This is a genomic window from Vibrio sp. 10N.222.54.A3 (assembly GCF_041474095.1).
GTDB lineage: Bacteria > Pseudomonadota > Gammaproteobacteria > Enterobacterales > Vibrionaceae > Vibrio > Vibrio crassostreae_C.
The window spans coordinates 1-57,671 of the sequence record NZ_JBFRTN010000041.1 but is presented as its reverse complement, the minus strand read 5'-3'; the positions used below and the strand labels follow the sequence as shown (position 1 = coordinate 57,671).

Here is a 57,671-nt window from a genome sequence, read left to right as displayed (position 1 = left end):
TGACACGGCTAACACTATGAAAAGTAACGTAGCTAAAGCTTACATTTGTAGATTATCGACCAAACGGGTTAAAGCCACCACCCATTCCGCCCATACCTCCACCGCCGCCCATCATGCCTTGCATGTTGCGCATCATGCCTTTCATGCCACCTTTCTGCATCTTCTTCATCATCTTCTGCATTTGGGTGAACTGCTTAAGCATACGGTTTACATCTTGTACCTGTGTACCAGAACCAGCGGCAATACGCTTTTTGCGAGAGCCTTTGATTAGGTCAGGGCGTTGACGCTCTTTCATGGTCATAGAGTTGATGATCGCTTCCATTTGCTTGAACATCTTGTCATCAACTTTATCTTTAACGTTATCTGGTAGCTGAGACATGCCTGGAAGCTTATCCATCATGCCCATCATGCCGCCCATGTTTTGCATCTGACCTAGTTGTTCACGGAAGTCTTCAAGGTCAAAGCCTTTCTTCTCTTTGAACTTCTTAGCCAGTTTCTCTGCTTTCTCGGTATCAACGTTTTTCTGTAGGTCTTCAATAAGAGACAGAACGTCGCCCATACCTAGGATACGAGAAGCAACACGATCTGGGTGGAACGGTTCTAGTGCGTCAGTCTTTTCACCAACACCTAAGAACTTAATCGGTTTGCCTGTGATATGACGAACAGACAGAGCTGCACCACCACGCGCATCACCATCAACTTTCGTCAAGATAACACCGGTTAGTGGTAGCGCATCGCCAAAGGCTTTTGCAGTATTCGCAGCATCTTGACCTGTCATTGCATCAACAACGAACAGTGTCTCTACTGGTTTAATTGCAGTATGAAGCTCTTTGATCTCGCCCATCATCTCTTCATCGATAGCCAAACGACCAGCAGTATCGACAAGTAGCACGTCGTAGAATTTCTTCTTCGCGTGGTCGATTGCAGCGTTTGCAATATCAAGAGGCTTTTGGTCAGCTGAAGATGGGAAAAAGTCTACGCCAACATCGCTTGCTAACGTTTCAAGCTGTTTGATCGCCGCTGGACGGTAAACGTCGGCAGATACAACCAAGACTTTCTTCTTGTCACGCTCAGTTAGAAGCTTAGATAGCTTACCTACCGATGTGGTTTTACCCGCACCTTGTAGACCCGCCATTAAGATAACGGCTGGCGGCTGCGCTGCTAGGTTAAGAGCCTCGTTAGACTCTCCCATCACCGCTTCAAGTTCAGCTTGAACGATCTTAATAAATTCTTGACCAGGCGTTAGAGATTTAGAAACCTCAACACCCACAGCGCCTTCTTTTACGCGCTTAACAAAATCGCGGACAACGGGCAGTGCAACGTCGGCTTCAAGTAGCGCCATACGTACTTCACGCAGCGTCTCTTTAATATTGTCTTCGGTCAGACGACCTTTACCGCTGATGTTCTTCAGCGTTTTGGATAGACGATCCGTTAAATTATCAAACATAGTTTTCTCTTCGCTCAAAACTGCGACTATTACTGTGAGTATACATTAGCGCGGATTAGAGTCATACCCGTTGTAGAGCGTTAATCATCCGTGCTTGTGATGTGAGACATTATTCACTTGGAATTGAATGAGGTTCGCCATAGCCCCAAAGAGCGATGCGAGGTATAATTCGCCAATTAGTAATCATTTAAATGGATACCATGGACAGTCTTATTGCGATCGCAGCAGCCTTTCTTTATACAATGGCGATTTCCACGATCATTCCAGGTCTCGTGCACCAAACAGGAATCCGTGTAAAAACGGTGTTTATCAGCGCATTACTTGCTCTAGCTTTCCATGCTTGGTTGCTTGGCGATTTAATTTTTAATGCCAGTGGTCAAAACCTCAGTATCTTGAACGTTGCTTCATTAATCAGTTTAATCATATCTGTGGTTATGAGCGGCGCTATGCTCAAAACTCGTTTGTGGTTTATCTTGCCCGTCGTTTATAGCTTCGCTGCACTGAACTTGATGGCTGCTACTTTTCTTCCAAGCACCTTCATAAAGCATCTAGAGAATGACCCTAAACTGCTCGTTCATATCTCTTTGGCTCTATTCTCATACGCGACACTGACTATCGGCGCGCTATACGCCCTGCAACTCGCGTGGCTAGATCACAAACTTAAAAAGAAAAAAGCGTTGGTGATCAACCCTAACCTACCTCCTTTAATGATGGTGGAAAGACAGCTTTTCAAGATCATTTTGATTGGTAATGGTTTATTAACGGGTACTTTGCTGACTGGCCTTATCTTCGTACAAGATATGTTTGCTCAAGGAAAGGCGCACAAAGCGGTATTGTCTTTTATCGCTTGGGTTATCTACTCCATCCTTTTATGGGGTCACTACCAAAAAGGTTGGCGTGGACAGAAAGTCACTTGGTTCGCACTTGCCGGCGCCAGCATGCTCACATTGGCCTACTTCGGTAGCCGCTTCGTTCAGGAAATCATCCTGAACTAGTCTGTAAAATAAAGGCAAGGTCTCACACACCTTGCCTTTAAAATATTGAGTCCGTTAGATTCAATTGACATCTCGACCATGTTCGGTCATAAATTAATCAAGATACACAAATAGGAAAAGAATAGTTTTGGACGACATATCAACGGGTATCTTATTTGCGCTACTCGCGTGTCTCATTGTAATTTCTGGTTATTTCTCTGGTTCCGAAACGGGCATGATGTCCTTGAACCGCTACCGTTTAAAGCACTTGGCCAATACGGGTCATAAAGGTGCCAAACGCGTAGAAAAACTTCTGAACCGCCCAGACAGATTGATTGGCCTCATTCTCATCGGCAACAATCTCGTCAACATTCTTGCATCTGCGATCGCTACTATTCTTGGTATGCGCATCTACGGGGATATCGGTGTGGCTATCGCTACTGGTACCCTGACTCTCGTGATCCTCGTATTCGCCGAGGTAACCCCAAAGACTATCGCTTCTCTATTTCCTGAACGTGTCTCTTACGCCAGTAGCATCCTTTTGATGGTGCTGATGAAGGTACTGTCACCGTTGGTGATTTTAGTTAACTTCATTACCAATGGCTTCATTCGTATCTTAGGTGTCAAAGCCAGCCATGATGCAACCGACCACTTGAGCTCCGAAGAGCTTAGAACCGTGGTAAATGAAGCCGGTAGCTTAATCCCTCAACGTCACCAAGATATGTTGGTGTCTATTCTGGATTTAGAGCACGTCACCGTGAACGACATCATGGTGCCGCGTAATGAGATTACTGGTATCGACATCAATGACGATTGGAAATCGATCGTTCGTCAACTTACCCACTCGCCTCATGGTCGCGTAGTGCTGTACCGTGACCAAATAGATGAAGTGGTCGGCATGCTTAGGCTGCGTGAAGCTTACCGTCTGATGCTTGAAAAGAACGAATTCAATAAAGAAACCCTGTTGCGTGCCGCGGATGAGATCTACTTTATTCCTGAAGCGACACCACTCAATATTCAACTGCTTAAGTTTCAACGCAATAAGCAGCGCATCGGTTTGATTGTTGATGAGTATGGCGACATCAATGGTTTGGTTACATTAGAAGATATTCTAGAAGAGATCGTAGGTGAGTTTACCACCTCAATCACCCCAAGCTTATCTGAAGAGATTACTCCGCAAAGCGATGGCAGCTTCTTGATTGAAGGCAGTGCCAATATCCGAGACATCAACAAAGGCTTACAGTGGGCACTGCCTACCGATGGCCCAAGAACTCTGAATGGTTTGATACTGGAACACCTTGAAGATATTCCAGAGAGTCACCTCAGTGTTCAGGTAGCCAGCCACCCAATGGAAATTGTTGAGCTTGAAGAGAACCGCATCAAACTGGTTCGCGTGTTCCCACAGATCGTGAACGGCTAACTGAGTTATCACTGAATCTCTGTCTCGCCCTAAAATACGTTGACGAAAAAGGCCCGGTTCATTGAACCGGGCCTTTTAGTATCTAACTCGCCCTATCTAGGGTAGCTATCAATGACTAGTCGATCTTAAGCTCTTGCAGCATAGACTCTGGCAGTGCCAGTTCATCATTCTTGTTTACAGAGATGCCTGCAGCGATGATCGCATTCGCGATCTCTTTCGCTTCATCCAAAGAGTGCATTGCCGCGGTACCACATTGGTATTCGTTCAGCTCAGGGATCTTATTCTGGTTCTCAACTTTCAGTACGTCTTGCATCGCTGCCAACCAACCGTCAGCCACTTGTTGTTCTGTAGGCGTACCAATCAGGCTCATGTAGAAACCAGTGCGACAGCCCATCGGTGAGATATCGATGATCTCTACATCTGAACCGTTCAATTGATTACGCATGAAACCAGCATATAGGTGCTCTAGAGTATGGATACCTTTCTCAGATAGGATGTCTTTGTTTGGCGCAGTAAAACGCAGGTCAAACACAGTGATGGTATCCCCTTTTGGGGTTTGCATTGTTTTAGCAACACGAACGGCAGGTGCGTTCATGCGTGTGTGATCAACAGTGAAACTATCTAATAAAGGCATTGCTCTTCTCCATGACGGCTGGCTTTAGAAAAACCAGCTTCGATTGTCTTCTAGTTCTTTGCGGCACTGTTTCAGCTGCCATCCATAATCTTTTGCTTGCTGTTCGACTTTGCGCGCCACCTTAATTAGCGATGGCTTGCTGTTGTATGACTTACGCTTATAACCACCACGGCCTTCATGATAAGCCAGGTATTGGTTATATGGGTCCCATAGTGAGATGCCCAATTGACGACGCGTCTCGCTGGTATACCAACCGATGAACATCAATGCATCATCAAAGTTGGTTCTTGAACCACCGTTATTGGTCGCCTTTTGGAAGTCTTCCCAAGCAGGATCTTGAGCTTGTGCATAACCGTAGGCACTGCTTACACGCCCCCACGGTATAAAGCCAAGAATGTAATCTTTAGGTGGGCGCGCATCATGACGATAGCTACTCTCTTGTTTCACAAAAGCCATCGCAACGTTAATCGGCGTTCCCCATTCTTCTTGCATATCCAAGGCATCTTCATACCATGAAGGGTGCTCTCGAAAGATGCTACACAAATTATCTTGCTGCTTTGGCGGTGGCGTTGCACATCCAACCAACAGGCTAGAGACAACACCAACAGTCACTACAGGTAACCATTTACTACTCACTCGAGTAGGCTGACCTAATAAGGCTTGCTTCCTTTCCACCAAAGTCTCGCTATGCTTTTAAATACGAAAAATAATCCGCTAAGAAGCTATCAAAATCTTGAGTGCTTGCTTCTTCACTTTGTTGCTGAGCAATCACAGAACGTTGAACTTCTGCTTCCATCAACTCAGCTGAATATACTTTGTATTGGTGAGCTTTGTGTTGCTGAGCGTACGTTTTACCTAACGCGCAACCCACTTTACCTAAGCCGCCCAATTTTTTGGTCTCTTCTAGCAACTGGCCAGAAATAGTTAGCTCAGGGTTATCAATCCAAGCCTCAAGCGTATCGCATGTTTCTTGGTATGCACGACCGCCTTGTTCTGCGTCCATCATTTCGGCAATAGAGCGTAGATCTTTAAATACACGCTTCGCCCAATCTTGCAGAGACAAGCGCTCGCCATGACAACCAATTTGCAGCTCTAGACCAGCTTGACGACCTTCTAAGATCACCTTGTTCCAGTTGTCGCGCCAGCACTCAAGTTCGCAGTTATCCATCTCAGCAGAGTCTGTTAGTACACTCCACGTTAGGAATAGATCCAAGAAGCGAACTTGCTGTTCGGTGATACCGATTGAGCTGAATGGGTTTACATCGAGAGAACGCACCTCGATGTACTCAACACCGCCGCGAGCCAACGCTTCAGATGGCTTCTCACCACTTTTTGCCACACGCTTAGGACGGATTGGAGCGTAAAGCTCATTCTCAATTTGCAGTACGTTGCTATTTAGCTGACGGTATTCACCATCAACCTTAGTGCCAATTTCGGCGAATTCTTCTGATGGCGTACGAATCGCTTGATTCAAACCTTCAAGGTACTGACCCAGGCTGTTGAAGCCAATCTTCAATACACTTTGCGCACTGTTCGTGTAGCCAAGGTCGCTCAGGCGCAGTGCCGTTGCTTTTGGCAGATACAATGTCTCACCAACCTTTTCAAAAGGTAGGTTTGTTTCTCTTCCTTTGATGAAAGAAGAACATAGCGCAGGTGAAGCACCGAAGAAGTATGGGATTAACCAACCAAAGCGGTAGTAGTTACGAATCAAACCGAAGTAAGCATCTGACTTAGATTCACAACGCGCTTCTTCAGTTTGCTCTCCAAACAGGCTATCCCAAAAGCTTTCTGGGAAAGAGAAGTTGAAGTGAACACCAGAGATAATCTGCATCAGGCTACCGTAACGACGTTTTAGGCCTTCACGATATAAGGTCTTCATCTTACCGTTATTCGAGGTGCCGTATTGCGCTAGCTGAATGTAATCTTCACTGCCAACGTAACAAGGCATAGAAAGCGGCCATAGTTTTTCGCCGTCTAACTTGGTTTGCGTGAAGTGATGGATATCAGACAACTGATTCAAAAGCGTCGGAACGTCGTTAGAAACAGGCGTGATAAATTCCAGTAGCGACTCAGAGAAATCGGTCGTTACCCATTCGTTCATCAACGCAGATCCCAAAGCCTCAGGGTGCGGCCCAGTAGCAAGGTGCCCATCTTCCGTGTAGCGTAATGTTTCCCTTTCAACACCACGACCAAATTGAGAGAAGGTCTTAGGGTTGGTTGCAACTTGCTTTAGTCGCGCAGCAAAATCAGTCAAAATTCAGTTCACTTATCTTATATTGTTCTGATTAGAACTATCATAAATTAGGTTGGAGGAGAAAAGTAGAGTCTCTTCCCTCCCCCTTTAATGTGTACTCTAACGAATGATTTCAAGCTCTTCTATTGGAATATCTAACTTTTCTAATTGCGGGCGAAGCGAAGTCGCGTCACCAACAACGATTATTTGATAATCATTCGGGTCAAACCATTTCTTAGATAGCTCGTTTAAGCTCTCTTTTGAAACCGTTTCAACTATCTGATTACGCTGTTGTAGGTAATCTTCATCAAGGCTCAATGCAACAATATTACTCAACAACCCCGCCTTTTGACTTGGCGTTTCGTATTTAAGTGCATCTTGTTGACCGACGGCAAGGCGCATAAATTTCACCTCTTCGTCAGTTAATCCACTTTGGCTAAACTCATTCAGCTCATTAATAAACTCTTGAATCGATGGAACCGTCGCATTCGCCCTTACCTGCGCGCTAAATACCACTGCGCCAGTTTCACGAGTACTTGCGAAGTAACCGCTTGCACCGTAAGTGTAGGCTTTGTCTTCACGTAGGTTCTGGTTGATACGGCTATTGAAGTTGCCCGCTAAGTTAAAGTTAGCTAACTGGCTCAAATACAATTCGCCCGTCGCATCAAACGGCAGGCCCTTACGAACCAAGCGAACAATGCTTTGCGGCGCACCCGGTTTATCAACTAAGTACAGGTGCTGACCAGAAAGCTCTTTAACGATCTGTGGACGCGTTAATGGTGCCGCATCGCCTTGCCACTCTTCAAAGAATTGTAGCTGTTTCCCTACCTCTTTCTTCGAGATGTCTCCCACCACAATAATATTGGCACCTTCTGGTGTGTAATGTTGCGCATAGAATTTTTTCACATCGTCTAAGGTCAATTTCGATAGAGATTCCTTAGTACCATCACTTGCACGAGCAAAAACAGTGTCACCAAACAGCACTTCACGGGTTGCTTGAGAAGCCATCCAGCTTGGCTGCTGATGCTGATACACAACGCCTTCTAGCATCTGTTTCTTAACGCGCTCAAAATCTTGCTCATCGAACTTAGGATCGAATAGAACCTCTTGCACAATCGCTAAGGTTTGAGGCAAGTTTTTCTCTAGCGTCGAGACTGAAATATCTGTGGTGTAGCTGCCCGCACTAATGCTCACGCTGCTACCAAGTTTATCTAAGGTCGCTTGTAACTCTTCAACGGTTCGTTTAGTTGAGCCTTCTTCCATCATCGAAGCCGTTAGGTTCGCTAGGCCTTCTTGCCCTTTGCGAACATAGCGTTCGCCTGCAGGCAATTGAATTTGCAGCTGTACTGTCGGCGTTTCACTGGTCACGGTACCAATTAAGTCAGTGCCATTTGCAAAGTGCATGCGGTACAACTCAGGCATGGTCGCCTCAACACCAAAGTTCACTTCTGGCATCACACTGCGATCAAAGGTATCCGGTGCCTTTCTGAAATCCAGTTGATCTTCCGTCACCTTGCTGTATTCCGGCAACGTACGTGGTGGCGTGGTAAAGGTCGCTTCACGAACCGCCAAATCGAGCTTTTTCTTAGGAACCACACTCAAGGTAACCTTGTGCTTACCTTCGATGAAATCTTGGTATGCCTTGCTCACGCTCTCAGGCGTCACCGCTCGGATTTGATCGAGTTGTGATTCAATGCGATCAGGCTGACCATAGAAGGTTTGGTTCGACGCGAGTTGCGACACCTTACCTTTAACGCTTTGCAATGCAAAAACAGCATTCGCTTCGGCCATGCCAGTGATCTGGTCTAAACGCTCTTGCTCAACGCCCTCTTTCGAGAATTGCTCCAGGGTATCCATCAGCTCTTTATTGAGAACCGTCAAATCGCCTTTTTCACCTGAGTTGCCCATTGCATACACGTACATGGTACACGCCAACTCAGCACAATCATGGAAAGAGCCAGCGCTGACGGCCTTCTGCGTTTTTACGAGGTTTTGATATAGGTAACTGTTGGTACCTGAACCTAACACGTTAGACAATGCATTCAGTGAAGCTTGCGTCTCTTCACCGCGATACGTTGTTGGCCACCCCACCAGCACCATCGGCTGACGAATATTGTCTTCTAAGGTGATGTATTTATCTTCTGTTAGAACAGCAGGTTGCTTCTCTGCCGCCTTCACTTCAGGGCCTTGAGGAATTGAACCAAAGTACTTGTTAACCCATTCTAGCGTGTCATCAACGTCGATATCACCACCAATCGTTAACACGGCATTGTTTGGGCCGTACCAACGCAGGAAGAACGCTTTAAGATCATTCACGTCAACACGGTCAAGATCTTCAACATAGCCGATTGGTTGCCAAGAGTAAGGGTGACCTTCAGGGTAAAGCGCTTCGCCCATGCGTTCCCACATCAAGCCGTAAGGACGATTTTCGTAGCTCTGCGCTCGCTCGTTCTTGACCGTGCCTCTTTGAACCTCAAATTTCTTCTGAGAAACAGCATCCAACAAGAAGCCCATTCGGTCTGATTCTAACCACAACATTTTCTCAAGTTGGTTAGAAGGAACAGTTTCAAAATAGTTGGTGCGGTCACGGTTGGTCGTGCCGTTTAACGAGCCACCCGCTTCGGTAATGATCTTAAAGTGCTGTTGGTCACCAACGTTCTCTGAACCCTGGAACATCATGTGCTCAAAGAAGTGAGCAAATCCCGACTTGCCTATCTCTTCACGTGCTGAACCGACGTGATAAGTTACATCAACATGCACCAACGGATCGGAATCATCAGGGGAAAGAATAACTGTCAGACCGTTTTCAAGCTGATACTTGGTGTAAGGAATCACTACTTTATCTTTAGAGGGCTTAACCTCTTCTAACAGAGTGACACCTTCAGGTAACGAGGAAAAGAAGGGCGTTGAGCTAGGTACATTGTAAGAACAGCCAGCAATGGCGATAAGAGAAAATGTACCAAGTAAAACCTTTTTCATAGGTTCTCCTTAGAAAAAACCGAAGTAGATAGCAGCAAGTAAGCTATAGCGAGCGGCTTTGCCAATCGCTATCAAAATAACGCTAGGGATGAATTTCATTCTTAGCCAACCCGCAGCGAGACACAAAGGGTCACCAATGATCGGTAACCAACTAAATAACAGTGTCCAGTAGCCATAACGACTCAGCCAAGCCATAGCCTTATGACCATGCTTTTCAGATTGAGTTCGATTAGGCAACCACAAACCAATCCAATAGTTAGTCAGGCCGCCTAAGGTATTGCCTAATGTCGCCACCAGAATGATCGATGAGGTTGAAAACTGATCTAAGCTCAATGCAGCCACAAGGCTAGCTTCTGAACCACCGGGGAGTAACGTGGCACTCAAGAAGCCACTAATGAAGAGTACCCACAGCGCCGAGTCCGAGAACCACAGCGCGATATTTTCAAAAAGGGAGTTAAAAAATTCTAACACTGCCTATCAACTTTCTTGCATTTTAAGTAGCACCTTGCCTCTGGTGTGTCCGGTTTCAACCTGCAGGTGCGCCGACTGCGCCTCGTCTAATTGGTAGATACCTTGAATTTCTGTTTTGAGTAATCCGACACTGACCATGTAAAGCATAGTGTCCATTTGCTCAGGGCTTGGTTCAACCAGCATGCCTGATGCAGTAAAACCTAATAGTGTGGCTTTTTCGCAGATAAGTTCTGCAGATAGAGTCGGCACAGTCACGACTCGCGCGCCATCTTTTAGGCACTTCAATGCATCAAGCGCGGTATCGCCACCGACCAAATCAATCAACACATCGACATCAGATACTCTTTCTGATGCTGGCGCAAACTTATAGTTAATCGCGTGAGCACCTAGCGTCGCAAGGTAATCAAGATTGGCTTCGCTGCAGGTTGTGTAAACCTCAGCTTTTGCTGCCACTGCAATTTGAACCGCAAGGTGACCAACGCCGCCCGCGCCCGCTAAAATAAGCACGCGGTCGCCTTCTTTCACTTCGGCTTTGTTGAGCGCTTGTGCCGCTGTTTGACTCGCAAGTGGTAATGCAGCTGCCGCTTCTAGAGTGACAGAATCAGGAACCATACTTAATGCAGCTTCTGGAACACACACATATTGGCTGTAACCGCCACCTTGCAGTGGAAAACCAATAAAGCCAGCCACGTTATCACCAACAGTAAAGCGTTCAGCCTGTTCGCCTAGCGAGACAATTTGCCCTGAAATATCGTAGCCAGGCACCCAAGGCAGGTTATCTTTGTTTTGTGCTGCCGCCCAACCAAGACCCGCTCGGGTTTTGACATCAATCGGATTAATGCCTGAAAAGGAAACTTTAACCACCACTTCTCCAGCCTTAGGCTCAGGGATCGCACTGGTTTGAATACTTAGGTTTTCGACGCCGCCGAATTGAGTAATCGCAATCTGTTTATTTTCCATTCCACATTTCCTTGATTGATAAAAGCCCTAGTGAGCAAGCACCCTAATTAATAAAAAGAAAGGGATGCGAAAGCATCCCTTTGACTATAAACCATTTAATAAGGCTAAGTTAACCGCTCATTCGTAAATTGACGACCAATTAACGTAACGATACATGACCCAGCAAATCCACTAGCCCACGAGAGCTAATAGAATGCCCGCCGCAACCGCACTACCAAGTACACCGGCTACGTTCGGACCCATTGCATGCATCAATAAGAAGTTCTGAGGGTTTGCCTCAAGACCAACCTTGTTCACAACACGTGCCGCCATTGGAACCGCCGATACGCCAGCTGCGCCAATCAGTGGGTTGATGTCCTCTTTCGAGAATCGGTTCAACACCTTAGCCATCAATACACCACCCGCCGTACCGATACTGAACGCGACCGCACCTAAACCTAGAATACCCAGTGTTTCTAAGTTCAAGAACGTATCCGCTTGAAGCTTAGAACCAACCCCTAGACCTAGGAAAATAGTTACAACGTTAATCAGTTCGTTTTGAGCTGTTTTTGAAAGGCGATCAACCACACCCGCTTCACGCATTAAGTTACCCAAACAGAACATACCAACTAGAGGTGTTGCTGAAGGTAGGAACAAAATCGTCATCAGTAGTACAGCAAGCGGGAAAAGAATCTTCTCGGCTTTGCTAACGTGACGAAGTTGAGCCATCTTAATTTTGCGCTCTTCAGGAGACGTTAACGCTTTCATGATTGGTGGCTGAATGATAGGAACCAAAGCCATGTAGCTATAAGCCGCTACTGCAATGGCACCTAAAAGATCCGGAGATAACTTGCTTGCCAAGAAGATCGCAGTTGGGCCATCGGCACCACCAATGATCGCAATTGACGAAGCATCGGCCATCGAGAACTCCATTCCTGGAACGTAGTTCAGCAAGATCGCGCCAAATAGCGTCGCGAAGATACCAAACTGAGCCGCAGCCCCTAGCCACAACGTTTTAGGGTTCGCAATCAACGCACCGAAGTCCGTCATCGCACCAACACCCATAAAGATCAGCAGTGGGAAAATACCTGTCTCAATACCAATGTAGTAGACGTAGTAGAGCAAACCACCTGGATCAGTAAACCCAGCATTTGGAATGTTTGCTAATACAGCACCAAAACCAATAGGCAGTAGAAGTAACGGTTCAAATCCTTTACGAATTGCCAAAAACAACAGTAAGCAACCAACCAGCATCATACAGATCTGGCCGAACTCAAAGTTCGCAATCCCTGTTTCAGACCATAAGGTCATCAATCCTTCCATGGTACTCCCTTACGCTAAGCTTAGTAGTGGAGCGCCTACAGTAACTGCATCGCCTTCTTTAACATTCAATTCTTGAACGATACCACCACGAGCAGCACGAACTTCCGTTTCCATCTTCATCGCTTCTAGGATTAGTAGAACGTCGCCTTCAGAAACCTCAGTACCCGCCTGAACGTTTACTTTAAAGATGTTACCCGCCAATGGAGCTGGAACCGCTTCAGCGTCAGACGCTGCTACTGGTGCAGCCTGAGCAGGTTTTGCAGATGGCGCCACCGATGTCAGTTCACCTTGTGGGCCAACTTCAACATCGTAAACTTGACCATCAACCTTCACGCTGTAGCTTTCAATACCACCAGAAGCTTGTACAGGAGCTGCAGCAACTGGAGCCGCAACTTCTAGCGTTGGTGCAGGTTCAAATGCTTCAGGATTACGACGGTTCTTAAGGAACTTAAGACCCACTTGTGGGAAGAGCGCGTAAGTCAGTACATCATCAACCGTATCTTCAGCTAGAGAGATACCCTCTGATTTCGCTTTCTCTAACAGATCCGTCGTTAACGTATCCATTTCAGACTTAAGTAAATCAGCAGGACGACAAGTAATCGGCTCTGCACCGTCTAGAACTTTCGCTTGCAGTTCAGCATCCACTTCAGCAGGAGCTTGACCGTATTCACCTTTCAGTAGACCAGCAGTCTCTTTCGTGATGCTCTTATAGCGTTCGCCCGTTAAGACGTTAATAACCGCTTGAGTACCGACAATCTGAGAAGTTGGTGTTACTAAAGGAATGTAACCAAGCTCTTTACGTACGCGTGGGATCTCTTCTAGAACTTCATCCATGCGATCGGCGGCGCCTTGCTCTTTAAGCTGGCCTTCCATGTTAGTTAACATTCCGCCAGGAACTTGAGCGATTAAGATGCGAGAATCGACACCTTTTAGCTGACCTTCCCATTTCGCGTACTTTTTACGTACATCACGGAAGTAAGCCGCGATGGGTTCGATTTGGTCTAGTTTAAGATTCGTGTCGCGCTCTGTACCTTCTAACATCGCAACAACCGTTTCGGTTGGCGTATGACCGTAAGTACAGCTCATTGAAGAAATAGCGGTATCTAGAATGTCGATACCCGCTTCAACGGCTTTAACCGCTGTTGCAGTCGATAGACCAGTTGTCGCGTGGCTATGCAGTGCCAGAGGAACGTCACACGATGCTTTGATACGTGTAATCAGCTCTTCTGCTTCATACGGCTTTAATAAACCTGACATATCTTTGATACATAGTGAGTGACAACCTAGGTCCTCTAGGCGCTTAGCCAAATCAACCCAAGTATCTGAATTGTGGACCGGACTGGTTGTGTAAGACAACGTACCTTGAGCGTGGCCACCAACGTCGATCGTTGCTTTCACTGCTTTTTCAAAGTTACGCACGTCATTCATCGCATCAAAGATACGGAATACGTCCATGCCGTTTTTATGGGCACGTTCAACAAATTTTTCTACTACATCATCCGCGTAGTGACGGTAGCCCAATAGGTTTTGACCACGCAGTAGCATCTGCATTGGTGTGTTTGGCATCGCTTTTTTCAGCTCACGCAAACGCTCCCATGGATCCTCGCCAAGAAAACGGATACACGAATCAAACGTCGCGCCGCCCCAAGTCTCAAGTGACCAGTAACCGACTTTATCCAGTTCTGCCGCAATTGGCAGCATATCTTCGATACGCATACGAGTAGCAAATAGTGACTGGTGCGCGTCACGAAGTACCACATCTGTGATAGCTAGTGGTTTAGACATGCTCATAAACTCCTTTTTAATCCTTTAAATACTACTTAGCAGTAGACGCACGGTATTGATGAACCGCGGCCGAAATTGCAGCCACTACCTGTGGACTAACAGCTGAAGGGTTTGATTGTGATTTTTGAATTTTTTTAGGTGCTGCGATCGGCTCTGGTACTTCTTCTGGTACCAGTTTTGACATCAACCGAACGAGGTAAACTAGAATAGTTAGGAAAATAAAGACAACGGACATCCCCGTTATCATTAGAGTCGCCGCATCTCCTAGCAGGCTTCCAATATTAGTCATGTTGCTTCCTTTCTTCGTCATCCTGACATACGTACAGGATTTCAGCGAATAGTGATCCCGACCCATGGATTATCTCGATTGGTAAAAGTTTGTCAATTTTGTTTAAGGTTCTGTTACGGATAACGCACACATAAGGTTAATTATTCGCCTATCAGATCACATAAATCTGTCAAATACGTCATTTTTAGATATTTAAACTGTGACTTAAACGGGGCTTTTCTGGGAATTGATATGAGAAAGGTGGAATAACAAAGAAGAAATCAAGAACTACTTTAAATACAACAAGTTAAACAACGAACAAATTTAACATTGTCGCAACAAATTTGCAGCAGACATAAAAAAAGCCTCGTATAAACGAGGCTTTTTCTAATAATGTGGCGCGCTCTGGAGGATTCGAACCTCCGACCGCCTGGTTCGTAGCCAGGTACTCTATCCAGCTGAGCTAAGAGCGCACGGTTTTAATATCAATTCATTGTTACTCACAACGTATCAATATAAGGATTTCATTCTCATAAGAAAGAAGCCCTAAATAGTGGCGCGTCCTGGAGGATTCGAACCTCCGACCGCCTGGTTCGTAGCCAGGTACTCTATCCAGCTGAGCTAAGGACGCACGGTTTTCGATATCAGTATTTCCAATATCAGGAGCTCACAAGGAAACCCTAAAGAGTGGCGCGTCCTGGAGGATTCGAACCTCCGACCGCCTGGTTCGTAGCCAGGTACTCTATCCAGCTGAGCTAAGGACGCGCAGTTTTCGATATCGGTATTCCCAATATCAGGGGTTCATAAAAGAAACCCTAAATAGTGGCGCGCTCTGGAGGATTCGAACCTCCGACCGCCTGGTTCGTAGCCAGGTACTCTATCCAGCTGAGCTAAGAGCGCACGGTTTTAGTATCAATTCGTTGTAAACAACAACTCAATACAAGGATTTCTGTTCTTATAAGAAAGAAGCCCTAAATAGTGGCGCGTCCTGGAGGATTCGAACCTCCGACCGCCTGGTTCGTAGCCAGGTACTCTATCCAGCTGAGCTAAGGACGCACGGTTTTTGATATTAATTCTCGACGAACGATTTATCAATATCAGGATTCACATTCTTATAAGAACTAAACCCTAAATAGTGGCGCGCTCTGGAGGATTCGAACCTCCGACCGCCTGGTTCGTAGCCAGGTACTCTATCCAGCTGAGCTAAGAGCGCACGGTTTTAGTATCAACTTAGTCAATACAAGGACTTTCATTCTTAAAAGAAATAAACCCTTAAATAGTGGCGCGTCCTGGAGGATTCGAACCTCCGACCGCCTGGTTCGTAGCCAGGTACTCTATCCAGCTGAGCTAAGGACGCACGGTGTTCATTCATTAAGAATGAAGTTGTGAAATATATCACATTCTTCTTGCTACGAAGAAAAAAAAAGGCCATCGGCCTGTAATGAATGGCGGTGAGGGAGGGATTCGAACCCTCGATGCAGCTACAAACCACATACTCCCTTAGCAGGGGAGCGCCTTCGGCCACTCGGCCACCTCACCTAATTCATTATTCTCAAATCACTTACAAGTAAGAGAAGAGAGAATGGCGCGTCCTGGAGGATTCGAACCTCCGACCGCCTGGTTCGTAGCCAGGTACTCTATCCAGCTGAGCTAAGGACGCACATTTACATTGTCTAAATTGCTAATTTTAGACTCGCAAGAAATGGCGGTGAGGGAGGGATTCGAACCCTCGATGCAGCTACAAACCACATACTCCCTTAGCAGGGGAGCGCCTTCGGCCTCTCGGCCACCTCACCGTCTTGCGGAGGCACATATTACGTTTTACCGAAAATATGTCAAACACTTTATTGAAAAAAATTGGACAAAAACACTCAACCGTTTGCTATTTAATCAAAGCGCTTGCAAATTGAACTTATAAGATTCAAATCGCGCTTTTTCCCTTAAAAATTAAGGTGAAAGATTGGCAATAATAAACAGCCGAAAACAATTATCTAATTTCTCCAGCAGCAAGTGCTACCGCTGATGGCACAATACTACGGGATGCGTATTTTCGCCATAGGGGAAGCGAATAAATCTTGAGTTTTGCCAAACAAAATACAGAGCAACAGTTCTGTTCAACCTTGTCTGTATCTCGCAGCATCACAAAGCATTCACTTCACCACTTTGAGACCGATCCGTTATCCAACCCATCTATGTCCCAATCAGTGTTTCGGTTCCCCAAGATCAAAAAAGGCTAGCAACAATGCTAGCCTCTTCTCTACGCAAAAGTATTAGTAGTTGCCAGATGCAACGTTACCATTACCTTTTTCAGCTTGAATGCGCATGTAGATCTCTTCACGGTGAACAGATACTTCTTTAGGTGCGTTAACACCGATACGTACTTGGTTACCTTTAACGCCTAGTACAGTAACTGTTACTTCATCACCAATCATCAGTGTTTCGCCAACGCGGCGAGTCAAAATTAGCATTCTTTGCTCCTTGAGTAATCTCTAAATTTATCTAGCTACGAGAGCATTATCCAACAAAAGTTATATTTTCGTAAACTATCGATTGAGTTTATTTAACCAAAATGCACTTCTTTTTTAGGATAACCCTGTGTTTCACGCGCTACGATGTATGCATTGTGTAATATGTTAGCAGCCATATCGACTTGCGTTGGTGATATCACCAAAGTTAAAGACTGCTGCTGCAATAAGTGATGCTGTACATCAATTTCGCCTTCAGACAACAATCCATGTGAACTGACCACAATTTCTTGTGTTCGGCTTCCTACCACAGTTAACAAACTAACCTGTTCACTATTACGGATTTTCTCAGCAAAAACTAGTTTTAATTTGGCACTTATGTCTTGTTTAATAATGAGTGCTGCCCGTTCTGTTTCCTCGATCACACTACAGACTTCGATCCCCAACAGTTGGCAATGTGAAATGAAAGACGGTAAATCTTCATTCAAACACTCGATACGCACCATATCTCTTTGGATGGCGATGCCAGCAATATCATTCAAACACTGATTACCCGCGATCAATGTGCCCTCGCCTTGTTCAAAGCTTGAAAGCACTCGCAATGACACGTTGTGCTGCCATGCATACTGAACACAAGGAAGGTGCAATACCTTAGCGCCTCGGCGAGCCATCTCTTCCATAGAAGGAAAGTCTAAAGTATCTAATTTCTGAGATTGTTTTACGACTCTAGGGTCACAAGAGTAAACACCATCTACATCAGTATAGATCTGGCATTCTTTCGCCTGCAAGGCACCTGCAAGCGCGACCGCTGTAGTATCTGAACCACCGCGGCCTAATGTCGTGATATCACCTTTCGCATTGAATCCTTGAAAGCCTGCAACAATAACAATCTGGTTGTCATCTAGCAGAGCTTGAATCGGAGCAGTATCAATACGCTCAATCGCCGCATTATTATGATTAGAATCCGTGTGTATCTTGGCTTGATAGCCAGTCATCGATGTCGCTTCATAACCTAACTTGTGTAACGTCATTGCTAACAAGGCCATGGAAACTTGCTCGCCAGCCGTTAACAACACATCCAGTTCTCTAGCGTTTGGTACGCTATCAACTTGCGTGGCTAAATTAACTAACCGATTTGTTTCACCAGACATAGCAGAAACGACAACCACGATCTGGTTCCCTTCATTTTTCGCTTCAATGATTTTTTCTGCTACATGATGGATTCGTTCAATTGAACCCACCGACGTTCCACCAAATTTCTGCACGATAAGAGGCATTTTCACCCGTCCTCACCTTCCCAAGACCAATGTCTATATATGACAAAAAAACACACACTCCGCGTCAGGGCGAAGCAATAAAAAATTAACCAAGGAGTCTAACGCCACCATTAGACTTCTTGGTTAATCTCAATCAAACCTTGTTTAAACACACTTCCAATAGGCAAAATAAAAGATGCCCAATCAACTGATTGGGCATCTTTGTATCAATTACTTAAGCTTAAAGACGCTCTTCTAGCCAAGTACGCACAGATTTAAGCGCTTCTGGCAGTGCTGCAACGTCTGTACCGCCCGCTTGAGCCATATCTGGACGACCGCCGCCTTTACCGCCAACTTGCTCAGCAACCATCTTGACGAGATCACCCGCTTTTACTTTGCCGATTAGGTCTTTGGTTACACCAGCAATCAAGCCAACTTTACCGTCTGCTACGTTCGCGATCAGGATGATGCCGCTACCTACTTGGTTTTTAGCGTTATCAACCATAGTACGTAGGTTCTTGTTGTCTGCGCCTTCAATTGCAGCAACCAAAACTTTAGTACCAGAGATGTCTTCTACTTTGCCCATGATGTTTGCGCTTTCTGCAGCAGCCATCTTTTCTTTAAGCAGTTGGATTTCTTTCTCTAGCGATTTCGCTTTCTTAGCTGACTCAGCCAGTTTCTCTTCGTAAGCGTTAGCTTGAGCTTCTACTGCATCTAGTGCAGCTTCACCTGTTACCGCTTCAATACGACGAATACCCGCAGCAATACCACCTTCAGAAGTGATCTTGAATAGGCCGATATCACCTGTGTTTGAAGCGTGGATACCACCACAAAGTTCAGTAGAGAAGTCGCCCATAGATAGAACGCGAACTTCATCATCGTACTTCTCGCCAAACAGTGCCATTGCACCTTTTTCTTTCGCTGACTCGATGTCCATGATGTTCGTTTCAATCACATGGTTCTTACGAACTTGTGCGTTAACTAGACGCTCTACTTCTTTAATCTGTGCTGGTGTTACCGCTTCAAGGTTAGAGAAGTCAAAACGTAGGTTGTCTGGCTTAACTAAAGAACCTTTCTGAGCAACGTGCTCACCTAGCACTTCGCGCAATGCAGAGTGAAGTAAGTGAGTGGCAGAGTGGTTTAGTGAGATAGCAGCTCGACGCTCAGCGTCAACCGTTGCTTCTACTTTATCGCCCTTAGCAAATACACCTTCAACTAGCTCACCGTGGTGCGCAAATGCGTTACCTAGCTTCTGAGTGTCTTGTACTTTGAAAAGACCCGACGCTGTTTTTAGTGTACCAGCATCACCACATTGACCGCCTGACTCAGCGTAGAATGGTGTCTCTTCAAGGATGATGATTGCTTTGTCGCCAGCCGATAGTGAAGCAACCTCTTCGCCGTCAACGAATAGCGCAGAGATTTCACCAGCACCTTCAGTTGCTGTGTAACCACAGAACTCAGTGTTGGTGTCTACTTTGATTGTCGCGTTGTAATCCGTGCCGAATTGGCCTGCTTCACGTGCACGCTTACGCTGTGCTTCCATCGCCTTCTCAAAGCCTTCTTCATCGATAGTAAAATCGCGTTCGCGAGCTACATCGTTAGTAAGGTCAGCTGGGAAGCCGTATGTATCGTAAAGTTTGAAAACTGTTTCGCCGTCAAGCTCTTTGCCTTCAAGTGCATCTAGTGCGTCATTAAGAATAACCATGCCGCGCTCTAGCGTACGACCAAAGTTCTCTTCCTCAATGCGAAGTACTTTTTCAACCAGCTCTTGCTGTTTCTTAAGTTCATCTGCCGCAGAGCCCATCACTTCAGCCAGTACGCCCACAAGTTTGTGGAAGAACACGCCTTGTGCGCCAAGCTTGTTACCGTGACGAACTGCACGACGGATGATACGACGTAGAACGTAGCCACGACCTTCGTTTGAAGGCATAACACCGTCAGCAATTAGGAATGAACAAGAACGGATGTGGTCAGCAATAACGCGTAGCGATTGGTTAGATAGATCGTCATGACCAACAACTTCCGCAGTCGCTTTGATTAGCTTTTGGAATACATCAATTTCGTAGTTAGAGTGAACGCCCTGCATGATTGCAGAAATACGCTCAATACCCATACCTGTATCTACAGCAGGCTTAGGTAGCGGTTCCATTGTGCCGTCAGCGTGACGGTTGAACTGCATGAATACGTTGTTCCAGATCTCGATGAAACGGTCACCATCTTCTTCAGGTGTACCAGGACGGCCGCCCCAGATGTGCTCACCGTGATCGTAGAAGATTTCAGTACATGGACCACAAGGACCTGTGTCACCCATCGTCCAGAAGTTATCAGACTCGAACTGTTTACCGCCTTCTTTGTCGCCAATGCGAACGATACGGTCAGCAGGAACACCTACTTTCTTGTTCCAGATATCGAATGCTTCATCATCTGTCTCGTATACCGTTACCAGTAGACGATCTTTTGGCAGTTGAAGAGTTTCAGTCAGGAATTCCCAAGCAAATCCAATCGCTTCTTCTTTGAAGTAGTCGCCAAAGCTGAAGTTGCCTAGCATTTCGAAGAACGTGTGGTGACGAGCCGTGAAACCTACGTTTTCAAGGTCATTGTGTTTACCACCCGCACGTACACAACGCTGAGCCGTAGTTGCTCGAGTGTAGGCACGCTTTTCGGCGCCTAAGAAGCAATCTTTGAATTGGTTCATACCTGCGTTAGTGAATAGCAGGGTTGGATCGTTATGTGGAACTAACGATGAACTGTCTACGATTTGGTGTTCTTTGCTCTCAAAGAACTTAAGGAACGCGTTGCGAACCTCATCAGTGCTCATGTACATGCAGCTCTTCCTGAAAATAGTCGAGTTAGAATTTTGCCGTATTGTAGATCATGGTTAAGGCTTCGACTAGTTTTCTTGTAGAAAAGACACCCTTGGGCAGGATTTTAGTGGGAATTCGATAAAATGAAGAATATTCCACTATATCTTGCCGTGGAAAAGCAGAACTAAATTGACGACCTAGTACCGAAGAAACTCAGTCAACGAGAGAGATTTGACCAAAGACATGCTCGACGGAGCAGATCCAATAAAAAAGCCCCGCATAAAATATGCGAGGCTTTAAATTCTTTCAAAGCGGATGCTTCTTTCAAACATCCACTCTATAAAACGTGAGCTTATAGCTCTTCGTTTTCTTCTTCTTTCTCTACGTCTTTCTCTTCAAGAACAGCAGGAGTCAGTAGTAACTCACGAAGTTTAGTATCGATCTCTAGAGCAACTTCTGGGTTTTCACGTAGGTATTTACCAGCGTTAGCTTTACCTTGGCCGATCTTATCGCCTTTGTAGCTGTACCAAGCGCCTGCTTTTTCTACTAGCTTATTCTTAACACCTAAGTCGATAAGCTCACCTTCGCGGTTGAAGCCTTTACCGTAAAGGATTTGAGTCTCAGCTTGTTTGAATGGTGCAGCAATCTTGTTCTTAACGACCTTGATACGAGTTTCGTTACCAACAACTTCATCACCATCTTTAATCGCACCAGTACGGCGAATATCAAGACGAACAGATGCGTAGAACTTAAGTGCGTTACCACCTGTTGTTGTTTCTGGGTTACCGAACATCACACCAATTTTCATACGAATTTGGTTAATGAAGATAGCCATACAGTTAGACTGCTTAAGGTTACCCGTCAGCTTACGCATTGCTTGAGAAAGCATACGAGCCTGAAGACCCATGTGGCTGTCGCCCATTTCGCCTTCGATTTCTGCTTTTGGTGTTAGGGCTGCTACTGAGTCAATAACAAGAACGTCGATTGCACCTGAACGAGCCAGTGCATCACAGATTTCCAGCGCTTGCTCACCAGTATCTGGTTGAGAAACAAGAAGTGCATCGATATCAACACCAAGCTTTTGAGCGTAGATAGGGTCTAGTGCGTGCTCCGCATCAACGAATGCACACGTCTTTCCCACTTTCTGTGCTGCAGCAATAAGCTCAAGCGTTAGCGTTGTTTTACCTGATGATTCTGGACCGTAAACTTCTACGATACGTCCCATCGGTAGGCCACCAGCACCTAGTGCGATATCTAGAGATAGAGAACCTGTAGAAATAGTTTCTACGTCCATTGTGCGGTTATCACCAAGACGCATGATAGAACCTTTACCAAATTGCTTTTCAATCTGACCAAGGGCTGCGGCTAACGCTTTTTGTTTATTCTCGTCCATTTCTATCTCCACATAATCGGTTGTCTCAACAAGCGATCTAGAATCTATTTCTAACCCACATAGGGGTGACTAATTGGCTTTCATTATACTGTTGATTCATACAGTGTCTATACCTGTATGAAAATAATTTGTACAAATGTTACTTACCTTCCATTGATAGGTAATCATAAATAACTTGCAGGGCATGGTGCGTGGCTTGTTGGCGTACTTGTGATCTGTCGCCTGTAAATACATGCGTTTCTACTTTATCCCAGCCATTTAGCGCTTTCCACGCGAAGCATACTGTACCAACAGGCTTATCTTCGGTCGCGCCACCTGGGCCAGCGATGCCACTGATTGATACAGAGATCGTCCCGTTTGAATGTTGCAATGCCCCGCTCGCCATTTCTATTACGACAGGCTCACTCACGGCGCCGAACTCCATTAAGGTTTTAAGCTGTACACCGATCATCTCTTGTTTGGCTTCATTGCTGTACGTAACAAAAGCGCGATCAAACCATCCAGAGCTGCCCGCAATATCGGTGACTGCACTCGCGACACCTCCGCCAGTGCAAGATTCAGCCGTCACTAACACGTGTTTGTGTTTAGCGAGTAAATGTCCAAGCTGCTCACTAAGGTCTTGAGTCATCTGCATCATCTGCTTCCCTTTATTTACTGTCATATCATTTGGATTCGCATCTTTTCGCATCAGCCGCTTTTCGCACGAAACGCTTTCACGTATCCTAAGCCGCAATAGAAATAAACGAAAGAAGTTAACTGTGAAAGCCGATCAAAAACATACTCCCATGATGCAGCAGTATCTAAAACTGAAAGCAGAAAACCCAGAAATTCTGCTGTTCTACCGCATGGGCGATTTCTACGAGCTTTTCTACGATGACGCTAAAAAAGCCTCTCAACTCCTCGATATTTCACTGACTAAGCGTGGCTCATCAAATGGTGAACCGATTCCGATGGCAGGTGTTCCATACCATGCGGTTGAAGGATACCTTGCAAAGTTAGTGCAACTTGGTGAGTCCGTAGCCATTTGTGAACAGATTGGTAATCCAGCACTTTCAAAAGGCCCTGTTGAGCGCGCAGTAGTGCGTATCGTGACACCGGGTACCGTAACCGACGAAGCCTTGCTTTCTGAACGCGTTGATAACCTAATTGCAGCCATTTATCACCACAACGGTAAATTCGGTTATGCGACACTTGATATTACCTCTGGCCGATTCCAACTTTGCGAGCCAGAAACAGAAGAAGCGATGGCCGCTGAGCTACAAAGAACCTCTCCGCGTGAGCTGCTGTTCCCTGAAGATTTCGAACCCGTCGATTTAATGGCAAGCCGTAATGGCAACCGCCGCCGCCCTGTATGGGAATTTGAATTAGACACCGCTAAGCAGCAATTGAATAAGCAGTTTGGTACTCGCGATCTGGTTGGCTTTGGCGTAGAAAGCGCGAAACTGGGTCTATGTGCGGCTGGTTGTTTGATCCAATACGTGAAAGATACCCAACGTACTGCCCTCCCTCATATCCGTTCACTCACGATGGATAAACAAGATCACTCGGTGATCCTTGATGCTGCAACTCGTCGTAATTTGGAGATCACGCAAAATCTTGGGGGTGGTACTGATAACACCCTTGCCGAAGTACTTGATCACACTGCGACAGCAATGGGTAGCCGTATGCTTAAGCGTTGGTTACATCAACCAATGCGCAATATATCTGCACTCGATCAGCGCTTAGATGCAATTGGTGAAATGAAAGATTTGGCTCTATTCACAGAACTACAGCCAACCTTAAAACAGATTGGTGATATCGAACGTATTCTCGCTCGATTAGCACTTCGCTCTGCTCGCCCTCGCGATATGGCGCGTCTTCGCCAAGCAATGGAATATTTGCCAGAGCTTGCTGAAACACTGACGCAACTGAAGCACCCATACCTAACTCAACTTGCTCAATATGCTTCTCCTGTGGATGAGGTTTCTGAGCTGCTTGAACGTGCAATCAAAGAGAACCCACCGGTGGTTATCCGTGACGGTGGTGTGATTGCAGAAGGCTACAATGCCGAGTTAGACGAATGGCGCGACCTTGCAGCAGGCGCAACTGAATTTCTTGATAAGCTTGAGCAAGAAGAGCGTGAACGTCATGGCATCGACACGCTAAAAGTTGGCTACAACAACGTACATGGTTTCTTCATTCAAGTAAGCCGTGGGCAAAGCCATCTTGTGCCGCCACACTATGTTCGTCGTCAAACGCTGAAAAATGCTGAGCGTTACATCATTCCTGAGCTAAAAGAGCACGAAGACAAAGTACTTAACTCTAAGTCGAAAGCACTCGCTATCGAGAAACAGCTGTGGGAAGAGTTGTTTGACTTACTACTGCCGTATCTAGAGCGCCTACAAAATATCGCCTCTTCAGTATCTCAGCTTGATGTTCTACAGAACTTGGCTGAGCGTGCAGATACCCTTGATTACTGTCGTCCAACCATGACAGAGTCTGCTGGCGTACAAATTCAGGCCGGTCGTCACCCTGTTGTTGAACAAGTGATGGACGAACCTTTCATTGCTAACCCTATCGACCTGAATGATCAACGTAAGATGCTGATCATCACGGGTCCCAACATGGGTGGTAAATCGACCTACATGCGCCAAACGGCACTCATCGCATTGATGGCTCATATCGGTTGTTATGTTCCTGCAGAAAGCGCAACCATCGGCTCTATCGACCGTATCTTTACGCGTATTGGCGCATCGGATGATCTGGCTTCTGGCCGTTCAACCTTCATGGTTGAGATGACAGAAACCGCAAATATCCTGCACAATGCAACACCAAACAGCCTTGTGCTAATGGATGAAATCGGTCGTGGTACCAGTACTTACGATGGCCTGTCTCTGGCTTGGGCAAGTGCAGAGTGGCTAGCCAATCAAATCAATGCGATGACACTGTTTGCAACGCACTACTTTGAGCTAACTGAACTACCTAACCAACTTCCAACTTTAGCAAACGTACACTTAGATGCGGTTGAGCATGGTGATAGCATTGCCTTTATGCACGCAGTTCAAGAAGGTGCTGCAAGTAAATCTTATGGTCTAGCGGTTGCAGGTTTAGCTGGCGTACCGAAAGCAGTGATCAAGAATGCTCGTGCGAAGCTGACTCAGTTAGAAGCGTTAAGCATGGAGTCGCCAACATCGAAGCCAAGCGGTGTCGATATCGCAAACCAACTGAGCCTGATCCCAGAACCGAGTGAAGTAGAGCAAGCGCTAGCGAATGTTGATCCTGATGATCTAACTCCTCGCCAAGCATTAGAAGAACTTTACCGCTTGAAGAAGCTGCTTTAGTTTCTTACCAAGTAGCTTGTTATGGCCGTACTGCTATTTTGATTAGACGGCATGAAATACCAAAGCCACAAACAAAAAAACGCTGACTTAAAGTCAGCGTTTTTATTTGTCTTCTATTTAGAGAAGCATCATCCGTTCAATTAGTCGTTTTCTACGTTGAACAGGTTTTCCATATTCAGACCTTGCTTGATAAGAATCTCACGTAGACGGCGAAGACCTTCAACTTGGATTTGACGAACACGTTCACGAGTCAGGCTGATTTCGCGGCCCACTTCTTCTAATGTTGACGGTTCATAACCCAGTAGTCCAAAGCGACGCGCAAGCACCTCTTTCTGCTTAGGATTCAGCTCATCAAGCCAGAAAATCAACGAGTTCTTGATATCGCTATCTTGAGTTGAAACCTCAGGATCTGAATTATTGATGTCTGGAATAATATCCAACAGCGCTTTCTCACCGTCACCACCAATTGGCGTATCAACAGAGCTCACTCTTTCGTTTAGACGAAGCATCTTGCTCACATCACCAACCGGCTTATCTAGCTTAGAAGCAATTTCTTCTGCCGTTGGTTCATGGTCAAGCTTTTGTGATAGCTCTCTTGCAGTACGTAGGTAGATGTTCAGCTCTTTCACAACATGGATTGGCAAACGGATAGTGCGAGTCTGATTCATTAACGCACGTTCAATGGTTTGACGAATCCACCATGTCGCGTAAGTTGAGAAGCGGAAGCCACGCTCTGGATCAAACTTCTCTACGGCGCGAATCAAACCTAGGTTGCCTTCTTCGATTAGATCGAGAAGTGCAAGGCCGCGGTTGCTATAACGACGTGAAATTTTTACCACTAAACGCAGGTTACTTTCGATCATGCGTTTACGTGCTGCTTCATCACCGCGTAGAGCTCGACGTGCATATAGCACTTCTTCTTCAGCGGTTAGTAGTGGTGAGAAACCAATTTCGCCTAAGTAGAGTTGAGTGGCATCTAAACTTTTAGACGTAACTTCAACTTCTTCTTTCGCTTCAGTTTTCTTAGTGACTGTTCGTTTTGCTTTTCCAAGAGCTTCCGGTTCCGTGGTTGCTTGGTCAAGATCGAACTCTTCTTTGGTTACTGCATTGCTTATACTCATAACGCCTCCCCCTGGCGAAATTAGCATGACATTACAACTTCATATGTCGCTAAATGACTATGTCACTCCATACAATACGTAATTTTTGCATATTGTATTTAAGGTAAATATCGTTTTGGATTAACGGACTTACCTTGGTAACGAATCTCAAAGTGCAGCCTAACACTGCTGGCTCCAGAGCTTCCCATTGTTGCAATCTTCTGCCCTGGTTTCACACTTTGCCCTTCAGATACTAATAGTCGGTCGTTGTGCGCGTATGCACTTAAGTAATTATCATTGTGCTTCACAATCACTAGATTGCCGTAGCCTCGTAGTGCATTACCCGAATAAACAACCGTTCCCCCTGCAGTAGATACTATTGGCTGACCTCGCTGTCCTGCTATGTCTATGCCTTTATTTCCTTGTTCGCCTACAGAGAAACTCTTGATTACTCTCCCTTTAGTTGGCCATAACCATTTGGATACTTTATCACTTGTTGGTTTGGTGGGCGGTGTAACATTCTGTTTACCTTTAGAACCAACATACTCCTTTGATTTGGATTGTTCAACCTTCTTTGGTGGATCTTTTTTCACCACTTTGGTGGTAGTTTGAGCTGGAGCCGGTTTAGAGTTTTTGCTCTTTTGTGGTGTGGTTTTCGGTTTACTTGCCGCAGATGACGTTGTCGATGCCGCGACAGGCGCAGCAACTGCTGCTGCCGCTACCGTTGACTTACCATACGCTGGCGCGTTGTAGCTAGGACGCCATAACTTAAGCTTCTGCCCTGGGTGGATAGTGTAAGGAGCAGACAACTTGTTATAACCGATGAGGTCTTTAACGTCTTTATTGGTGACATAAGCAATGAAGTAAAGGGTGTCGCCTTTTTTAACTTCATAGTAACTGCCACGATAACTACCACGATCAATCGATGAGTAATTCTTGTTTAGGTTTGAAACGGGCGCAGGCGAATTCGCTGCACACCCAACAAGGGCACAGCTAAGCAGTAAAGTACTTCCTTTTAACAACTTCGAACGCATCGACTCTCTATCCACCTACACCATTAGTCTTTTATTAAGCTAGCTCACCAGGAACAAGAGGTACAAATCTCACCATCTCGATAACACTCGATAAAAACTCATCGCCGTGTCGAACGATCTTCAATAGTTGCTGTTCGTCATCACCGACTGGAATCAGTAAACGACCGCCATCTTTCAGCTGCTGCAGAAGCGCTTGAGGAATCGACTCTGCAGCGGCGGTGACAATAATCGCATCAAAAGGGGCTTTTGAAGACCAACCTTGCCAACCATCACCGTGCTTAGTTGAGATATTGTAGAAATCGAGTTGCTTCAACCTACGCTTGGCATCCCATTGTAGCGACTTTATTCTTTCAACCGAATACACATGATCAACAAGTTGAGCCAATACCGCAGTTTGGTAACCAGAACCCGTTCCGATCTCCAAGACACGGCTATCTTGTTGTAATTCAAGTAGCTCTGTCATTTTAGCAACAATGTATGGCTGTGAGATTGTCTGACCCTGACCGATAGGCAGCGCATTATTATCATAGGCTTGGTGATACATCGCCTGTGATAAAAAGCTCTCTCTCGGCAGTTGGTAAATCGCATCAAGAACCTTTTGATCCTGAATACCATTTTCAATCAGGAAAGTAATTAAACGCTCAGCTTGCGGATTACTCACTTACTTCTCCCCTAACCATGTTGCCATCGCACCCAACGACTCATGCGCCGTCAGATCAACCTGCAACGGTGTTACCGACACAAAGCCATGCTCAATCGCGTAAAAATCGGTACCTTCACCGGCATCTTGCTCTTTACCCGGAGGGCCAAGCCAATAGATATCGTGACCACGCGGGTCTTTTTGCTTGATCATATCTTCAGCGTGATGACGAGCACCTAAGCGCGTCACCTGAGTACCAGACAATTGTTCTAAGGCTAAATCAGGAACGTTTACGTTCAACAAGCGGTTGGTCGGGATTGGGTTTGCTAAATGTTGTTCGACAATACGACGAGCAATCGCTGCCGCTGTCTTAAAATGTTTTTTTCCCACCAGAGAAAACGCTACCGATTGAACGCCTAGAAAATGCCCTTCCATTGCTGCAGCCACCGTGCCGGAATAAAGCACGTCATCACCCAGGTTAGCACCGTGATTAATGCCCGTTAATACCAGATCAGGCATGTCATTCTTTAGCAGTTCGTTTAACGCAAAATGCACACAGTCGGTCGGTGTTCCTTGTACCGAATAGGTATTTTCAGTAATCTCTTGAACACGCAGAGGCTGTTCTAAAGTTAATGAATTTGACGCACCCGAGCGATTACGGTCAGGGGCAACAATGATAACGTCAGCAAGATCACGTAGCTCATTTGCCAGCTCATGAATACCTTGAGCGTGCACACCATCATCATTGCTGAGTAAAATCTTCATCTTGTATCCTTTCTTTTGTTCCCATGCTAAGCCAAGTCACTTAAATTCCAATATCAAGTGACTCAGCTCCAAGCAGAATCGTTATTGCTCGTAGCTTCTCTCTACGTGTACTTCTTCAACCAACTCTCGAACGATAGCGGTTGCGAAACAACCTGCGTCTAGAGAGAACTTAAGAGTGACATTATCTTCGTTCACTTCCCAAGTTAAATCGGTTGGTTTTAACGATGCTTCACGACGGTCATGCCGCATGCGGTTACCGCGAATCAGCGCCATTAGGTCAGGTTCAGAATCAAGATGTTTTTGCTCTAACGCTTGAGACTCATCAGTCGTTGGCAAAGTATTATCGCCAGCCAAAGCAACAGTAACCCATGCAGCGCCATTCGCGATGTCTTGGTTTACTGCTTCGATATTGTCCGCAGTTACCGCTAGTTGAGCGCCGTCTTTCATGACAATATCGCCAACCAATGCCGATGCAAACGCATCTTGCTCAATACGGTCTGAAAGGATCAGGTTGTAAATCCACGAACGAGCAGCAGAAAGGTACAAGCTGCGCTTATTCTGGTTACGAGTACGAACGTTATCGCGGCCCCAACGACGAGCTTCAGATAGGTTGTTACCTTCATTGCCAAAACGCTGAGCACCAAAGTAGTTTGGCACGCCCACTTGAGCGACTTTTTCCAAACGCTTGACCACATCATCGCAATCCGTTACTTCAGACAAGGTCAACTCAAATTGGTTGCCAACTAAATCGCCTGGACGTAACTTTTTGTTGTGTCGCGCTGTCGCTAAGATTTCAATGCTTGGGTACTGTGCTAAGAACCCTGAAAAGTCAGGCTCACCTTTTGGTAGGTGTACACTCAACCACTGCTCTGTCACAGCGTGGCGGTCTTTCAAACCCGCCCAGCTCACGTCTTTCGACTTAACACCGCAAGCTTTAGCCAGTTCATTGGCCACGAAGCTCGTGTTCTCACCCGTTTTACGGATGCGAACCATGAGATGCTCGCCTTCGCCGGTAAATTCAAAACCCAAGTCTTCATTAACGACAAAGTGTTCGGCTTTTGCTTTTAGTTTTGCTTTCGCAGTTGGTTTACCGTTTAGATAAGCCAATGAAGATAAAATATCTGACATGCTGTTCTTTTCGTGTTGGTGCTTACGCACTTTTGGTAATTAGGACCACCGCTTCACATGCGATGCCCTCTTTGCGACCTGTAAAACCTAAACGCTCTGTGGTCGTCGCTTTTACATTCACATTACTGATGCTGGTTTCTAAGTCTTGTGCAATAGCTTGGCACATAGAGTCTATATGAGGCGCCATTTTTGGTGCTTGCGCCATGATAGTAATATCGGCATTACCAATCACGTAGCCTTGCTCTTTTACTCGACGATAAACATCTTTCAGTAGCTCACGGCTATCCGCACCTTTCCATTCGTCATCGGTATCAGGGAAATGACGACCAATATCACCCGCAGCAATCGCACCCAATAGAGCGTCACATAACGCATGTAGGGCAACATCACCGTCTGAGTGTGCAATAAGACCTTGTTCATAAGGGACGCTCACGCCACCAATAATTACCGGGCCTTCACCACCAAACTTATGTACATCAAAGCCATGGCCAATACGAATCATCATTATTCCTTATTCTGACTTAAATAGAACTCAGCCAAAGCCAGATCTTCAGGCTGAGTAATCTTAAAATTATCTGAACGCCCAGCAATCAGTGCTGGTGATAAACCTTTCCACTCAAACGCAGACGCTTCATCGGTAATTGAAACACCTTGTTGCAAGGCTTCACTCAAGACTTTCCGTAAAGGCTTAGATCGGAACATCTGAGGGGTAAGCGCATGCCAGAGATCGACGCGATCGACCGTGTGTTCAATTTGTCCTTGAGCACCGCGTTTCATTGTATCGCGAACAGGCGCAGCTAAAATCGCGCCAACATCATGGGTCATAGCACCAGAGATCAGTTTGTCGATATCGCTCAATTGGATACAAGGCCTCGCGGCATCATGCACCATCACCCAGTCATTGAGTTGCTGTTGGGCAATATAGTCCAGAGCAGAAAGCACCGAGTCGGCTCTTTCCGTCCCGCCGGACACTCTGATCACCTGTGGATTAAGGTTAAGCGGTAATTCAGGGTAATAAGGATCATCATCACTGACCGCTACCACGATTTTAGACACCTGAGGGTGAGACAACAGTTTCTCAACAGTGTGCTCTAAAATCGTTTTACCGTGAATTTGAAGATATTGCTTGGGACGGTCGGCCTTCATTCGGCTGCCAACGCCCGCAGCGGGGACCACTGCAATAACGCTTTGAAGTTGGTTCGACATTAATGAGATTCCTCACCAATAATACGATAAAACGTTTCGCCTTCTTTCACCATTCCAAGCTCATGACGTGCGCGCTCTTCAATCGCGTCTAAGCCTTGGCGTAGATCGTCAATTTCCGCAAACATCTCAGCATTACGAAGATGAAGCTTTTCATTTACTTGCTGCTGAACTTGGATTTCGTTGTTCACACCGTAGTAATCAGAGATACCATTTTTACCGAGCCACAGTGTGTGTTGTAGCCAGCCAAACACTATGAGCAGTACTAAAGCAAAAATTCGCATAACACCTTTCGCCGGTTGAAAAAGAAGGAACTAGAATAAGGCACATATATACCATAATGAGCTTATTGGTGCGAGATATGTGGTGTCAGGGAATCAATAAGTCGGGGAGTCATTGTCAGGAAAACAATGAGATTCCCTACTCCTTCCTTCGTCAGTCTAGGGAATGACGAACTTTATATGTGACAAGGAGGAGCTTTAGAGCCTAGAGCTTCTTTCATTCAGTTTTCTACAGACAAAAAAATGCCCCGCATAAGCGAGGCATTCAAAAGTATTAGTGCATAATTCTAACTAGTTGGTGCTGTAGCAAGGCAACAAAGAAGATTCAGCTATGGAGCATAGTTTCCTATGTGACTTAGTGAATCTTCTGCAGTTAACGCAGCTACAGTGCCAAATAGGACGAATTATTGACCTTTAACTTCTTTAAGACCGTTGTAAGGAGCTTTAGAACCTAGAGCTTCTTCGATACGGATAAGTTGGTTGTACTTAGCAACACGGTCAGAACGGCTCATAGAACCAGTTTTGATTTGACCTGCAGCTGTACCTACCGCTAGATCAGCGATAGTTGCATCTTCAGTTTCGCCAGAACGGTGAGAGATTACTGCAGTGTAGCCAGCGTCTTTAGCCATCTTGATAGCAGCTAGAGTCTCTGTTAGAGAACCGATTTGGTTGAACTTGATAAGGATAGAGTTAGCTACGCCTTTCTCGATACCTTCAGCAAGAATCTTAGTGTTTGTAACGAACAGATCGTCACCAACGATTTGAAGCTTGTCGCCTAGAAGTTCAGTTTGGTGCTTGAAGCCATCCCAATCTGACTCGTCAAGACCGTCTTCGATAGAAACGATTGGGAAGTTGTTCGCTAGCTCAGCTAGGTAGTGGTTGAACTCTTCAGAAGTGAAAGTTTTACCTTCGCCCTTCATGTTGTAGATGCCAGCTTCTTTGTCGAAGAACTCAGATGCTGCACAGTCCATAGCAAGAGTAACGTCTTTACCTAGTTCGTAACCAGCAGCTGCAACAGCTTCTGCGATAACTTCTAGAGCTTCAGCGTTAGACTTAAGGTTAGGAGCGAAACCACCTTCATCACCAACTGCAGTGCTGTAGCCTTTAGACTTAAGAACTTTAGCTAGGTTGTGGAATACTTCAGCGCCGATACGTAGACCTTCTTTAAGAGTTTTAGCGCCAACTGGTTGGATCATGAACTCTTGGATGTCAACGTTGTTATCTGCGTGCTCACCACCGTTGATGATGTTCATCATTGGTAGAGGCATAGAGAACTGACCAGCAGTACCGTTTAGCTCAGCGATGTGCTCGTATAGAGGCATGCCTTTCGCAGCAGCAGCAGCTTTTGCGTTAGCTAGAGATACAGCTAGGATAGCGTTCGCGCCGAACTTAGACTTGTTATCAGTACCGTCTAGGTCAAGCATGATTTGGTCAACGTCAGCTTGTGCTTTAGCGTCAGTACCAACTAGAGCTTCAGCGATTGGGCCGTTTACAGCTTCAATAGCTTTAAGAACACCTTTACCTAGGAAACGTGATTTGTCGCCGTCACGTAGCTCAAGAGCTTCGCGAGAACCAGTAGATGCGCCAGATGGAGCAGCAGCCATACCTACGAAACCGCCTTCTAGGTGTACTTCAGCTTCTACAGTTGGGTTACCACGTGAATCGATGATTTCACGACCTAGAACTTTAACGATCTTAGACATTGAATGTTTCCTTCTCGTTGAATATATAAATGTCAAATTTAAAGGTAGCAGCACAACTTACGCAGCTACCTGTATTCCTTTTTACTTCTCTAACTCGCCGCGCTGGAACTCACCAGCCGCTTTAACGAAACCTGCAAACAATGGGTGACCATCGCGAGGTGTTGAAGTGAACTCTGGGTGGAATTGAGCAGCAACGAACCATGGGTGGTTCGGGTTCTCAATAACTTCAACCAGTTTCTTGTCCGCAGATAGACCCGATACTTTTAGGCCCGCTTTTTCGATTTGTGGACGAAGATTGTTGTTCACTTCGTAACGGTGACGGTGACGTTCATGGATCGTCGCGCTACCGTATAATTCGTAAGCTTTCGTCCCTTTCGCTAGGTGACAAAGCTGTGAACCAAGACGCATTGTGCCGCCAAGGTCAGATGTTTCTGTACGCTCTTCAACTTTACCTTCGCCATCAGTCCACTCAGTGATAAGACCAACAACTGGGTACTTAGTTTCAGTACAGAATTCAGAAGAGTGTGCCCCTTCCATTTTCGCAACGTTACGAGCGTACTCGATAAGTGCTACTTGCATACCTAGACAGATACCTAAGTACGGTACTTTGTTTTCACGAGCGTATTGAGCAGCAAGAATCTTACCTTCAACACCACGGTCACCAAAGCCACCAGGAACTAGGATTGCATCTAGGCCTTCTAAAACTTCTACGCCACGAGACTCAACGTCTTGTGAATCTACGTATTTAATATTAACGCTTAGGCGATTTTTCAAGCCCGCGTGTTTTAGCGCTTCATTTACTGATTTGTATGCGTCTGGTAGTTCAATGTACTTACCAACCATACCAATCGTCACTTCACCCGTTGGGTTAGCTTCTTCGTAAATTACTTGTTCCCATTCAGACAGGTCTGCTTCTGGAGCTGTGATGCCGAAACGCTTACATACAAGTTCATCAGTACCTTGAGCTTTAATAAGCTGAGGGATCTTGTAGATAGAGTCAACATCGCGCATAGAAATAACTGCATTTTCTTGCACATTACAGAACAGAGCAATTTTCTTACGCTCGTTCGAAGGAATGTTGCGGTCTGAACGACAAACTAGGATGTCTGGCTGAATACCAATAGACAGTAGCTCTTTTACAGAGTGTTGCGTTGGCTTAGTTTTCACTTCGCCCGCAGCTGCTAGGTATGGCACTAGAGTAAGGTGCATGAACATTGCGCGTTCACGGCCTAGTTCTACTGCTAGCTGACGAATCGCTTCCATGAATGGTAGAGATTCGATATCACCAACCGTACCACCAACTTCAACGATCGCGATATCGTGGCCAGCTGCGCCAGAAATTACACGCTCTTTGATAGAGTTAGTGATGTGTGGGATAACCTGAATAGTTGCACCTAGGTAATCACCGCGACGCTCTTTTGCTAGTACGTCTGAGTAAACACGACCTGCAGTGAAGTTGTTACGCTTAGTCATCTTGGTGCGAATGAATCGCTCATAGTGACCAAGGTCAAGGTCTGTTTCAGCGCCATCTTCCGTAACGAACACTTCACCGTGCTGAGTCGGGCTCATAGTGCCTGGATCAACGTTGATGTAAGGGTCAAGCTTCATCATGGTCACTTTAAGACCACGAGCTTCTAAAATAGCTGCAAGAGATGCTGCAGCAATACCTTTACCTAGAGAGGATACAACCCCGCCAGTAACAAAAATGTAATTTGTCGTCATGTTTAACCTGAAATTGGTTGAATGAGGGAAATGGACTACTTCTGGACGGGATGAAAATATACCAGAAGCCCCTTATCGCCACAACGTGAAATCTATCACACTGCTATTTTTTATTTTTTGCTTCAAATCAATTCATGATAAAAGCTTTGGTTATCTTTTCTCCGCCACTTTGACTTCATCCCACATGGAATCAAGCTGTTGTAGTGAAAAGTCAGTCAAATTTTTATCTTGCTGACGAACTTTTTGTTCCACCCCTTTAAAGCGACGCGAAAACTTGAGATTGGCTTTATTGAGTGCCGATTCTGGGTTTTTACCTAAATGTCGTACCAAATTGACCGTCGCAAACAGCAAGTCTCCCAACTCTTCTTCAACCAAATCTTCATTTGGCGTCACTTGAAGTGCCTCTTCCAGCACCTCATCGACTTCCTCTAAAACCTTATTAGCCACTGGGCCAATAGAGTCCCAATCAAAGCCATATTTCGCTACCTGTTTTTGAATCTTTGTAGCACGTGAAAGCGCAGGTAGAGAGTTTGGTATTGAGTCTAGAATACTTTCTTGAGTTTTGCCTGCCTGAGCTTTTTCTTTGGCTTTTTCAGCTTCCCAGTTGGCATTAATTTCTTCATCGCTCGCAAACTCGGTATCAGAAAACACATGCGGATGGCGGCGTGTTAGCTTTTCGTTAATGCCATCAACCACATCAGAGAACTCAAACAACCCCTGTTCTTTCGCTAACTGGCTATAGAAGATCACCTGAAACAACAAGTCACCCAACTCTTCTTGTAGGTTCGGCCAATCTTTGTTGTGAATCGCATCCACCACTTCGTACGTCTCTTCGATAGTATGCGGGACAATTGTTTCAAAATTTTGTTTTAAATCCCAAGGACAGCCACCTTCTGGATCGCGCAGCTTAGTCATAATTTGTTCTAGTTGTTCAATCGGGTGGCTCATGGTGCTTTCCTATTATTCTGTTTGATTGTTTTAATCTAATTCTTTTCTTAAAACTAAAAAAGGTGAGCAGCCAAAACCACTCACCTTTCTATTTTTCGTCATCTCCAAGAGTGAAGTATGAGCGAGTTGGGGATCTCAAACCGCTTGGCGAGATTCCCTATCACGTTCGTCCCTCACTGTAGGGAATGACATAAATGACACAAAAGGATCATCCAAGTCTCTTAACGCTCATTACATCTTTGATCTGCTCGACTCGACTTGTCACTCGGCTCAGAATCTCAATATTGGTCACTTCCAAATCGAAATCCATTACCGATAGCTGACGCTTGTAGTCGATGCGGCTCTTCATTGTCGTCACACTGATCTTCTCGTTCGAGAACAGTGAGGTGATGTCTTTCAACAAGCCATTACGTTCTAGCGCTTCAACACGCAGCGTTAGGATGTATGAGCCGACAAAGCCATTACCCCAAACGGTATCAATGATACGTTCTGGCGCATGCACGCTTAGCTCGCCTAGCTGTTCACAGTCAGCGCGGTGCACTGAGATACCACGACCTTGAGTGATGTAACCTTTAATCACATCACCTGGGATTGGCTGACAGCAACGCGCTAGGTGCGTCATTAGGTTATCAACGCCCTCAACCACTACCGCATCTTTCTTCGGACGACTCTGTTGTGCCGGCTTGTTTTCCGACTCAAGCAGTTTCTCTAGCGCTTTCTTGTCTTCTTCTTCCGCCGTTGGCTTATTCACTAGCGCATTGATGTGATTAACCACTTGGTTAATACGCAAGTCGCCACTACCAATACCTGCATAGAGTTCGTCTGGCGTATTCACGTTAAAGCGTTTTAGTGCGTATTGATCAGCATCTTTTAGGGTTGCGCCTACTTTCGCTAGCTCAACTTCCAGGATATCACGACCCGCTTCTAGGTTTTTCTCACGGCTTTGTGCGCGGAACCAAGCGTTGATTTTCGCTCGAGCTCGACCAGAATGAACAAAACCTGTGGTTGGATTTAACCAGTCACGAGATGGGTTCGGCTCTTTCTGCGTGATGATCTCAACTTGATCGCCCATCGATAGTTTATGAGTGAACGGTACGATACGCCCCGCTACTTTGGCACCGATACAGCGGTGTCCGACCATCGAGTGGATGTGGTAGGCGAAATCCAACGGGGTTGCGCCCATTGGTAAGTCGACCACGTCACCACGTGGAGTAAATGCGTATACACGGTCATCGAAGACTTGGCTACGTACCTCATCCAGCATCTCGCCAGAGTCCGACATCTCTTCTTGCCAGTCGATAAGTTTACGCAACCAAGTGATTTTCTCATCGTAGCCACTACGGCCGCTTGAAGCTCCTTCTTTGTACTTCCAGTGCGCCGCCACACCAAGCTCAGAGTCTTCGTGCATTTGCTTAGTACGGATCTGAATCTCAATGGTCTTGCCTTCAGGGCCAAGTACTACGGTATGAATCGACTGGTAACCATTTGGCTTAGGGTTCGCCACATAATCATCAAATTCGCTCGGGAGGTGCTTGTATTTAGTGTGTACCACCCCAAGGCCGGCGTAACAGTCTTGCAGCTGGTCAGCGATAATACGTACTGCTCGTACGTCAAAAAGCTCATCGAAGGCTAAGCCTTTCTTCTGCATTTTGCGCCAGATACTGTAGATGTGTTTTGGTCGGCCACTCACTTCAGCATTGATGTTTGAACGCTGCATTTCTGCGGTTAAATCATCAACGAAATCTGTGATGTATTGTTCACGAACGATACGACGCTCAGACAGCTGTTTTGCAATCTGCTTGTAGGTATCTGGTTGTTGGTAGCGGAATGCGTAATCTTCGATTTCCCACTTAAGTTGGCCGATACCTAAACGGTTTGCCAGTGGGGCATAGATGTTAGAACACTCTTTTGCGGCCGCGCGACGCACAGCATCAGGCGCTTTTTTTACCTCGATAAGGTTACAGATTCGTTCAGCGAGTTTGATGACTACGCAGCGGAAATCATCGACCATAGCCAGTAGCATGCGTCGAACGTTATCAACTTGACCCGAGGCAGCACTGCCTTCAAGGGTCACGTTTAACTGGCCTAAGGCCGCCATTTCTTCAACGCCATCGATCAACTTTACGGTTTCTTTACCGTAGCTTTCTTCAAACGCTTCGCGCTCAAAAACGCCGCTTGAGACGACGGGGAAAAGTTGTGCAGCAATTAAAGTGGCACGGTCCATGGACAAGGTGACCAAGATTTCGATCATCTCACGGCCACGCCAAAGCAAGAGCGATGCTTGCTCGTGATCTTTTAAAAGTTCTTCACAGTGACGATAAACTTTAATCAGTTTATTCGAGGTTTTTGCGTCTTGATTCAATGACGCAATCCAACTTTCTAGCTCAAACTGTTCGCTTGGGTTTAAATGTGCGCTTCGTACCGCAACCATCATGCCTTCCTAGTTATTATGTTTTATACCCAATTCAATATGACTAACTGGTTCCAAGTTAGTTCGACCATATTGATATCAGCGCAGGCTTCCCTGCGCCTTTGTGATTCATTTGAAGCCTTGTTTAAGGGCCTCTAAGCCTTGATAAAGAGAGCCATCGATTCTAGATGACTGGTGTGTGGGAACATGTCCAACATACCCAGTTTGGCTAATTGATAGCCTTGTTTTTCTAAGCTCTCAGAATCTCTAGCTAGAGTAGCAGGATTACACGAAACATAAACCACACGCTTCGCTCCTAACGCTGAAATTTGATCAACGATCCCACTCGCTCCCGCACGTGCCGGGTCAAGCAATACTTTATCGAATTTCTCTTTTGCCCAAGGCTGTGAAGATAAGTCTTCTTCAAGGTTAGCTTGGTAAAATTCTGTATTGCTTAACTGGTTTAACGCTGCATTAGATGCGGCTTGCTGAACCATTTCATCAACGCCTTCTACACCAACCACAAACGCCGATTGTTGCGCGATAGGCAGACTAAAGTTACCGAGACCACAAAACAGGTCTAGCACTCGCTCATCCGCTTGAGGCTCTAGCCACTCAATCGCTTGAGCCACCATCTGCTGATTCACTTTCTGGTTTACTTGGATAAAGTGGTTTGGCTCAAACGGTAACGTCACGCCAGTTTCGCTGTAAGAAGGTGTATCGCCGACTAAGCGAACCAACTTATCGGTTTCAGGCATCGAATACAGCGTAGCGCCTTCTTCTTTTGCTAACGCAATCAGCGCTTGCTCATCTTTTTCAACCAGAGGCTTAAGGTGACGTAGCACCATAACAGGGCCAGTATCGCCCAAAACCAATTCAACGTGTCCTAAAGACGTAAGGCTGTTGAAAGTGTTCAGTAAATTTTTCAGTTTTGGCAGCAACACATTAAGGCGAGGATCAAGCACGGCACAGTCGGTGATGTTTTCAATCTGCTTACTCTGCTTCTTACGGAAACCGAATTGAAGCTGTTGTGTCTTCTTATCAACAAATAGGCTGATACGTGCGCGACGTCGATAACCGGTTTCATCACCGACAATAGGTTGTGCAACTTCAGTGTTCGCCGTTTGGTATTGGCTCATCAGGTGCGTCAGAGATTGCGATTTATGCTCAACCTGAGAAGAGTAACCTAGGTGTTGAAGGTGACAGCCACCACACTGATTAAAGTGCTTACAAAACGGCTTTAAACGCTGCTCGCTCGGCTTCAATAACTTGATGAGTTTAGCTCGCGAAAACTTACTTTTGCTCTCAGTAAGTTGAATAACCACCTGCTCACCGGGCAATGCGCCATCAATGAAAACCGGTTTATTCTTTTGATAAGCGATGCCAGCGCCATTGTGATCCATTCGTTCAACCAAAACCGATTGATGCTTGGTCTCGAGTTGAGTTTTCTTTTTTGGTTGGAAAAAACGTGCCATTGCTTGTGCCTAATGTATCTTTTAATAAGTAATTGGTATCCAGGACTCACTATTATGTCTTGGAATCATTGTCGAACGTCACGGCTTTGATTAAGCTTACCGTTCACTTAACCGCCATTGTGTGCGTTATTTTCCCATATCCAGACCTCGATGTAATTAAAGAACATGACCAGATATGGCTTAAGAGCCCGTGTAATTACCTTAACTCTAGCTCCAACCCTGATTATTGGGTTGCTATTGAGTGCATTTTTCTCATTTAACCGCTATCAAGACCTTGAAGGTCAAGTGGTTAACACTGGTACTAGCATCATTGAGCCACTTGCGATTACGAGTGAATCAGGCATGAAGCTCGAAAGTCGAGAGTCTGTTCGTCAGCTTATTAGCTATGCGCATCGAAAGAATTCTAAGCTAGTGCGCAGTATCGCGGTGTTTGATGAGCGTCATGAGTTGTTTGTAACCTCAAACTTCCACCCCGATTTTGAAAGCCTGACCTACCCCAAAGATAAACCGATCCCGCATTTAAGCTCATCGAACCTTCTCGATAATACGCTGATTCTGCGGACACCTATCATCGCCGAAGGCCAGTACATCAATTCAGCCAACGGTCAGTCTCAAGCTAATCAAGCGATCGGCTACATTGCGATTGAATTAGATCTTTCATCACTTCGATTGCAGCAATATCAAGAAGTGTTCTCTGCATTCTTAGTGTTGATTCTCGGGCTTGGTTTATCGGGCGTGTTTGCGTTCCGCTTAATGCACGATGTCACTCAACCGATCACACACATGAAAAACATGGTCGACCGAATTCGTCGAGGTCACCTAGATGTGCGTATCGAAGGTAAGATGCATGGTGAGCTAGACTCGCTGAAAAACGGTATCAATGCGATGGCGGTATCGCTATCAGAGTATCACGTCGAGATGCAGCACAGTATCGACCAGGCCACATCAGATTTGCGTGAAACTCTTGAACAGCTAGAGATTCAAAACGTTGAGTTAGACATCGCGAAGAAACGCGCTCAAGAAGCGGCTCGTGTTAAGTCTGAGTTCTTAGCGAATATGTCTCACGAATTGAGAACGCCGCTGAACGGTGTGATTGGCTTTACTCGTCAAATGCTCAAGACTCACCTATCGAACAGTCAAACCGATTACCTGCAAACCATTGAACGCTCGGCAAACAACCTGCTTAGCATCATCAACGATATCTTGGACTTCTCGAAACTTGAAGCCGGTAAATTAGCCCTAGAGAACATCCCATTTGAATTCCAAGCCAGCCTTGAAGAGGTAGTAAACCTTCAAGCAACCAACGCTCATGAGAAAGGCCTAGAACTGACACTGAAGATCGACCCTAAAGTACCGCCAGGTGTGGTGGGCGATCCACTGCGTATTCAGCAGATCCTAACCAACCTAGTGGGTAACTCAATCAAGTTTACCGAGCGCGGCAATATTGATATCAGCGTTGAGCTGCGTTCACAAAGCGAAGACAACATCGAGCTGCAGTTCATGGTTCGCGATACGGGTATTGGTATCTCGGAGCGTCAACAAGCTCAGCTGTTCCAAGCCTTCAGCCAAGCCGATGCAAGTATCTCTCGTCGCTATGGTGGTACAGGCTTAGGTCTGGTTATCACCCAAAAACTGGTCAGCCAAATGGGCGGAGAGATCAGCCTAACCAGTCGTCTTCACCAAGGCTCTACCTTCTGGTTCACCTTGAGACTATCAACGACTGATATGCCGATGACAGAGCTGATTGAGACGCAGTGTCTGCAAGACAAACAACTGCTGCTTATCGAGCCAAACATGCAAGCGGCATCGATTACTCAGCAAATCCTAACCCAAGAAGGCTTAGTGGTAACGTATCGTTCGGTGATGCCAGATGAGACGACCTCGTATGACTACGTTCTGCTTAACCTAGCCGCCAACCAAGAGTATCAATTTGATACTGTGAGTGGTTGGGCGATCGGTGCGAAGAAGATTGCTCAAAACGTGATTATTGGTACACCAAGTACCGAGCTAGCGTTGGGTGAGCAACTAATGAAAGAGGTCGATGTTCAGTGCATCACTAAGCCTCTTTCTCGTAAGAAGTTGCTGCAAACTCTGGTATCGAATCAGGCACCTACCTTGATTGCACCAGCGATTGAAACGCATTCTGAAGAGAAGTTACCGCTTACTGTGATGGCAGTAGACGACAACCCAGCCAACCTTAAGTTGATTACCGCGCTGCTTAAAGAGCGTGTAGAAACCGTCATCAGTTGTACCAGTGGTCAGCAGGCGATAGACAAAGCGACAGAGACGCCATTTGATATCATCTTCATGGATATTCAAATGCCACAGATGGACGGTGTGACCGCTTGCCAGAACATCAAAAAACTGGCGAACAATGCGAACACACCTGTGATAGCCGTAACCGCGCATGCAATGATTGGCGAACGAGATCGACTACTTGAAGCGGGCATGGATGACTACCTAACCAAACCTATTGAAGAGCATGTTTTACAGCAGGTTCTGATTCATTGGAGCCCGACCTCTGAGGTTGAGCACATCGAAAAAATAGATCCAGACCACCCAGCGGTCTCTGCTGAAGTCGACAACGGTCCGGTGTCAGAAACTGAAGCCAGCGTGCACACAAACATCATCATTGATTGGCAAGCTGCGATGAAACAAGCCGCCAATAAAGAAGACCTCGCACGCGATATGCTGCAAATGCTCGTCGACTTTATTCCAGAGGTGTATGAGGCAGCAGACAAAGCGATAGAAGACAGTGACTATCCAGTTGAAGAGCTGATACACATCATTCACAAGATGCATGGCAGCAGCTCGTACAGCGGCGTACCAAGGCTAAAATCGGTATGTGCGACAATAGAGAAAGAGCTGCGTTCAGGTACTTCTGTTGAAGACATTGAACCTGAGCTTTTCGAGCTTCAGGATGAATTAGATAAGGTTCAAGCAACCGCGATTCACTACTTGAAACCGGCGAAGGCCTAGCGGGTACTTGTTACTCACTAGTATTCTTTAGAGGGTTTACCCGCCAATAAAAAAGCAGAGCTCATGAGCTCTGCTTTTTTCTGTCTAGAGCCAAGAGCACTAGATATAAAGTCGCGATAATCTGTTTACGATTCGAGTAACACCGTTGCCACAGCGTAGTGACGCTCATCCGAGATAGTCAGATGAATCGATGTTGTGCCATTCGCCTCTGCGATTTCACGCGCTTTTTTATGCAGGCTCAGAACTGGCTTACCATGCTCATCGTTTGAAATCTCAAAGTCGTGGAAGGTCACACCCAGCGCGATCCCCGTGCCTAACGCCTTAGATGCCGCTTCTTTGGCAGCAAAACGTTTTGCAAGGTAACGCCCTTTTTGCTTCAGTTGCTGGAATACTTCAAATTCAGAATCGGTCAAAATACGCTGAGCAAAAGCGTCACCACTTCGTGACAATGCCTTTTCAACACGTTCAATTTCTGCGATATCTGTACCTAATCCAACAACAGCCATGTTTACCCTATTACCAAACTTCTATCTATTAATTCTACTAATTAGTCGCTTAAGACTTAACGCTTACTGTTTAGAAAACTAAGCGTTGTTGCGCGCTGTTTCCATCACGGCTTTCATGTCTGAAACGGCTTTGTTCAAACCATCAAACACTGCACGTCCCATGATTGAGTGGCCGATGTTCAGCTCGTAGATCTCTGGAAGTGCCGCAATCGGTGCTACGTTGTGGTAAGTCAGACCATGACCCGCATTGACTGTGATACCTAAGTCATCTGCATAGCTTGCGCCTGCTGCGATCTTCTTAAGCTCGTCTTGTTGATCTTCTTCTGTCTTAGCATCAGCATAGTGACCCGTGTGCAGTTCAATGAACGGTGCGCCACACGCTTTTGCAGCATCGATTTGCTCACGGTCAGCATCGATAAACAGAGATACCTTGATACCTGCTGCAGACAGTTTTTGTGTCGCCGCTTTGATCTTCTCTAGTTGACCAACTACGTCCAAGCCACCTTCAGTGGTTAGCTCTTCACGTTTTTCAGGAACCAGACAAACAAACTCAGGATTAGTATCGAGTGCAATTTGAACCATCTCGTCCGTTACGGCCATCTCCAAGTTCATGCGAGTTTGAAGTGTTTCAGCCAGAATACGCACATCGCGATCAACGATGTGACGACGGTCTTCACGCAGGTGAATAGTAATGCCATCTGCACCAGCACGTTCAGCGATTTCAGCTGCGTGTACTGGATCTGGGTATTTAGTACCACGTGCATTACGTAGTGTTGCAATATGGTCGATATTAACGCCTAAAAGGATTGAGCTCATTTTCCAATACTCCGTGCTCTGGAGAGGGCTATTGTTGGCATAAATAGCTCTCTACTTTTTAATGGTTTGCCGCCAAGATACGGCTTTAAGGCTATGCGTGTAAAGCGTTTTGCCGCTTTTAACTGCTCTTTAGTGATAAACCTACGTTCGCTGATTGCAATAAGTTCATCGCCCATAAAAGTCAGGTTATCTCGACGTACTGAAGCGATGAAACCTTTCTGCTCTCGATAGCGATAAGTCATGCTCGGATCAATCGCTTCGCCAGTGCCCGCGCAGTGTAAAAAGTCGACGCCGTAACCCATAGCAGATAATAGAGCCAGCTCAAAGCGACGCAGTGCTGGCTCAGGATTATCATTATGCGCCAGCTCTGTTAAAGCATGAAGATAGTCGTGAAAAAGTGCAGGCATCGGTACTTCCGCCATCAATACCCGACCGATAAGCTCGTTCACGTACATGCCTGAATACAGATTAATACCGGCGAGAGGGAGCCCCAAGCTGATGGGTTCAGCTTGGCGTAAGGTTTTCATCGAACCATTACCAGACCACTTAAGCAATAGCGGCGTAAAAGGTTGTAATGCACCTTTCAAATTGGAACGCTTGCTGCGAGCGCCTTTAGACATCAACGTCACCCGACCGAACTCTTCGCTGAAGACGTCCAAGATCAGGCTCGACTCACTGTATGGTCGACGGTGCAACACAAAGCATCGCTGTAACCCTTCGCTCAATCACTTACCCTTATTACAGATACAAAAAGAGAGAGTTCGCACTCTCTCTTGGATTTATCTTCAGTTCCACTTTCTTAATCTCAGAAAGTGACGTTCAATATATTATAGATCGTCGATGTAGCCTAACGAGCGAAGTGCACGCTCATCATCAGCCCAGCCAGATTTAACCTTGACCCAAGTCTCTAGGTAAACCTTACGGCCGAATAGCTCTTCCATATCGATACGCGCTTCACGACCAATCGTTTTGATCTTCTCGCCCGCTTTACCAATCACCATTTTCTTCTGGCCTGTACGCTCAACAAGAATCAGTGCATTGATGTGGAAGCCATCGTTATCTGGGTTGTAATCGAAACGTTCGATTTCAACCGTTACCGAGTAAGGTAGCTCGTCACCCGTAAAGCGCATTAGCTTTTCACGGATAATTTCAGAGGCCATAAAACGTTGCGAGCGATCAGTCACGTATTCTTCAGGGAAGTGGTGTGTCGCTTTAGGTAAATGTTCACGTACGTGCTTACGCAGTACATCAATATTTTTACCTTGCTTCGCTGAGATTGGCACTACATCAATGAAGTCCATCTTCTTAGAGACTTCCATCATGTGCTGCATGACGTTAGTACGGTCTTGAACGTTATCTACTTTGTTGATGCAAAGTACAACTGGGAAGTCAGTCTTCTTCAGTTTGTTCAGAACCATCTCATCGTCGTCAGTCCAGTGAGTACCATCGACAAGGAAGAATACTAGGTTTACATCACTCAATGAGCTGTTCGCCGCACGGTTCATCAAGCGGTTGATGGCACGCTTTTCTTCAATATGAAGTCCAGGAGTATCAACAAAGATCGCTTGGTAATCACCCTCAGTTTCAACGCCCATAATACGGTGACGTGTCGTCTGTGGTTTACGTGATGTAATAGAAATCTTCTGACCCAGAATATGGTTCAGAAGCGTCGACTTACCTACATTTGGGCGACCGACAATAGCGATGAAGCCACAGTGTTGGTTTTCCGGTAGGCCTGTTTTTTTGCTATCAGATGAAAAGAATGCATCGATATCGAAATCTTGGTTGTTATCAGACATTGCTTAGTTGCTCTAATGCTGTTTCAGCAGCCGCTTGTTCTGCCTTGCGGCGGCTAGTGCCTTTACCGATAACAGGTTTATCCACACCTGCCACTTCACACTCAACCGTAAACTCTTGGTTGTGTGCTTCACCTTTAATATTAGTCACTGTGTAGACAGGTAGAGGATTTCTTCGACCTTGCAAAAACTCTTGTAGGCGAGTTTTCGGATCTTTTTGAGATACTCCAGGCTGAATAGCATCTAGGCGAGATTGGTACCAGCTTAAAATAATGCCGCGAACCGTCTCGGTATCACTATCTAAATAGACAGCGCCGATGATCGCTTCAACCGCATCCGCTAGAATAGAATCACGACGGAAACCGCCACTCTTCAACTCACCTGGACCTAATTTTAAGTAATCTCCTAGTTCGAATTCACGACCTAGTTCTGCCAATGTATGACCACGTACTAATGTTGCGCGCATGCGGCTCATATCACCTTCGTTTACCTTAGGAAAACGGTGGTAAAGATCATCAGCGATAACAAAACTTAAAATTGAATCGCCCAGAAACTCAAGACGTTCGTTATGTTTACCTGCGGCGCTGCGGTGAGTCAGCGCCAAGTGGATAAGATCGGCATCATTAAACTGATAGCCAATCTTTCTCTCTAGTTTATCAATTGGAGAATTCATGCTCTCTCGATGTGTTATGTGATCGATTAATGAATCCCACCGATGCGATTAAAACGCACACCAGTAGGAATCCATGTTGGAAGTACACTGTCTGAACCGCGTTCGAATTCGAAGCTGATCCAAATAGCAACGGCCTTACCAACAAGGTTTGCTTCAGGGACAAAGCCCCAGTAACGGCTATCGGCACTGTTGTCACGGTTATCACCCATCACAAAGTACTGGCCTTCTGGAACGACCCATTCGTTAACACCATTGCGAGGCTGATATGCTTGCACACGATCGCGGCGCAATGGGTTAACTAAAATCTGGTGTTCTACGTCTCCAAGCTGTTCGTTCAGCTGAATCAGAGGCACACCATCTTGAATAAATTGGCTCTCTTCAACATTACTTAGTTTCACTGGTTCACAGCTACTTGTACCCTTCGCCTGAATGCAGATCTCTTTACGACTGCTGTAGCGAATCGTGTCACCTGGCATACCAACAACACGCTTAATGTAGTCGATGTTTGGCTGAGGTGGGTACTTAAATACGATTGAGTCACCGCGTTCTGGCTTGCCTGTTTCTACCAATTGAGTGCGCCATACTGGGTCTTTTAGACCGTACGCGTACTTCTCTACCAAGATGAAATCACCAACCAAAAGGGTTGGCATCATCGAGCCAGAAGGGATTTGAAACGGTTCATAGATGAATGAACGCAAGATCAAAACAAATGCAATTACCGGGAAAATGGACACACTGTTCTCAACCCACCAAGGTTGAGCCGTAACTTTTGCGCTAGTTTCAGCGTCTAGGCCATTCGATTGTGCTTCAACGTCAGCAAGCTTTTGCTGGCGCTTCTTCGCCCACACAAACTTTTCCAACGCCCATACAATGCCGGTCACTAGAGTTACGATCACTAAGATAAGCGAAAATGTATTAGCCATTGATATCCCTTAAATTTCATTTCTTTAAAAATAACGAAAGTGAAAGAGTAGCGAGCTACTCTTTCACTTTCAATTATTCGTTTAATGCTGGATAAAGTTAATCTTTGCCAACATGAAGGATTGCAAGGAAAGCTTCTTGAGGCAGTTCAACGTTACCGATCTGCTTCATACGCTTCTTACCTTCTTTTTGTTTCTTAAGAAGTTTCTTCTTACGACTGATATCACCACCGTAACATTTTGCGATTACGTTCTTACGCAGTTGTTTCACTGTAGAACGAGCAATGATGTGGTTACCAATCGCTGCTTGAATCGCGATATCGAACATCTGACGAGGGATGAATTCTTTCATCTTCTCTACCAGTAGACGACCACGAGACTGAGCAATATCTTTGTGCGTAATGATAGCTAGTGCATCAACTGTTTCGCCATTCAGCAGTACGTCTACACGTACCATGTTTGATGGCTCGTAACGTTGGAAGTTGTAATCCAATGATGCATAGCCGCGAGACGTTGACTTCAGACGGTCGAAGAAGTCTAGAACTACTTCTGCCATAGGAAGATCGTACGTCACAGCAACTTGGTTACCGTGGTAGACCATGTCTACTTGTACGCCACGCTTCTCAACACACAGTGTGATTACGTTACCTAGGTAATCCGAAGGTACCAGAATATTACAGCGTGCAATTGGCTCACGAATTTCTTCTAGGTCATTAACCGCTGGCAGTTTAGCCGGGCTATCAACGTAAAGAACCGTTTTATCTGTTTTTACAACTTCATACACTACTGTTGGAGCAGTTGTGATTAGGTCTAGGTCGTATTCACGCTCTAGACGCTCTTGGATGATCTCCATGTGAAGCATTCCTAAGAAGCCACAACGGAAACCAAAACCAAGTGCTGCTGAACTTTCTGGTTCAAAGAACAGTGATGCATCGTTCAGGCTTAATTTGCCTAACGCGTCACGGAAGTTTTCGTAGTCATCAGATGATACAGGGAATAGACCAGCGTATACCTGAGGCTTCACTTTTTGGAAACCAGGTAGACGTTCAGTGCTGCCGCCTTTTGCAAGCGTCAACGTATCACCAACTGGTGCACCTAGGATGTCTTTAATACCACAAACAACCCAACCTACTTCGCCAGTATTTAGCTCTGTAGTATCGATTTGCTTAGGCGTGAAGATACCTAGACGGTCAACACCCCATACTTGGTCTGTCGACATTACTTTGATCTTATCGTTCTTCTTCAGCTTACCGTTTTTGATACGAACCAAAGAAACTACGCCAAGGTAGTTATCGAACCAAGAGTCAATGATCAACGCTTGTAGAGGCGCTTCAGGATCACCTTCCGGTGGCGGGATTGCCGTCACGATGTTTTCTAGAACATCATCAACACCCAAACCTGTTTTCGCAGAACAGCGAGTCGCTTCCATCGCATCGATGCCAACGATCTCTTCGATTTCTTCAGCAACACGTTCTGGTTCAGCAGCTGGTAGGTCAATCTTGTTCAAGATTGGCACTACTTCCAGTTCCATTTCGATTGCTGTGTAACAGTTTGCTAGAGTTTGTGCTTCAACACCTTGGCCAGCATCCACTACAAGTAGTGCGCCTTCACAAGCCGCTAGAGAACGAGATACTTCGTAAGAGAAGTCTACGTGTCCAGGAGTGTCGATAAAGTTAAGTTGGTAAGTTTCACCATCTTTAGCTTTGTAATCTAAAGTCACACTCTGCGCTTTAATTGTAATACCACGCTCGCGTTCTATATCCATAGAATCGAGGACCTGAGCTGCCATCTCACGTTCACTTAATCCTCCACAAACTTGGATTAAGCGGTCAGAAAGGGTCGACTTACCGTGGTCGATGTGGGCGATAATCGAAAAATTACGAATGTGCTTCATAGGCTTGGTGTGACTAAACTCTTTGAATAGGGATAATAAGAAAGCCGCGACGCGTCCAATCTACAGTCAGCATTGGTGGCGGCATTTCAATCAAGTTGGCAGATTCTACCCAATTTAAGGGCAAGAAGCATCATAAATTAGACGAGAGACTCACCTAGGATTCGAATCAAGACGACTTCTTGCTTGGATTTGTCTTCCATGGGTTTGGCTAACCGCTTCGCTAAGGCAATCCCACCAGCAGTAAACAGTGCTGCACTTAAGATAACAATGCCCTCGCCGCCCTGGAGTAAGGGTTGTAACAAGAGTTGCCCAAAACCAGCACCAATCATCAACATGAAAAGTGGGATGAGATAAACAATCGCCGCCGACTGAAGTAGGCTTTTTTCTGGAAAGCCAATTTCTACGATTTGTCCAGCTTTGACTAAGCTTTTGGTTTTAAGCTGCCAAAACAAAGATTTATTGCCAACAGCCTTGGTCACAATACCCGTACCGCAGTTTTTTTGAGAAGAACAGCTGCTACAACTGGTTTGTTGTTCGCAGCTCAATTGAACAAAGTATTGCTTACCTTTTTGTTCAACCGAGCTAACGGTCGCCAGCGCGGTCATCATTGCGCTTGTACCGATTTATTAAATGTAACTGACTGAGCAATACGTTTTGCAGTTGCCGGCGGAATGTCACCAACCACAGAGATCTCTTTATCGCCAATCACTAAGCTGTGCAAGGTTCTACGCCCTTGACGCACCAGCTGCCCTTTCAATGAATGCTCATCTTTTTCCGCGATATAAACCGAAAAGTTAAACAGTCCATCACTGAAAAGCTGACTTTCAACCATTTTATCGGTCGCAGCCATTTGATAGCGGCTAAGCTCTTTTGATTTAAACCCTTCAGGAATCCACGACGCTTGCCAGTTAGTTTCACTCACTAAGCCTTCCGGCAGTGATAAAACTTTCGGCAATTGAGCTTGGCTCAAGCCACCCATAGCCTCAGCAATCTTATCGTTCACCACGTAAGAGATAGTGCGGTACTGTTCAAGCACTTCACCATCACGATCCAAAAGGTCGGCACGCAAAGGAAGATTCGTTTTTTCGTCTACCCAAACCACGTAAGAGTAGCGAAGGCCATCTTTCGGCACGACACGCAGCACTTGAGTGGTGCTACCTGCTTCACGAGAGCGACCAACTTTCACAAAGTCGTAGTACTGATTCAGAGATTCGATATCTCGATTAATCATCGGAATAACAGGCGCAACCATGCTGCCTGACTGAATCGTAAATGGCTCTGTACCCGGCTCGATGTAGCTAACTTCGTTGCCACGTCGAATGACTTCACGAACAGGGCCGCTTAGATAAACAAGGTGTGCAAGTTGTTGGTCGTCGTTAACCGCATGGCGATAAACAAGAGGCTCAATACTGCTCTTCTTTATCAAAATGTAGGAGAGTTCGTAATTTAGATGCTGACTGGCCTCGTTCATTTGATGCAACAAGGCCTTTGCAGTGGTTTCCTCTGCAAAGGCTGTTGGAGACATCAAGCTGAACAGTGTCAGTGCACTGACCAGGATTTTCTTCATTCAATGTCCGATTCTAGATGTGCATCTTGCATTGGCGATGCATCACTGTTTAATCTTAGCTGCAGCTCATAATCTTCTAACAATGCATGAACGCGTTTGCGCTGCTCTTGCAAGTTAGCTTCAGATGCTGGTTTCTCAACAGAGTCACGCGTTAAACTTACTGGTTCCGCAGAACCGGCAAATGGAATCGTCTGGAGTACAGGCAACTGCTCTGGTGCTGCAGGGTCGCTACCACCATATTGTTGAACACCTAATACAACGGCTAATGAAACACACGCTGCCACGGCAACTTGTCCAAACTGTTGTAACCACGCCGGAAGCTGACGCTTCGCTTGCTGAGGTTTAGGTTGCTCTTCAATTGGAGCAACAGTAGGTTCAACATTCACTTGGTGCAGGTTCGACATTGAACCATGTGCAGGCTCGTTCTCAAGCGCTGCCGCTACACTATTAGCAATGTTCCACTCTGGAGTTTCTGGCGAATCCCCACGCATAACATCACCAATTAAATGGTAACTCTGCCAAGTATCCATGCTTTCTTGATCAGATCCTAGATCTACAATGAGAGCTTTATCGATCGTTTCACCATCCATGAGTGCCGAAAGCTTTTCTTTATCAGCCATTATTTTCACCATAATTATTACAAGTTCTAGCGTTGCAAAAGAGGTTTGATTTTCTTTTCCACCGCTTCACGAGCTCGGAAAATACGCGAACGTACGGTTCCTACAGGGCAATCCATTACTTCTGCAATCTCTTCGTAGCTCAAACCTTCGAGCTCTCGCAACGTCATTGCAGTTTTTAAGTCTTCTGGTAGCGCTTCAATCGCTCCAAAAACAACTTGTTTCAATTCTTTAGACAGCGTTAAGTTCTCAGGGTTCGATATTTCTTTTAACGCGCTGCCTGTTTCGTAATATTCTGCATCTTCTGCATCTACATCGGTTGCTGGCGGCCTACGGCTTTGGGCAACGATATGATTTTTAGCGGTGTTCACGGCAATTCGGTATAACCATGTATAGAAGGCACTCTCGCCACGAAAGTTAGGTATCGCGCGGTAAGCTTTAATAAAAGCTTCTTGTGCTACATCAGGTACATCACCGGAATTATTCACGTATCGAGAGATAAGATTACAAACTTTGTTTTGATACTTAACCACTAGTAAGTTAAATGCCTGCTTATCTCCACTCTGAACTCGCTCAATCAACACTTGATCGGTTAGCTGCTCGTTCATTCGAGCGGGTACTCCTATTGTTATAACCCTCACCTTCACAGATATGGGTACTAATTATGCGAAATGTAGTATTGACACCACCGTCTACAAGAGCACTATTGTGACTAAGCCAAATACCGAAAGTTCCAACTTTCTTAAAATTATTTGCCATTATTGTTTCACAATGTGATGTAATAAAAATAGCTATCCCTATCAATTTGGGGAAACTTGAGCAAAAGCAATGGTATTGAGCAATTAAATATTTCTAGATAGCTGTCTATATATTGATTTTGCATAGCGTTTAAGGATGACTCTGGAGAGATTATAACAGTCTTAGCCAAACTCCTAAAACAAGACAAAGTCAATTGAGAGTGGACAACTCGACTATAGCCCGGGATTTAATAAGTTTTATGAACGCAAACCGTGAACATCAGTGTGATGTATTAGTGGTAGGAAGTGGTGCGGCAGGCTTGTCATTAGCCTTACGCGTAGCAGAACATGCAAAAGTAATTGTATTAAGCAAAGGACCACGCAGCGAAGGATCGACGTATTACGCACAAGGTGGTATCGCCGCGGTGTTCGATGAGTCGGACAGTATTGAGTCTCATGTAGAGGATACTCAAATCGCTGGGGCTGGGTTATGCGAAGAAGATACAGTTCAATTCATTGCTGAAAATGCGAAAGAGTGTGTGCAATGGCTGATTGATGGTGGTGTTCCATTTGATAAAGATGAGAACAGCACAGAAGGCCAACCAAAATATCACCTCACTCGTGAGGGTGGCCACAGTCACCGCAGAATTCTGCACGCTGCCGATGCAACTGGCATGGCGATGCAAACCTCACTACAAGATAACGTCAACAACCACCCAAATATCGAGATCTTCGAGCGCCACAATGCGCTGGATTTGATCACGGAAGATAAGATTGGTGGTTCAAAAGACAAGGTGATCGGTGCCTACATTTGGAACCGTAACCAAGAACATGTTGAAACCGTGCGCGCTAAGTTTGTTGTATTAGCAACAGGCGGCGCTTCAAAGGTTTACCAATACACCTCTAACCCAGATGTTTCTTCAGGTGATGGTATTGCTATCGCTTGGCGTGCGGGTTGTCGTGTGGCAAACCTTGAGTTCAACCAGTTCCACCCAACTTGTTTATTCCACCCAGAAGCGCGTAACTTCCTACTAACGGAAGCACTGCGTGGTGAAGGTGCTTACTTGCGTCGTCCAGATGGTTCTCGCTTTATGAAGGACTTCGATGAGCGCGGTGAACTGGCGCCACGTGATGTGGTTGCTCGTGCAATTGACTTCGAAATGAAGCGCTTGGGTGCCGACTGTATGTATGTTGATATCAGCCACAAGCCTGAAGAATTCATCACAGCGCACTTCCCGATGATCCATACTCGCTTGATGGACTTGGGCATCGATATGACCAAAGAGCCGATCCCTATCGTACCAGCCGCTCACTACACGTGTGGTGGTGTCATGGTTAATAAGCAGGGTCAAACCGACCTAACGAACTTGTATGCGATTGGCGAAGTGAGCTACACCGGCTTACACGGTGCAAACCGTATGGCTTCTAACTCACTGCTTGAGTGTGTGGTTTACGCATGGGCAGCAGCAAAAGATATCGTTGAGAACATCGACCAATCTCAACTGTGTGCAGAACTGCCAGCATGGGATGAAAGCCAAGTCACCAACAGTGATGAAGAAGTTATCATTCAACACAACTGGCACGAACTGCGCCTGTTCATGTGGGATTACATGGGCATTGTTCGAACGGATAAACGACTAGAGCGTGCATTACGCCGTATTCAGATGCTGCAACAAGAAACTCATGAGTACTACAGCTACTTCAAGGTTTCGAATAACTTATTAGAACTGCGTAATTTGCTACAAGTGGCAGAGCTAATGGTTCGTTGTGCAATGCAGCGCAAAGAGAGCCGCGGCCTACACTACACGTTGGATTACCCTGAACTTGCAGAAGACAGTGGCCCAACGATTCTGACGCCAGAGAAACGCCAATCATAATAATTGGTTAAACGTGCTTAGCGAATTAGCCGTCAGCGGAAAATGATTAAACGAAAGGGAGCCGAGTGCTCCCTTTTCTTTTGTCTAACGCTTTCTTTTATCTAATACTTTCTTTCATCGAATAGTTTGGCTTCTCTAGCGCGCTCGTTGTAAGTTCGCCAGAAAATGGCGATATTCTCGCTCGCAACAGCTGTCCCGCCAAAGCAGTACCGAGTGCCCACATTCAAACTGCAATTTAACGAAGAACTGCGCCCAGATCTTATCAACGGACTTGAGTCGGTAAGTTCGGTCATTGAGTCGAATATCACCATCCTCTCTGTAATCAAAACGCCCATAGACACTATTTAGAATCACATGATTGTTTCTGAACAAGCGGATCATTAAAGCTAAGCAATAAAGGCTGGCGGCAAGTGGAATAGAAGACAGGACGATGAAAAACAAAAGGCACCCCAAAATAGTGCCTTTTGCAAATAATGCGGAATACGAAGGGTTAAGCTGAAGCTTAACGAACCTTGCTGAGGTTGTGTGCGACAATTTTATCAACCATTGATGCATGGCCTAGGTTTTCACTGCGTCCGTGGCCCATTACCCAAGTAAACAAATCTGGATCATCACACTCTAATAGAGAAACAAACTCGCGCTGTTCCTGCTCTTGCAATGAATCAAAACACTCTTCGAAAAATGGCATGATGACTACATCAAGTTCTAACATGCCGCGACGGCAACCCCATTTAATTCGTGCTTTCTGCTCTGCAGTGTACATTGGCTATCCTCACCTATAATTTTTCTTTCTCGGAGTGTAACAAGTCATACGCCTTGCAACTACTATGTGAGTCACAGTCCCTATCTAAGCTCACAAAAAAACCTAGGCTGACAAAGAAACAGAACCGGATTAACATAGAGCCAAATAAAATTCTTAGGAAAGATAAAATGGATTGGAAAAACATATTTCAGCCACTCGCTCATACGCAAAATGAATCGCTTCCAGAACTGATGATGACACACGTATCAGACTGGAGTGCAATTACCATGATAGGCGATGACAAAAAGTCGTACCTACAGGGTCAAGTAACGTGCGATGTCGTCACTCTTCCTAATGATGAATCCACATTAGGCGCGCACTGTGATGCAAAAGGAAAGGTATGGAGTATCTTTCGTTTGTTCCACCACAACGGTGGCTACGCACTCATGCAACCTAAATCAGCGATTGAAGTCGAGCTCGTTGAAATCAAGAAGTACGCGGTGTTCTCTAAGGTCGATATCGAGCAAACGTCTGACGTTGTTATCGGTGTGATGGGTTCGTCAGCTAATCAATACATTGATTCTATTTCAGAAAGCCAAGGTAATGTGCGTGCTATCTCTGGTGGTACAGCGGTTCAAGTTGCAGATAACCGCTGGGCTCTACTTGTGACAGAAGAAGCCGCTGAAGCCTTGGTATCAAACAGCGCTGCGGAGAAAGTATCAGAAACACTTTGGCAATATCATGAAATTCTTGATGCTCAGCCTAACCTATCGAAAGCAGAGCAAAACGAGCACATCCCTCAAGCGCTTAACCTGCAAGCGATTGGCGGTATCAGCTTTTCAAAAGGCTGTTACACAGGTCAAGAAACGGTTGCTCGTGCTAAGTACCGTGGCATGAACAAGCGTGAGATGCGCATTGTGTCGGGCACAACTGCGGACGTGCTGTCGTTAGAAAACCCTATTGAACTGGAACGTAGTGTGGGTGAGAACTGGCGTGGCGCAGGCCGACTATTAAACGTCTATCAATTTGCTGATAACCGAGCGATTGGTTTGATGGTACTGCCAAACAACCTTGATGACGATGTTCAGCTGCGACTGACCGCGCAGCCTGATCAAACATGGAATATCCTGCCACTGCCGTACAGCCTTGACGACGAGTAACCACGTGGAAACGCAGATTACACAATGGCTGGATCAACAGCAGGTGAATTATCGCCTGCTGATGCAAAGCAAGCCAACCACCAGCATTGAAGAAACTGCACAAGAGCGAGGCATCGACGCCTCTCAAATGGTGAAGTGCATCCTGCTCAAGGATATGGGCAACCAGTATGCGTTAGCCTGTACTGCTGGCGATCGCTCTGTCGACCCCAAGAAAGTACGCTCGGTACTGAATTGCCGTCGAATGACCTGCGTGTCGCTCGCTGATGTTGAAGCGATCACCGGTTTTAAAGTGGGTTGTGTTGGTCCGCTCGCTCTCAAGAGACACATGCCGATCATTTTTGATCCTTCCATTCAAAACAACTCGACCGTAACCATTAGCTCCGGCGACCGAATGGCTGGCGTTGCGCTGGATCTCAATGATCTTATGGCGCTATGTGCACCGACCGTCGCGGACATCAGTCGATGATCGTTTAGATCATGCTTCGCAAACTTCATTTTAATATTTCATTGAGTACATTTTTAGTGTGAACCTCGTCATAAGAAGAACACACCATTAATAAATAGTTACTCAAAATAAAAGCATAAGTAGTCACAAAGTTAAATTTGCGTTATTGTAAATTTACTGACTAGCTATTAAGCAAATCAGTGCAAGTGAATCCACTGAGTAACATCAGTATCCACTTTTGTGTAATGCATCTGTGACTATTCGCCCGTTTTAGACGGGCTTTTTTTTGTCCGAAATTTACAATTTGATTACACAAACAAAAAAATCCCGCCTATTCTTATACTTGTAACATTATCACTGCTTAATACTGAACAGAAAAGTTCACGGCAGTTCACTACTCAGTATTATTTTGGGGAGGAGCTCACGTAAAAATAGATATTTACTGAAGAAAGTGCTTAGAACAGCACAAATATCTAATTAACGTCAACGCTACTGCATATAACTCCATGCTTATCACAATTATTATCTCGGAGTTTTTCTATAATATGCAGGCTAGGTAAATATAAGGATAATTAAGAATGAGACTGTTTAAGCGCTATACACCGAGTATGATTGCTAAACATGTAAGTCGACTTTTCAAAGGACGAATCTACATTTACGGCGTAGGAAAATTTGAGTTTGATAACGGTAAGCTAGTGCTACCAGACCGAGCAGAAAAACGTCACTTTCAAACAGTGAAAGAAATAAATAGTGAAATCATGAAACTGCGCTGCGCGTACGCATGACCTGATTATCTACAGAATTAAATCGAGTAGGAGGAGG

Annotated in this window: 49 protein-coding genes and 10 tRNA genes; 8 read left to right on the top strand and 51 right to left on the bottom strand. The window is 45.7% G+C overall.

The genetic code is table 11. From position 1 onward, the window contains the following. Positions 1-52: 52 nt before the first annotated feature. The gene (gene ffh / locus AB4507_RS09830) at positions 53-1,447 is read right to left on the bottom strand and encodes a signal recognition particle protein (RefSeq protein ID WP_010435884.1); all 1,395 of its coding nucleotides are present in this window, start codon (positions 1,445-1,447) and stop codon (positions 53-55) included. A 200-nt stretch (positions 1,448-1,647) separates the two neighbouring features. Here ffh and AB4507_RS09825 point away from each other — a divergent pair, with 200 nt between their 5' ends. Beyond that, complete coding sequence (locus tag AB4507_RS09825) at positions 1,648-2,442, top strand: inner membrane protein YpjD (RefSeq protein WP_019825854.1); 795 nt, start codon at positions 1,648-1,650, stop codon at positions 2,440-2,442. 127 nt (positions 2,443-2,569) lie between these two features. Next, positions 2,570-3,841, top strand: coding sequence for an HlyC/CorC family transporter (locus AB4507_RS09820; protein ID WP_017068872.1), 1,272 nt, complete (start codon positions 2,570-2,572; stop codon positions 3,839-3,841). 115 nt (positions 3,842-3,956) lie between these two features. On the opposite strand, the gene luxS is transcribed toward AB4507_RS09820, so the two are convergent. From luxS to pncC, 24 genes are all read right to left on the bottom strand, one after another. Further along, a complete protein-coding gene (gene luxS / locus AB4507_RS09815; RefSeq protein WP_017056597.1) occupies positions 3,957-4,475 on the bottom strand; it encodes an S-ribosylhomocysteine lyase in 519 nt (172 codons plus the stop codon). 24 nt (positions 4,476-4,499) lie between these two features. Next, on the bottom strand, positions 4,500-5,150 hold the full coding sequence (locus AB4507_RS09810) for a hypothetical protein (protein WP_017629422.1): 651 nt from the start codon (positions 5,148-5,150) through the stop codon (positions 4,500-4,502). A 10-nt stretch (positions 5,151-5,160) separates the two neighbouring features. Further along, positions 5,161-6,729 (bottom strand): glutamate--cysteine ligase, encoded by a 1,569-nt coding sequence (gene gshA, locus AB4507_RS09805; RefSeq protein ID WP_017068871.1) that lies wholly within the window; start codon positions 6,727-6,729, stop codon positions 5,161-5,163. Between the two features lie 99 nt (positions 6,730-6,828). Next, positions 6,829-9,687: a M16 family metallopeptidase gene (locus AB4507_RS09800; protein WP_372182578.1), complete on the bottom strand. Its 2,859-nt coding sequence runs from the start codon at positions 9,685-9,687 to the stop codon at positions 6,829-6,831. A gap of 9 nt (positions 9,688-9,696) precedes the next feature. Further along, positions 9,697-10,158 carry a YqaA family protein gene (locus AB4507_RS09795; protein ID WP_017059555.1) on the bottom strand — a complete coding sequence of 154 codons (462 nt, stop codon included), beginning with the start codon at positions 10,156-10,158 and terminating at the stop codon, positions 9,697-9,699. A 6-nt stretch (positions 10,159-10,164) separates the two neighbouring features. Next, positions 10,165-11,118, bottom strand: coding sequence for an NADP-dependent oxidoreductase (locus AB4507_RS09790; protein ID WP_048605767.1), 954 nt, complete (start codon positions 11,116-11,118; stop codon positions 10,165-10,167). A 171-nt stretch (positions 11,119-11,289) separates the two neighbouring features. Further along, entirely contained in the window at positions 11,290-12,420 is a 1,131-nt protein-coding gene (locus AB4507_RS09785; protein ID WP_019825842.1) for a sodium ion-translocating decarboxylase subunit beta, read from the bottom strand. A 9-nt stretch (positions 12,421-12,429) separates the two neighbouring features. After that, the gene (gene oadA / locus AB4507_RS09780; protein ID WP_017059560.1) at positions 12,430-14,205 is read right to left on the bottom strand and encodes a sodium-extruding oxaloacetate decarboxylase subunit alpha; all 1,776 of its coding nucleotides are present in this window, start codon (positions 14,203-14,205) and stop codon (positions 12,430-12,432) included. Positions 14,206-14,236: 31 nt separating this feature from the next. Continuing rightward, positions 14,237-14,494 (bottom strand): oxaloacetate decarboxylase subunit gamma, encoded by a 258-nt coding sequence (locus AB4507_RS09775; protein WP_004741884.1) that lies wholly within the window; start codon positions 14,492-14,494, stop codon positions 14,237-14,239. A gap of 375 nt (positions 14,495-14,869) precedes the next feature. Beyond that, a tRNA-Arg gene (locus AB4507_RS09770) sits at positions 14,870-14,946 on the bottom strand. Between the two features lie 81 nt (positions 14,947-15,027). After that, positions 15,028-15,104, bottom strand: a tRNA-Arg gene (locus tag AB4507_RS09765). A gap of 57 nt (positions 15,105-15,161) precedes the next feature. Next, a tRNA-Arg gene (locus tag AB4507_RS09760) sits at positions 15,162-15,238 on the bottom strand. A gap of 58 nt (positions 15,239-15,296) precedes the next feature. Continuing rightward, a tRNA-Arg gene (locus tag AB4507_RS09755) sits at positions 15,297-15,373 on the bottom strand. Between the two features lie 79 nt (positions 15,374-15,452). Continuing rightward, positions 15,453-15,529 (bottom strand) — tRNA-Arg (locus tag AB4507_RS09750). 80 nt (positions 15,530-15,609) lie between these two features. After that, a tRNA-Arg gene (locus AB4507_RS09745) sits at positions 15,610-15,686 on the bottom strand. A 67-nt stretch (positions 15,687-15,753) separates the two neighbouring features. Further along, positions 15,754-15,830 (bottom strand) — tRNA-Arg (locus AB4507_RS09740). A gap of 89 nt (positions 15,831-15,919) precedes the next feature. Further along, a tRNA-Ser gene (locus AB4507_RS09735) sits at positions 15,920-16,012 on the bottom strand. Between the two features lie 44 nt (positions 16,013-16,056). Continuing rightward, positions 16,057-16,133, bottom strand: a tRNA-Arg gene (locus tag AB4507_RS09730). A gap of 43 nt (positions 16,134-16,176) precedes the next feature. After that, positions 16,177-16,269 (bottom strand) — tRNA-Ser (locus AB4507_RS09725). 474 nt (positions 16,270-16,743) lie between these two features. Next, the gene (gene csrA, locus AB4507_RS09720; RefSeq protein WP_004415691.1) at positions 16,744-16,941 is read right to left on the bottom strand and encodes a carbon storage regulator CsrA; all 198 of its coding nucleotides are present in this window, start codon (positions 16,939-16,941) and stop codon (positions 16,744-16,746) included. Between the two features lie 92 nt (positions 16,942-17,033). Further along, a complete protein-coding gene (locus AB4507_RS09715; RefSeq protein WP_017063224.1) occupies positions 17,034-18,215 on the bottom strand; it encodes an aspartate kinase in 1,182 nt (393 codons plus the stop codon). Positions 18,216-18,435: 220 nt separating this feature from the next. Continuing rightward, positions 18,436-21,018 (bottom strand): alanine--tRNA ligase, encoded by a 2,583-nt coding sequence (gene alaS, locus AB4507_RS09710; protein WP_017063223.1) that lies wholly within the window; start codon positions 21,016-21,018, stop codon positions 18,436-18,438. 332 nt (positions 21,019-21,350) lie between these two features. Next, on the bottom strand, positions 21,351-22,391 hold the full coding sequence (recA, locus tag AB4507_RS09705; RefSeq protein ID WP_017056586.1) for a recombinase RecA: 1,041 nt from the start codon (positions 22,389-22,391) through the stop codon (positions 21,351-21,353). Between the two features lie 139 nt (positions 22,392-22,530). After that, positions 22,531-23,025, bottom strand: a complete 495-nt coding sequence (gene pncC, locus AB4507_RS09700) for a nicotinamide-nucleotide amidase (RefSeq protein ID WP_029235458.1) — start codon at positions 23,023-23,025, stop codon at positions 22,531-22,533. Between the two features lie 124 nt (positions 23,026-23,149). Between pncC and mutS the strand changes: the two genes are divergently transcribed. Next, positions 23,150-25,711, top strand: coding sequence for a DNA mismatch repair protein MutS (mutS, locus tag AB4507_RS09695; RefSeq protein WP_017059026.1), 2,562 nt, complete (start codon positions 23,150-23,152; stop codon positions 25,709-25,711). A gap of 140 nt (positions 25,712-25,851) precedes the next feature. Here the strand turns inward: mutS and rpoS are convergent, their stop codons facing one another. From rpoS to rlmD, 13 genes are all read right to left on the bottom strand, one after another. Further along, entirely contained in the window at positions 25,852-26,832 is a 981-nt protein-coding gene (gene rpoS, locus AB4507_RS09690; protein WP_017059027.1) for an RNA polymerase sigma factor RpoS, read from the bottom strand. Between the two features lie 98 nt (positions 26,833-26,930). Then, entirely contained in the window at positions 26,931-27,845 is a 915-nt protein-coding gene (nlpD, locus tag AB4507_RS09685) for a murein hydrolase activator NlpD (RefSeq protein ID WP_017059028.1), read from the bottom strand. 34 nt (positions 27,846-27,879) lie between these two features. Next, positions 27,880-28,506 carry a protein-L-isoaspartate(D-aspartate) O-methyltransferase gene (locus AB4507_RS09680; protein ID WP_017059029.1) on the bottom strand — a complete coding sequence of 209 codons (627 nt, stop codon included), beginning with the start codon at positions 28,504-28,506 and terminating at the stop codon, positions 27,880-27,882. After that, positions 28,507-29,250: a 5'/3'-nucleotidase SurE gene (surE, locus tag AB4507_RS09675; RefSeq protein ID WP_017059030.1), complete on the bottom strand. Its 744-nt coding sequence runs from the start codon at positions 29,248-29,250 to the stop codon at positions 28,507-28,509. 81 nt (positions 29,251-29,331) lie between these two features. Further along, positions 29,332-30,378, bottom strand: a complete 1,047-nt coding sequence (gene truD / locus AB4507_RS09670; RefSeq protein WP_372182576.1) for a tRNA pseudouridine(13) synthase TruD — start codon at positions 30,376-30,378, stop codon at positions 29,332-29,334. Between the two features lie 22 nt (positions 30,379-30,400). Continuing rightward, positions 30,401-30,880: a 2-C-methyl-D-erythritol 2,4-cyclodiphosphate synthase gene (gene ispF / locus AB4507_RS09665; RefSeq protein ID WP_017067356.1), complete on the bottom strand. Its 480-nt coding sequence runs from the start codon at positions 30,878-30,880 to the stop codon at positions 30,401-30,403. Positions 30,881-30,882: 2 nt separating this feature from the next. After that, positions 30,883-31,584 (bottom strand): 2-C-methyl-D-erythritol 4-phosphate cytidylyltransferase, encoded by a 702-nt coding sequence (gene ispD / locus AB4507_RS09660; RefSeq protein ID WP_017108693.1) that lies wholly within the window; start codon positions 31,582-31,584, stop codon positions 30,883-30,885. Further along, positions 31,584-31,865 carry a cell division protein FtsB gene (gene ftsB, locus AB4507_RS09655; RefSeq protein ID WP_004735394.1) on the bottom strand — a complete coding sequence of 94 codons (282 nt, stop codon included), beginning with the start codon at positions 31,863-31,865 and terminating at the stop codon, positions 31,584-31,586. Before ftsB ends, ispD begins: the two co-directional genes overlap by 1 nt. A gap of 401 nt (positions 31,866-32,266) precedes the next feature. Beyond that, a complete protein-coding gene (gene eno / locus AB4507_RS09650; protein WP_017059033.1) occupies positions 32,267-33,565 on the bottom strand; it encodes a phosphopyruvate hydratase in 1,299 nt (432 codons plus the stop codon). Between the two features lie 81 nt (positions 33,566-33,646). Next, positions 33,647-35,287, bottom strand: a complete 1,641-nt coding sequence (locus AB4507_RS09645; RefSeq protein WP_017063214.1) for a CTP synthase — start codon at positions 35,285-35,287, stop codon at positions 33,647-33,649. Between the two features lie 150 nt (positions 35,288-35,437). Continuing rightward, positions 35,438-36,235 carry a nucleoside triphosphate pyrophosphohydrolase gene (gene mazG / locus AB4507_RS09640; RefSeq protein ID WP_137001308.1) on the bottom strand — a complete coding sequence of 266 codons (798 nt, stop codon included), beginning with the start codon at positions 36,233-36,235 and terminating at the stop codon, positions 35,438-35,440. 208 nt (positions 36,236-36,443) lie between these two features. Then, positions 36,444-38,666 (bottom strand): GTP diphosphokinase, encoded by a 2,223-nt coding sequence (gene relA / locus AB4507_RS09635; protein WP_017059036.1) that lies wholly within the window; start codon positions 38,664-38,666, stop codon positions 36,444-36,446. A 134-nt stretch (positions 38,667-38,800) separates the two neighbouring features. Continuing rightward, positions 38,801-40,120: a 23S rRNA (uracil(1939)-C(5))-methyltransferase RlmD gene (gene rlmD / locus AB4507_RS09630; protein WP_017068695.1), complete on the bottom strand. Its 1,320-nt coding sequence runs from the start codon at positions 40,118-40,120 to the stop codon at positions 38,801-38,803. A 165-nt stretch (positions 40,121-40,285) separates the two neighbouring features. Between rlmD and barA the strand changes: the two genes are divergently transcribed. Further along, on the top strand, positions 40,286-43,099 hold the full coding sequence (gene barA / locus AB4507_RS09625) for a two-component sensor histidine kinase BarA (RefSeq protein WP_102319872.1): 2,814 nt from the start codon (positions 40,286-40,288) through the stop codon (positions 43,097-43,099). A gap of 125 nt (positions 43,100-43,224) precedes the next feature. Here the strand turns inward: barA and acpS are convergent, their stop codons facing one another. From acpS to rpoE, 11 genes are all read right to left on the bottom strand, one after another. Next, the gene (gene acpS / locus AB4507_RS09620) at positions 43,225-43,605 is read right to left on the bottom strand and encodes a holo-ACP synthase (protein WP_017059039.1); all 381 of its coding nucleotides are present in this window, start codon (positions 43,603-43,605) and stop codon (positions 43,225-43,227) included. A 78-nt stretch (positions 43,606-43,683) separates the two neighbouring features. After that, positions 43,684-44,421: a pyridoxine 5'-phosphate synthase gene (gene pdxJ, locus AB4507_RS09615; RefSeq protein WP_136981613.1), complete on the bottom strand. Its 738-nt coding sequence runs from the start codon at positions 44,419-44,421 to the stop codon at positions 43,684-43,686. Further along, a complete protein-coding gene (gene recO / locus AB4507_RS09610) occupies positions 44,418-45,146 on the bottom strand; it encodes a DNA repair protein RecO (RefSeq protein WP_019826299.1) in 729 nt (242 codons plus the stop codon). The genes pdxJ and recO overlap by 4 nt, the downstream gene beginning before the upstream one ends. Positions 45,147-45,248: 102 nt before the next feature. Then, positions 45,249-46,220 carry a GTPase Era gene (era, locus tag AB4507_RS09605; protein ID WP_017059042.1) on the bottom strand — a complete coding sequence of 324 codons (972 nt, stop codon included), beginning with the start codon at positions 46,218-46,220 and terminating at the stop codon, positions 45,249-45,251. Further along, positions 46,213-46,890 carry a ribonuclease III gene (gene rnc, locus AB4507_RS09600; protein WP_017059043.1) on the bottom strand — a complete coding sequence of 226 codons (678 nt, stop codon included), beginning with the start codon at positions 46,888-46,890 and terminating at the stop codon, positions 46,213-46,215. Before rnc ends, era begins: the two co-directional genes overlap by 8 nt. 26 nt (positions 46,891-46,916) lie before the next feature. Then, on the bottom strand, positions 46,917-47,813 hold the full coding sequence (gene lepB / locus AB4507_RS09595; protein WP_017066013.1) for a signal peptidase I: 897 nt from the start codon (positions 47,811-47,813) through the stop codon (positions 46,917-46,919). A 97-nt stretch (positions 47,814-47,910) separates the two neighbouring features. Then, positions 47,911-49,704, bottom strand: coding sequence for a translation elongation factor 4 (gene lepA / locus AB4507_RS09590; RefSeq protein ID WP_017059045.1), 1,794 nt, complete (start codon positions 49,702-49,704; stop codon positions 47,911-47,913). Positions 49,705-49,841: 137 nt separating this feature from the next. Continuing rightward, positions 49,842-50,312, bottom strand: a complete 471-nt coding sequence (locus AB4507_RS09585; RefSeq protein WP_017059046.1) for a SoxR reducing system RseC family protein — start codon at positions 50,310-50,312, stop codon at positions 49,842-49,844. After that, positions 50,309-51,271, bottom strand: a complete 963-nt coding sequence (gene rseB, locus AB4507_RS09580; RefSeq protein ID WP_017059047.1) for a sigma-E factor regulatory protein RseB — start codon at positions 51,269-51,271, stop codon at positions 50,309-50,311. Before rseB ends, AB4507_RS09585 begins: the two co-directional genes overlap by 4 nt. Further along, a complete protein-coding gene (locus tag AB4507_RS09575; RefSeq protein WP_372149172.1) occupies positions 51,268-51,891 on the bottom strand; it encodes an RseA family anti-sigma factor in 624 nt (207 codons plus the stop codon). Before AB4507_RS09575 ends, rseB begins: the two co-directional genes overlap by 4 nt. 26 nt (positions 51,892-51,917) lie before the next feature. Continuing rightward, on the bottom strand, positions 51,918-52,496 hold the full coding sequence (gene rpoE / locus AB4507_RS09570) for an RNA polymerase sigma factor RpoE (RefSeq protein ID WP_008223963.1): 579 nt from the start codon (positions 52,494-52,496) through the stop codon (positions 51,918-51,920). A 389-nt stretch (positions 52,497-52,885) separates the two neighbouring features. On the opposite strand from rpoE, the gene nadB reads away from it, so the two are divergent. Beyond that, positions 52,886-54,502 carry an L-aspartate oxidase gene (gene nadB, locus AB4507_RS09565; RefSeq protein ID WP_017059049.1) on the top strand — a complete coding sequence of 539 codons (1,617 nt, stop codon included), beginning with the start codon at positions 52,886-52,888 and terminating at the stop codon, positions 54,500-54,502. 135 nt (positions 54,503-54,637) lie between these two features. Here the strand turns inward: nadB and AB4507_RS09560 are convergent, their stop codons facing one another. Together AB4507_RS09560 and AB4507_RS09555 are read right to left on the bottom strand one after the other, a co-directional pair. Beyond that, positions 54,638-55,057, bottom strand: coding sequence for a protein YgfX (locus AB4507_RS09560; protein WP_372083303.1), 420 nt, complete (start codon positions 55,055-55,057; stop codon positions 54,638-54,640). Further along, positions 55,005-55,265, bottom strand: a complete 261-nt coding sequence (locus AB4507_RS09555; RefSeq protein WP_004735374.1) for a succinate dehydrogenase assembly factor 2 — start codon at positions 55,263-55,265, stop codon at positions 55,005-55,007. Before AB4507_RS09555 ends, AB4507_RS09560 begins: the two co-directional genes overlap by 53 nt. Before the next feature lie 167 nt (positions 55,266-55,432). Between AB4507_RS09555 and ygfZ the strand changes: the two genes are divergently transcribed. From ygfZ to AB4507_RS09540, 3 genes are all read left to right on the top strand, one after another. Further along, positions 55,433-56,404, top strand: a complete 972-nt coding sequence (gene ygfZ, locus AB4507_RS09550) for a tRNA-modifying protein YgfZ (RefSeq protein WP_102398276.1) — start codon at positions 55,433-55,435, stop codon at positions 56,402-56,404. Positions 56,405-56,408: 4 nt separating this feature from the next. Beyond that, positions 56,409-56,870 carry an aminoacyl-tRNA deacylase gene (locus tag AB4507_RS09545; protein WP_029235114.1) on the top strand — a complete coding sequence of 154 codons (462 nt, stop codon included), beginning with the start codon at positions 56,409-56,411 and terminating at the stop codon, positions 56,868-56,870. A 557-nt stretch (positions 56,871-57,427) separates the two neighbouring features. Then, positions 57,428-57,634 carry a DUF1107 domain-containing protein gene (locus tag AB4507_RS09540; RefSeq protein ID WP_009847660.1) on the top strand — a complete coding sequence of 69 codons (207 nt, stop codon included), beginning with the start codon at positions 57,428-57,430 and terminating at the stop codon, positions 57,632-57,634. Positions 57,635-57,671 lie beyond the last annotated feature (37 nt).

Coding starts and splice junctions, on each gene's coding strand:
- ffh (WP_010435884.1), bottom strand. CDS start 1,447: ATGTTTGATAATTTAACGGATCGTCTATCCAAAACGCTGAAGAACATC.
- AB4507_RS09825 (WP_019825854.1), top strand. CDS start 1,648: ATGGACAGTCTTATTGCGATCGCAGCAGCCTTTCTTTATACAATGGCG.
- luxS (WP_017056597.1), bottom strand. CDS start 4,475: ATGCCTTTATTAGATAGTTTCACTGTTGATCACACACGCATGAACGCA.
- AB4507_RS09800 (WP_372182578.1), bottom strand. CDS start 9,687: ATGAAAAAGGTTTTACTTGGTACATTTTCTCTTATCGCCATTGCTGGC.
- AB4507_RS09790 (WP_048605767.1), bottom strand. CDS start 11,118: ATGGAAAATAAACAGATTGCGATTACTCAATTCGGCGGCGTCGAAAAC.
- AB4507_RS09785 (WP_019825842.1), bottom strand. CDS start 12,420: ATGGAAGGATTGATGACCTTATGGTCTGAAACAGGGATTGCGAACTTT.
- oadA (WP_017059560.1), bottom strand. CDS start 14,205: ATGTCTAAACCACTAGCTATCACAGATGTGGTACTTCGTGACGCGCAC.
- AB4507_RS09775 (WP_004741884.1), bottom strand. CDS start 14,494: ATGACTAATATTGGAAGCCTGCTAGGAGATGCGGCGACTCTAATGATA.
- csrA (WP_004415691.1), bottom strand. CDS start 16,941: ATGCTAATTTTGACTCGCCGCGTTGGCGAAACACTGATGATTGGTGAT.
- AB4507_RS09715 (WP_017063224.1), bottom strand. CDS start 18,215: ATGCCTCTTATCGTGCAGAAATTTGGTGGAACGTCGGTGGGTTCAATT.
- alaS (WP_017063223.1), bottom strand. CDS start 21,018: ATGTACATGAGCACTGATGAGGTTCGCAACGCGTTCCTTAAGTTCTTT.
- recA (WP_017056586.1), bottom strand. CDS start 22,391: ATGGACGAGAATAAACAAAAAGCGTTAGCCGCAGCCCTTGGTCAGATT.
- pncC (WP_029235458.1), bottom strand. CDS start 23,025: ATGCAGATGACTCAAGACCTTAGTGAGCAGCTTGGACATTTACTCGCT.
- rpoS (WP_017059027.1), bottom strand. CDS start 26,832: ATGAGTATAAGCAATGCAGTAACCAAAGAAGAGTTCGATCTTGACCAA.
- nlpD (WP_017059028.1), bottom strand. CDS start 27,845: ATGCGTTCGAAGTTGTTAAAAGGAAGTACTTTACTGCTTAGCTGTGCC.
- surE (WP_017059030.1), bottom strand. CDS start 29,250: ATGAAGATTTTACTCAGCAATGATGATGGTGTGCACGCTCAAGGTATT.
- truD (WP_372182576.1), bottom strand. CDS start 30,378: ATGTCAGATATTTTATCTTCATTGGCTTATCTAAACGGTAAACCAACT.
- ispF (WP_017067356.1), bottom strand. CDS start 30,880: ATGATTCGTATTGGCCATGGCTTTGATGTACATAAGTTTGGTGGTGAA.
- ispD (WP_017108693.1), bottom strand. CDS start 31,584: ATGTCGAACCAACTTCAAAGCGTTATTGCAGTGGTCCCCGCTGCGGGC.
- ftsB (WP_004735394.1), bottom strand. CDS start 31,865: ATGCGAATTTTTGCTTTAGTACTGCTCATAGTGTTTGGCTGGCTACAA.
- eno (WP_017059033.1), bottom strand. CDS start 33,565: ATGTCTAAGATCGTTAAAGTTCTAGGTCGTGAAATCATCGATTCACGT.
- AB4507_RS09645 (WP_017063214.1), bottom strand. CDS start 35,287: ATGACGACAAATTACATTTTTGTTACTGGCGGGGTTGTATCCTCTCTA.
- mazG (WP_137001308.1), bottom strand. CDS start 36,235: ATGAGCCACCCGATTGAACAACTAGAACAAATTATGACTAAGCTGCGC.
- relA (WP_017059036.1), bottom strand. CDS start 38,666: ATGGTTGCGGTACGAAGCGCACATTTAAACCCAAGCGAACAGTTTGAG.
- rlmD (WP_017068695.1), bottom strand. CDS start 40,120: ATGGCACGTTTTTTCCAACCAAAAAAGAAAACTCAACTCGAGACCAAG.
- barA (WP_102319872.1), top strand. CDS start 40,286: ATGACCAGATATGGCTTAAGAGCCCGTGTAATTACCTTAACTCTAGCT.
- acpS (WP_017059039.1), bottom strand. CDS start 43,605: ATGGCTGTTGTTGGATTAGGTACAGATATCGCAGAAATTGAACGTGTT.
- pdxJ (WP_136981613.1), bottom strand. CDS start 44,421: ATGAGCTCAATCCTTTTAGGCGTTAATATCGACCATATTGCAACACTA.
- era (WP_017059042.1), bottom strand. CDS start 46,220: ATGTCTGATAACAACCAAGATTTCGATATCGATGCATTCTTTTCATCT.
- rnc (WP_017059043.1), bottom strand. CDS start 46,890: ATGAATTCTCCAATTGATAAACTAGAGAGAAAGATTGGCTATCAGTTT.
- lepB (WP_017066013.1), bottom strand. CDS start 47,813: ATGGCTAATACATTTTCGCTTATCTTAGTGATCGTAACTCTAGTGACC.
- lepA (WP_017059045.1), bottom strand. CDS start 49,704: ATGAAGCACATTCGTAATTTTTCGATTATCGCCCACATCGACCACGGT.
- AB4507_RS09585 (WP_017059046.1), bottom strand. CDS start 50,312: ATGATGACCGCGCTGGCGACCGTTAGCTCGGTTGAACAAAAAGGTAAG.
- rseB (WP_017059047.1), bottom strand. CDS start 51,271: ATGAAGAAAATCCTGGTCAGTGCACTGACACTGTTCAGCTTGATGTCT.
- AB4507_RS09575 (WP_372149172.1), bottom strand. CDS start 51,891: ATGGCTGATAAAGAAAAGCTTTCGGCACTCATGGATGGTGAAACGATC.
- rpoE (WP_008223963.1), bottom strand. CDS start 52,496: ATGAACGAGCAGCTAACCGATCAAGTGTTGATTGAGCGAGTTCAGAGT.
- nadB (WP_017059049.1), top strand. CDS start 52,886: ATGAACGCAAACCGTGAACATCAGTGTGATGTATTAGTGGTAGGAAGT.
- AB4507_RS09560 (WP_372083303.1), bottom strand. CDS start 55,057: ATGCATCAATGGTTGATAAAATTGTCGCACACAACCTCAGCAAGGTTC.
- AB4507_RS09555 (WP_004735374.1), bottom strand. CDS start 55,265: ATGTACACTGCAGAGCAGAAAGCACGAATTAAATGGGGTTGCCGTCGC.
- ygfZ (WP_102398276.1), top strand. CDS start 55,433: ATGGATTGGAAAAACATATTTCAGCCACTCGCTCATACGCAAAATGAA.
- AB4507_RS09540 (WP_009847660.1), top strand. CDS start 57,428: ATGAGACTGTTTAAGCGCTATACACCGAGTATGATTGCTAAACATGTA.